Origin of the sequence: Bradyrhizobium oropedii (assembly GCF_020889685.1) — a bacterium.
Lineage (GTDB): Bacteria > Pseudomonadota > Alphaproteobacteria > Rhizobiales > Xanthobacteraceae > Bradyrhizobium > Bradyrhizobium oropedii.
The window spans coordinates 1-56,737 of record NZ_JACMYO010000012.1; the positions used below are offsets into that span (position 1 = coordinate 1).

The following is a 56,737-nucleotide window of genomic DNA, read 5'->3' on the forward strand; positions in this document are numbered from 1 at the left end:
CTGCTTTCGCAGGGACGACAGCGACCGTAGGTTAGCGAAGCGTAGCCCACCCACGCAGGCCTCTTCCCTTCTCCCCTTGTGGGAGAAGGTGGCGCGGACGTAGTCCGCGACGGATGAGGGGTCTGCATCCGCGGAGAGAACCCCTCACCCGGCTTCGATGCTTCAGCATCGAAGCCACCCTCTCCCACAAGGGGAGAGGGTAACAGCGAGCTTAATCCACCATCTCCGCGACGGCCTTGCCGCAGGCCGTGGTGTCTGCGTTGCCGCCGAGATCGCGGGTGCGTAGCGTGCGTTCGCCGAGCGTGCGCTCAATCGCGCCGACGATTGCGCTGGCGGCTTGCTTCTCGCCGAGATGCTCCAGCATCATCGCGCCCGACCAGATCATGCCGATCGGGTTGGCGATGCCTTGGCCTGCGATGTCAGGCGCGGAGCCGTGGACCGGCTCGAACACCGACGGGAAATTGCCTTCCGGATTGATGTTGCCTGACGGCGCGATGCCGATGGTGCCGGTGCAGGCCGGGCCGAGGTCGGAGAGGATGTCGCCGAACAGATTGGAGCCGACGACGACGTCGAACCAGTCCGGATGCAGCACGAAGTTCGCGGTCAGGATGTCGATGTGGTACTTGTCCCACTTCACACCGGGATACTTCTTGGCCATCGCCTCCACGCGCTCGTCCCAATAGGGCATGGTGATGGAGATGCCGTTCGACTTGGTCGCCGAGGTCAGGTGCTTCTTCGGACGCGACTGCGCGAGATCAAATGCGAATTTCAGGATGCGGTCGACGCCGGTGCGGGTCATCACGGTCTGCTGCGTGACGAATTCGCGGTCGGTGTCCGGGAACATGCGGCCGCCGACTGAAGAATATTCGCCCTCGGTGTTCTCGCGCACCACCCAGAAATCGATGTCGCCGGGCTTGCGGCCGGCCAGCGGCGACGGCACGCCGGGCATCAGTCGCACCGGGCGCAAATTGACATACTGGTCGAACTCGCGGCGGAACTTGATCAGCGAGCCCCACAGCGAGACGTGATCCGGGATCTTGGCCGGCCAGCCGACCGCACCGAAATAGATCGCGTCATGCTTGCCGATCTTGTCCTTCCAGTCGGCCGGCATCATCTCGCCGTGCTTCTCGTAATAGTCGTAGGAGGCGAAATCGAAATGGTCGAACTTGACGTCGACACCGTGCTTCTTTGCCGCCGCCTCGATGACGCGCAGGCCCTCCGGCATCACTTCCTTGCCGATGCCGTCGCCGGGAATGACCGCAATCCGATATTGCTTCTTGCTCATCGAGAACACCCTTGTGATTTGCCCGGCCGGCAATGCCGCCTATCCTGATGGTCCTGCAATGGACCAAACTTCGCGCGAGCGCAACGCTGCAGTGCAGTGTTGACCGCCGGGCGACCCTGCCCCACCAATTTCGCCGACATTCGTTCCTCATACCAAGCGAGACATCCCATGGATCTGCATCTGCGCGGCAAGCGTGTCCTGATTACCGGCGCCTCCAAGGGCATTGGCGCGGCCGCCGCCGAAGCCTTTGCCGAGGAAGGCGCCAATCTGCTGCTGGCCGCCCGCAACGGCGATCAGCTCAAGGCGCTCGCCGAGCGGCTGCGCTCCGCGCACCAGATCGATGCCGCGACCAGCGTCGTCGATCTGCGCAAATCCGAAGATCTCGCGCGCCTCGCCAAGGAAGCCGCCGACATCGACATCCTGGTCAACAATGCCGGCGACATCCCGGGCGGCTCGATCGACAAGATCGACGAGGCGACCTGGCGGCACGCCTGGGAGCTCAAGGTGTTCGGCTATGTCAATTTGACGCGCGCGATCTATGCCCAGATGAAGGCGCGCGGCGGCGGCGTGATCGTCAATGACATCGGCGCGGCCGGCGAGAAGTTCGACGCCAATTACATCTGCGGCAGCGCCGGCAATGCGGCGCTGATGTCGTTCACCCGCGCGCTCGGGGGAAAAAGCCTCGCCGACAACATCCGCGTCGTCGGCATCAATCCCGGCCCCGTCGGTACCGACCGCCACGTCACGCTGCTCAAGACCCGCGCCAAGAACCAGTTCGGCGACGAGAACCGCTACAAGGAGTTCCAGAAGGGCCTGCCGCTCGGCCGCCCCGCGCATGCGCGCGAGATCGGCGACCTGATGGCGTTTTTGGCTTCCGATCGCGCGGGCTACACGTCGGGCGTGATCTACACGGTCGATGGCGGGCTGACGTCGGGGTGGGGTTAGACCCTCTCCGCGTCATTGCGAGCGAAGCGAAACAATCCATCGCACCGCAAGCGGAAGCATGGATTGCTTCGTCGCTTCGCTCCTCGCAATGACGGCTTAACCGACAATCCGCTCGAACAGCTGCCGGATCAGCGTCGTGATCCGGCCCTGCGGCGCCAGCATCTGGTTCATGATCGTGAAATGATCGGCCCCCGCGATCTCCTCATAGGTCACCAGCAAGCCGTAGCGGGCGCGATGGCCGGCGAAATCGGCGGTCTGCTTGCGCAGCAGCGGCAGTTCGGCGCTGCCGACCACCAGCGACAGCGGCTTTGCCGTGCCGCCCTCCTGCATCATCGGCGAGTTGCGGCGCGACGCGGCCTCGTCGAGCCTGAGCTTCTCGTTGAGGTAGGAATGCCTGATCGGCTCCAGGTCATAGATGCCCGAGATCGCCATGCCGGCCCGGACATGGGCGTTCGACAGCGCCATCGACGTCAGATGTCCGCCGGCCGACCAGCCTGACACGACGATGCCGTCGGAAGCCGCACCGAGCGCGGGCAGTTGCCCGGCAAGAAAATCGATCCCGGCGTGAATCTCGGCGACGATGTCATCGAGCGTCGCATCCGGCGCCAGCGTGTAGCCGATCAGGGCGACATTGATGCCGTGCGCCATCGGCCCCTCGGCAAAGATCGTGAACACCTCCTTGGCGCGGGTCTGCCAATAGCCGCCGTGGATAAACAACAGTGTCGGCGCGCGTCGTCGCGCGCTTTCAGAAAATCGATCCGGTTGCGCTCACGCGGGCCGTATGTGAGGTCGAGATGTTCGGCGTGCTGCTGCCGCATCACCGCGGAGCGCTGTTCCCAGCCGGCGGCCATCTCGGCGCTGCCCTTGACGGCCACGCCGTTGTTCAGACCGAGGTCGCGCTCCTGCTGGCTCATCGCGCGCCAGTCCAGCGCGGAAAACAACGCTGCCATCCCTGCCTCTTCCGTTCTCATCGCATTGCCACGACGGCAGGAAATGTTCTACAGCACAAGGAAAGAGAAGACATAGGAGCAACGGCGCATGGCTGATCAGGGCTTGGTGAAGGAAACGGCGTGTGCCGTCGTAGAGAAGCTGAAGGCCGGCGACGTCACGCCGCTCGAATTGCTCGACGTGCTGGAAAAGCGCATCGCCGAGGTGGACGGCAAGGTCAACGCGCTGCCGACGCTCTGCTTCGACCGCGCCCGCACCCATGCCAAGGCGCTGATGCAGAAGCCGGTCGGCGAGCGCGGCCTGCTCGCGGGCCTTCCTGTTCCGATCAAGGACCTCACCGCCGTCTCCGGCGTGCTGACCACGCAGGGCTCGCCGATCTTCAAGGACAACGTCCCCGCGAAGTCGGACATCCTGGTCGAACAACTCGAACAGAGCGGCGGCGTGATCTACGCCAAGTCGAACACGCCGGAATTCGGCGCCGGGGCCAACACCTTCAACGAGGTGTTCGGTCCGACCCGCAATCCCTGGGACACGTCGCGCTCGGCCGCGGGCTCGTCCGGCGGCGCCGCGGCGGCATTGGCCAGCGGCACCGCGTGGCTCGCCCACGGCTCCGACATGGGCGGCAGCCTGCGCAACCCGGCGAGCTTCTGCGGCGTCGTCGGCCTCCGGCCATCGATCGGCCGCGTCGCGCAGACACCGAAATTCGGCGTCGACCGCACGCTCGGCCAGCAGGGACCGATGGCGCGCAATATCGAGGACCTCGCGCTGCTGCTCGACGCGATGAGCGGCGAGCATGCTGCCGATCCCTTGTCGCTGCCCGCGCTGCCGACGTCGTTCCTGTCGGCGACACGTTCCGGCAAGAAGCCGAAGCGCATCGCGTACTCGCCCGATCTCGGCATCACGCCCGTCGATCCCGAGGTCAAGGCGGTGACCCGCAAGGCCGCGGAGCGCTTCGCAGAGGCCGGCGCGATCGTCGAGGAAGCACATCCCGACTTCAGCGAGGCCCATGAATGCTTCCACGTGCTGCGCGCGTTCGATTTCGCGATCAGCAAGGCCGAGCTGCTGCGCACCAAGCGAGACCTGCTGAAGCCCGAGGTGATCTGGAACATCGAGGAAGGGCTGAAGCTCACGGTCGAGAAACTCGAGCGCGCCGAGGCACAGCGCGTCGCGATAACGCAGCGCGCGCTCGAATTCTTCGAGCGATACGATCTGCTGCTGGCGCCCGCGACCATCGTGCCGCCATTCCCGGTCGAGAACCGCTATGTCGCCGAATGCGACGGCAAGAAGTTCGACAATTACGTCGAATGGCTCGGCATCGTCTATGCGATCACGCTGGCTTGCTGCCCGGCGCTGTCGCTGCCCTGCGGCTTCACCGCGTCGGGCCTGCCGATCGGCCTGCAGATGATCGCCAAGCCGCGCGCCGAGGCGCAGCTTCTGGCCGGCGCGAAAGTGCTGGAGGATATTCTGGGCGTGCGCGGCACCACCCCGATCGATCCGCGGCCGCCGCGATAAGGCAGCCTACGCCCTGTCTTCCGTCGCCTTGAGCGCGACGGTCAGTGCGAGCTTGGTCTGCTCGACGATCTCGTCCATCAGCTCCTCGCGGCTGATTTGGGCGACCTCGCCGGTCAGCAGGCCCTGCTCGGCGAGCATCACGATGCCATGCAGCCCGGCCCAGATCTTCAGGGCCTGCCGCTCGCGCAACAGGCCGACGGCCGGCGCCTCGAACGACTCGATCAGCAGCGCCAGCGTTTCCATCGCAGCAATGTGCAGCTCGCTGCCGACGGGCGCGCAGGCCATCGTGCGCGATGCGAACATCAGCCGGTAGATGCCGTGGCGCTCGAGCCCGAAGGCGAGCGCAGCCTGCGCAAAACGCGACAGCTTCGAGCCCTTGCCCGGCTGCTCGATCGCCTCGCGCATGATCACGTTGAACTGCCGGAACGCCTCCGCGGTGACCGCCTGCAGCAGCGCCTCGCGGTCGGCGAAATGCCGGTACGGCGCCGGCTGCGAGACGCCAAGCTGCTTGGCCAGTGCCTTGATGCTGATCGCTTCCGGCCCGCCAAGCTCGACCTCCTGCAACGCGGCCTGAATCAGCGCTTCGCGAAGGTCGCCATGGTGGTAGGTTTTCAACGGCTTACGAACGATTTGTCCCATTGCGGCAATGATCGCTGAATTTTCGCTTGACGCGCAAGCCTGACGATAATGTAATATGCTATAACTTGGCGATCCGGTTAAGAGGCCGACCGCCCAAGCAAGCCAGAACTTGCATAAACTGGAATGAGGGACCCGGCGCAACCCACAATGCGCCAGAGCCGAGGGAGAGCGCTTGCATGTCCAAGCTCAGAATCCGCGTCGACCAGGACAAATGCCAGGGTCACGCCCGCTGCAAATCACTCGCCCCCGAACTGTTCGAGCTCGACGAATACGGCAATGCCCATGAAGTCGGCGACGGGACCGTCCCGGCCGGGCTCGAGGACAAGGCCTGGCTCGCGCAGACCAACTGCCCGGAAATCGCGATCGAAGTCACCGAGGAATAGCGCCGGCCAAGGGCTGGCCGCGCGCCGCCCGTTGTGCCGACCTGCGTTTGATCGAACGAGAAGGAAACGAGCCGATGTCCGATTCCCCGTCCGCCAGCTTTCTGCCCGAACATCCCCCGGTCACCGACTGGGTCCATGATTTCGACCACACCGATCCGGTCTGGACCGACGACCCGTTCCCGATCTGGGAGACGCTGCGCGCCGCCTCGCCGGTCGTGCACACCGAGCGTTTCCTCGGCTGCTACATGCCGACCACCTATCAGGCGGTGAAGGAAATCGCCTACGACACCGAGCATTTCTCCTCCCGCCGCGTCATCGTCCGCGACGTCCGCCCCGAGATCTCCGCCCGCGCGCCGCCGATCACCTCCGACCCACCGGAGCACAAGCCCGCCAAGCAGGTGCTGCTGCCGCCGTTCACGCCGGATGCGATGAAGCGGCTGGAGCCGCGGGTGCGCGCGATCTGCAACGAGCTGATCGACGAATTCATCGCCGACGGCCATTGCGACGCCGCGGCGCGCTACACCAAGCACATCCCGGTGCGCGCCATCGCGCATATGCTGGGAATTCCCGAGAAGGACGGCGACCTCTTCATCAAGTGGATCCATCAGATCCTCGAGCTCGGCATCAAGGACGAGAACGAGATGATGAGCGGCGTGCGCGAGATGACCGGCTACTTCATGGCCCATCTCGAGCAGCGCAAGCTTGCGCCGAGCGACGATCTGATCTCGCAGCTGCTGCGGGCCAAGGGCGCCGGCGGCCAGCCGCTGACCGACGAGCACGTGCTCGGCTCGCTGCGGCTGCTCCTGATCGCCGGCATCGACACCACCTGGAGCGCGATCGGCTCTTCGCTGTGGCACCTCGCCAGGACACCGGCCGATCGCGAGCGCCTGATTGCGGAGCCGGCGCTGATCCCGACCGCGATCGAGGAATTCCTGCGCGCCTATTCGCCTGTCACGATGGCACGCGAGGTGATGAAGGAGACCACGATCTCCGGCTGCCCGGTCAAGGCAGGCAACATGGTGCTGTTGTCGTTCCCCGCGGCCAACCGCGACCCCGCCATGTTCCCCGATGCGGACAAGGTGGTGATCGACCGCAAGGAGAACCGCCACGCCGCCTTCGGCCTCGGCATCCACCGCTGCGTCGGCTCCAACCTGGCGCGGATGGAGATGCAGGTGGCGATCGAGGAATGGCTGAAGCGGATTCCGGATTTCCGGCTCGACCCGGCCGGCAAGGTCACCTGGTCGGAAGGCACGGTGCGCGGCCCGCGTCAACTGCCCGTTCTGTTCGGCAAGAACGCCTGAGGAACCGGACAACAGTTACATCGCACAACCCAATGAGGTAGCTTGCCCCGGAATCGTCCAGAGAATCCGGGGAGGCCAGCCTATGTCCGATCAAACCGCTCAACCCGAGAGCGATCATCTCGACATCCACGACGTCGAGCGGCGGGTGAAGGCGATCTTCATCGGCTCGGTCGGCAATCTCGTCGAGTGGTATGATTTCTACGCCTACACCGCGTTCGCGCTGTATTTCGCGCCGGCGTTCTTCCCGCACAGCGACCCAGTGGTGCAGCAGCTCAATGCTGCGGTGCTGTTTGCCGCAACCTTCCTGATGCGCCCGCTCGGCGGCTGGCTGTTCGGCTTCATTGCCGACCGCTATGGACGGCGGCTGTCGTTGACGCTCTCGGTGGTCTGCATGTGCTTCGGCTCGCTGATCATCGCAGTGACGCCGACCTATGCCAGCATCGGCATTGCAGCCCCGGCGATCCTGGCGCTGGCCCGCGTCATCGAAGGCCTGAGCCTCGGCGGCGAATACGGCGCGAGCGCCACCTATCTCAGCGAGGTCGCCGATGCCAACCATCGCGGTTTCTACTCCAGCTTCCAGTACGTCACGCTGATCGGTGGCCAGCTGACCGCGATCATCGTGCTGTTGCTGCTGCAGAAGGTGTTCCTGACGCCGGACGAGCTGAAGGCCTGGGGCTGGCGGATTCCCTTCGTGATCGGCGCCATGCTCGCGATCTTCGCGGCAGTGATGCGGCGCGGCCTGCACGAGACCGAGGCATTCGAGGAGGCCAAGAAGGTCTCCAAGCCGACCGGCTCGATCGTCGGCCTCCTGAACTACCCGCGCGAATTGCTGCTGGTGGTCGGCCTCACCGCCGGCGGCACCGCGGCGTTCTATACTTTCACCACCTACATGCAGACTTTCGTGAAGCTGTCGGTCGGCCTCACCGAGGACCAGACCACCTTCGTGATCTTCGGCTCGCTGATCTTCGCGACCTTCCTGCAGCCGATCTATGGCGCATTATCCGACCGCATCGGCCGCAAGCCGCTGCTGATCTTCTTCGGCGTCGTCGGCACGCTGGCGACGGTCCCGATCCTGACCGCGCTGAAGGAGACCAAGTCGCCCTTCACCGCCTTCCTGCTGATCTGCGGCGCCTGGATCTTCGTCGCCGGCTACACCTCGATCAATGCGATCGTGAAGGCCGAGCTGTTTCCGACCAATGTCCGCGCGCTCGGCGTCGGCCTGCCCTACGCCATCACCGTGTCGATCTTCGGCGGCACCGCGCCCGCGGTCGCGCTCTATTTCAAGAGCATCGGGCACGAGGACTGGTTCTACTATTACCTCAGCGGCATGATTTTCCTGTCGCTCTTGATCTACTCGACCATGCGCGACACCAAGCACGACTCCGCGATGCACCGCCACGAGTGATGGCCTGATGCGATGACCGACGACCAGGAGCCGCCCGAGAGCAAACTGACGCGCAGCAAGCAGCGCTGGGCGCGTGAAGGCAAATTCCTGACCGGCCGGGTCACGAGGCCGGAGGAGCAGCGGCTGCCGCCGGGCCAGCACCTGACGGCGGACTGGCCGGTGCTCGATCTGGGGCTGATGCCGAACGTCACGCGCGAACGCTGGCGGCTCGACGTCTACGGTGCGGTCGAACAGACGATCTACTGGAGCTGGCCGCAATTCATGGCGCAGCCGCAGACACAGTTCGTCTCGGACATTCACTGCGTCACGACCTGGTCGCGCTATGACAACCAGTGGGAGGGGCTTGCCACACGCGACCTGCTCGCCGCCTGCCAGCCGCGCGAGGATGCGCGGTTCGTCGTGCTGCATTCGTATGACGGCTATACGACCAACCTGCCGCTCGAGGATTTTGCCGCCGAAGACGCGCTGCTCGCCCATAGCTGGTCCGGCACGCCGCTCGAGCAGGAGCATGGCGGCCCGGTGCGGCTGGTGGTGCCGCATCTGTATTTCTGGAAGAGCGCAAAATGGCTGCAGCGCATCGAGTTCGTGACAGAAGATGCGCCGGGCTTCTGGGAGGTGCGCGGTTATCACAATCGCGGTGATCCCTGGGCCGAACAGCGCTATTCTGGCGACTGACAAACCAACGAGATGATGGAGCCTGCCCGTGCCGCATGAACGCTTTCAATTCACCGGTGTCGGCGGCCATCAGCTTGCCGCCGCACTTGATACGCCCGACGGCCCGATCAAGGCCTATGCGCTGTTCGCGCACTGCTTCACCTGCGGCAAGGACGTGCTGGCGGCCAAGCGCATCGCGGTCGCGCTCGCGGCCAAGGGCATCGCCACGCTGCGCTTCGACTTCACCGGCCTCGGCTCCAGCGACGGCGATTTCGCCAACTCGACCTTCTCGTCGAACGTCGCCGATCTCGTGCGCGCCGCCGACCATCTGCGCGAGACGCGCAAGGCGCCGGCGATATTGATCGGCCACAGCCTCGGCGGCGCCGCGATCCTCGCTGCCGCGGGCCAGATTGCCGAGGCGAAGGCGGTGGTCACCATCGCCGCGCCCTCCGATCCCGTTCACGTCACGCATTTCTTCAGGGACCGGATCGAGGACATCCGCGCGCAGGGGGAAGGCGAAGTGTCGCTCGCCGCCGGCCGTTCCGCATCAAGCGCGAATTCCTCGACGACGTCGCCGAGCAGAATCTGATGGCGCAGGTCAAGCAGCTGCACAAGGCGCTGCTGGTCATGCACTCGCCGACCGACGACACCGTCGGCATCGACAACGCCACCAACATCTTCATCGCGGCCAAGCACCCGAAGAGCTTCGTGTCGCTCGCGGGCGCCGATCATCTCCTGAGCGGCAAGCAGGATGCCGCCTATGTCGCCGACGTGATCGGCGCCTGGGCCGAGCGTTATGTCGATCTCACGCCGCAGCCCGCGGCTGATACCGGCAGCGCGCCTCGTAACGTCGTGGTGCAGGAGACCCGCAACGGCAAATTCCAGCAGATCGTCACCACGGGTCCGCACCGGTTGATCGCCGACGAACCGGTCAGCGTTGGCGGCGATGACACCGGCCCCGGGCCGTATGATTTCCTGCTCACCGGACTCGGCGCCTGCACCTCGATGACGATGCGGATGTACGCCGACCGCAAGTCGCTGCCGGTCGACCGCATCACCGTGACGCTCCAGCACAACAAGATCTATGCCAAGGATTGCGAGGAGTGCGAGACGCGCGAGGGCATGCTCGACCAGATCGACCGCGTCATCAAGATCGAGGGCGAGCTCGACGCCGACCAGCGCAAGCGGCTGATGGAGATCGCCGACAAATGCCCGGTGCACAAGACGCTGACCTCGGAGGTGCGGATCGTCACCAAGGCCGCGGAGTGAGCCTGCGGCGCAGCGAGACGGGCCGAGCCGGTGCAGCATGTCGACGGCATCCCCCGTCCCGCTTGCGGGCCATCGCAAGCGCGCGCTGACAAATATCGAAAACAACCCCATGCAAAGTAGCCGGCGGCCGCCGGCGTTCGACAAGGCCACTTGACACGTCGGGCAACTCAGCAATATTCTTCTAATATTCCGAAATCTCGCAAACGCCCCTCGCCGTCTACCCGCGCGCCGCGCGCTTGCCGGACAGGCAGTTCGCCATGACCCGGACCGCGGCGCCGATCTCGTTCTCGCGCCAGGCGGCGAAGCCGAGCAACAGGCCGTGGTCGCGCGGCCGCTGCAGCGCGAGGCTTGACAGCGCGCGCACCTCGACGCCGGCCGCCACCAGCCGCGAGACCGCATTCTGGTCCGCGGCACCATCCCTGAAACGGGCGATCAGCTGCATCCCGCCCGGCGGGACCTCGGCGGTGAGCACCGGCGCGAGGTGCCGCGTCAGCGCCGCGGCGAGATGGTCGCGGCGCGCGCGGTAGATCCGCCGCATTCGCCTGACATGCGCGAGGAAATGCCCGTCGGCCATGAAGTCGGTCAATGCCTCCTGGACGTGGACGGACGCAATCAGTCCGAGGTGACGCTGCGCGATCTCCATGGTCTGCGCCAATGATGGCGGCACCACCAGATAGCCGATGCGGATATCGGCGGTCATCGCTTTTGCAAACGTGCCGAGATAGAGCACACGTCCCTCGCGATCGAGCCCCTGCAAGGCCGGCATCGGGCGGCTGTCATAGTGAAACTCGCCGTCGTAATCGTCCTCGACGATCCAGGTCTTGCCGGGCTCGGCCGCCGCCAACAGCTCGGTACGGCGCGCAACCGGCATCACCCGTCCGGTCGGATGCTGATGCGAGGGCGTCGTGAAGATAAGCTTGGGCGCGCGCGCCTCACGCATCCGCATCATGCCCCATTGATCGAGCCTGACGCCGACGACGTCGGCGCCGGCCGCGCGAAACGCCGCCGCGGCGCCGGGATAGCCGGGATCCTCGGTCCACACCGCATCGCCGGGCGCGACGACAGTCGCGGCGATCAGCGTCAGCGCCGCCTGCGCGGTCGGCAGGATCAGGATCTGATCGGCCTCGGCGTGGACGCCGCGGCTAACCTCGAGGTAATCGCGCAAGGCTTCGCGCAGGCTCGGCCGGTTGACCACGGTCTGGTCGTTGAAGCGGCGGCGCAGCGCGCTGCGGCGCAGGCAGCGCGCCCAGATCTGGTGCGGAAACTCGCGCGCATCCGCGAGCCCGGAACGGAGCGGCCGGAAGTTCGCCTGGTAGGACAGCGGCCAATCCGTGTCGGAGAGCTGCAAGGCCCAGGGCGACAGCAACGGCCTGCGGGCGGCATCTCGGCGTGGCGCCGGCGCAGCCTTTGCGAACTTCGCCTCGATATCGTCTGACACCACCGGCCGCCGCCGCGCGGCGACGCGCAGATAGCCCTCGGCCGCGAGTTGCTCATAGGCATGCGTCACCGTGTTGCGCGAGACGTCGAGCTCCACCGAAAGCGTGCGGCTCGACGGCAGCACCGCTCCACTTCTGATCCGGCCGCTCGCCATCAGCGCGCGAAGCTGCTGGGTCAGCTGCGCGGCGAGCCCGGCATCGTCCGACCGCTTCAGCTCGAGCAATTCGGCGAGGATCAATCTGGCTCCTTCGTTCTATCCAGTCTGGCTCTTTCGATAGAGCCAGCGCGATCCTATTCACAGGCAGTGCCGCCTGCAAGGATGCCGCCGTGAATCAATCGCTATCTCCCGCCAAGGCCGCCGCCCTGTTCATCGTCGTGGTGCTGGCCTGGGGCATCAACTGGTCGGTGACGAAATCGCTCGTCGAGGCGGTGCCGCCGCTGTGGACCGCGTCGATCCGCAGCTGGGTCGCCCTGATCGCCCTGCTGGTGATCCTGCGTGCCAGCGGCAACCTGATCGTTCCGCGGATTGCCGATGTCCCGGTCGTGCTCAGCGTGGCGCTGCTGCATATGACGTTCTTTTCGACGCTGGTTGCCGCCGGCCTGCGCTATCTGCCGGCCAGCAAGGGCATCGTGCTGGGCTACACCACGCCGCTCTGGGTCGCACTCGCCGCGGGCGCCGCGCGAACCGAACGGCTCGGTGCGCTCAAGCTCGTCGGGGTCGCGTCGGGGCTCGCCGGCCTCTGCGTGATCCTCAACCCGGCGTCGCTGGACTGGAGCAACCTGCACGTCATCGCCGGCGCCGGCATGATCATTCTCGCCGCGATCTGCTGGGCCGCCAACATCATCTACATCCGCTCCCACCGCTGGATCGCGACGCCGCTGCAGCTCCTGCTGTGGCAGGTGCTGGTCGCGACGCTGGTGCTGACGACGACGGCGCTGGTCACCGAGGGCGTACCCGCCGTGACATGGTCACCGCACCTCGTGCTGCTGTTCCTCTATTCCGGCTTCATCGGCACGGCGCTGGCCTATTGGGCGATGTCGATGGTCAACAAGAGCCTGCCGGCGCTGACCACCTCGCTCGGCACGACGGGGACTCCGATCGTCGGCATCGTGACGGCGGCCTTGCTGCTCGGCGAGCCGATCGACCTGTCGCTGGCGATCGCCGCGGCGCTGATCGTCGGCGGCATCGCGCTGAGCGCGCTCGCGGATGCGCCGGCGCGAGCGTAATTAGGGCCCGCACTCATAGATTCGTCACGTCCGCTTCGGTCTCGGAAGCTGACGTCGAAACCGACGTCGCTGCATGTCGGCCTTGGGCCAATTGCGGTCTTCGGCCGCACCGAGTCTATGGTCCGATGCTCGTCTCTGTGCCATGCTGGCAACCGAATAGTGGGCGACAAGGTTGGGGCGCTACTCATGTTTGTCATCGAGGACGAAGCACACGCGGAACCGCAAGAAGGAAAATTCCGAACCAGAGAACAAGCGTTCGCCGAGCTAGAACGCAGGGCTGCGATCCCATGGAATGAGCCCCCCAATCGCGCACCTTGCACTAACTCGCTCAATTGCGGTCGCCGATACGAATTGGTCGAATATGACGACAGCGCGCCAACTTGGGAAGAATTGACGCGCACGTTGATACTCGAGATTTCCGCTGCCGGGGTTCGATGGCACTCTGCTGGAAAGACTGAGAACTCCTAGCCCGCCAAGTCCGCTATGGGTCAAAAAGCGGATGTCCGGCGCCCCGGCGGACACGTCAGCTATAGGGCCAGGAGACTTCAGCGAGTTTCGTTTTCGATCAGCTTGACCACTTCGCTGAACTCGTTGCGTGCTGCAGCGTCCCCATCAAAATAACGCTCCCAGAAGTCGCCCCGAAACGCTGCGGGCGAGAAGAGCAGCAAATTAGCCTTGAAGGTCACTACCCAGCATTTTGGGATCGTATCGGACACGGCTTCGAATTCGGACGACCGGGCTAGTATGGGCGTGTCAGCGTCATCGCTAATGACCCGAAATCTGCTTCCTGCCTGCTCGTCAACAAAGACCTCTAGAACAAGGTATTCTTTCCCGATGGTAAGCCACCCGCTGGTCCGCACGGGCTCTCCATGTGCATTCAACAGTCTAATACAGCGGACCTTCATCCCTTGAACTCCGTCAACTTAGGCGAGCCTTCATTCATAGATTTTCTCGCAATTGCCTTACAAGACCAGTGAAGTCCGTTATGGGTCATAAGCCGCCGGCAACTACCGAACTGGGCAACTTCCGATTTATGACTGGAAGCCGACGGCTATGAGTAAACGCCCTAGGCCGTCGCGAGCGGCCTGACCCGCAGCGCGCCGCGCAGGCCGGCGCCGGTGCCGACCATGATGCCGGCGATGGCGATGAAGGACGACAGCGACAGCGTCGACAATCCGGTCAGCCCTTGCCCGACCGAGCAGCCGAACGCCATCACGCCGCCCGCGCCCATCAGCGCAGCGCCGCTTGCCGAGCGCAGCATGTGCTGCGGGGAGCGGTAGCCTTCGAGCTTGAAACGTCCGGTCGCAAGCGCCGTGACCAGGCTGCCGGCGAACACGCCGAACACGGTGACGATGCCGAAATTGAGCGTCGAGCCGGTCGACAGCATGACGTATTGCAGCGCGTCGGCGATCGGCGCGATGAAGGTGAGCGACGTCACCGGCGCCGGATTGAAGTCATCTGCGCCGAGATAGCCGGTCGCGTACCAGCCGCCCGCCACCAGCAGGCCGACGATCAGGCCGGCCGCGATCTGGCCGGGCGACTTGCGGAACGGCGCATGGGCAAAGGCGAAGATAATCAGGACGGCCGCGAGCACCGAAGCCGCCACCATCCGCGCCGGCACGGCGCCGAGGCCGGTGCTTGCCAGCAGCGCCGGCGCCGAATTGGCTGATACCGTGGCCTGCGACGCCTGCACCATCGCAATCCGCAGCGGTGCGATCAGGCCCTTCAGCGTCATCTCGGCGAAGATGCCGAGCACGATCACGACCACGAAGGAGCGCAGATTGCCGCGCCCGAGCAGCACCAGCGCTCGCGAACCGCAGCCGTTCGACAGCACCATGCCGTAACCGAACAGAAGCCCGCCGAAGAACATCACCGGCGCCGAGAACGACGGTTGCAGATAGATCGACTTGCCGAGATCGACGAGGCCGGCGGCTGCCAGCAGCTGCGAGGCCGCGATCGCGACGCCCATCGCCAGCGCATAGGTGCGCGCCAGCCTGCCGTCGCCCTCCGCCCACCAGCCGCGCAGCCCGCTCATCATGCAGAAGCCGCTGAGCAGCCCGATCGAGCCATAGATCAGGCCGATGATGAGGGCGGCGAGGATGACCGTTGTGGCGGGGTCCATGGAAGAGTCCTCAGGGGTTCGTCATTGCGAGCGAAGCGAAGCAATCCATATCACCACAGCGGGAGAGAATGGATTGCTTCGTCGTTTCACTCCTCGCAATGACGGTGGATTACGGTCGCAATATCACGCGGTCGCGCGACGAGCCTGCCACGGCAACGAACGCCGCCTTGGCCCGTTCCAGCGGATAGATCGCGCTCGGCCTGATCGGAAACGGCTTCAGATGCCCGCCGGCAAAACCCGGTGCAAGCTCGCGCAGCACCTCGCCGGTCGCAACCGACGACAGCGCCAGCGTGTCGATGCCGACATAGGTGTGCTGCCCGCGATAGAATTCGAGGATGTTGAACTGGACGATGCGGTCGACCGCCGCGATCAGGATCTGGCGGCCGCGCAACGCCAGCGACTTGTGCGCGGCCTGGAAATAGGGATCGCCGACCGTGTTGTAGACGATGTCGGCGCCCTTGCCGCCGGTCAGCTCGCGCACGCGCGCCGCAACATCAGTTGTAGAGGCATCGATCACCTCGACTGCTGAATTGCTGTGGCCCTCATAGGGCTCGCTCTTGCGCACCACGCCGATCACGCGCGCACCGTGCCAGCTCGCGATCTGCACCGCGGCTTGCCCGACCTTGCCGTTGACGCCCATCACCAGCACGGTCTCGCCCGCCTTCGGAACGCCCGCGCGGCGCAGGCCTTCCATCGCGGTGACGAAGGGCACGCCGATCCCGGCGGCTTCATCCCAGGAAATGCCGGCGGGTTTCTCCACCACGGCATCGGCCTCGACCACGAGATGCGTGGCGTGGGTGCCGTCCCGCCGGATGCCGAGATCGCCGGATGAGCCGAACACCTCGCGCCCAATGAAGTCAGCGGGGCCGTCGATCACGACACCGGCGTAGTCGCGGCCCGAGGTTCGCGGGAAGACGGCATAGGGCATCAGTCCGGTCGCGGCCTTGACGTCGGACGGATTGACCGCCGCCGCCTTCACCTCGATCAGGACGTCGCTATCCCCGCGCGAAAGTGCATGGGTCTCGACAACAGGCGCGACCGCCGCTGCGTTCTCTGCCTTCGCCAGCAGGCGGACGCAACGGGCGTCGACAGGATGACGATGTGCTTGCGGGGCCGACGGCATGAGCAGTCCAGTCTCGGTCATGAAGCGCGCTGCAAACGCGCACGGATGGTGGCGGCCGGGTAGCCTCCCGCCATGACTAATCGACTGACCGATCAATTCAAGGGGCTTGTTGGGCCGGCAAGCTCAGAGCTTCGGCGGCGGGGCCGTGCCCAGGATCGACTCGATCGACAGGCCGAGCCCGAGCAGCCTGACATCGCTGCCGACCGGACCGTCGAGCTCGAGCCCGACCGGCAGGCCGCCGGGCGTCATGCCGGCATAGAGCGACAGCCCGGGCAAGCCGGCATTGCTGCCGGGATCGGTGTTGCGGATCATGGTGCCGAAGGTCGGCGCCGGGTCGCCGCCATCGACCGACATCTCGCCGGACCCGGTCTTTTCATCGATGACCGGTGCAGGCGCGATGGTAGTCGGAAACAGGATGGCGTCCAGTTTGTTGTCCCTGAGAGAGGCGGCATAGATCGCTTGCAGTGCCGGCCGCTGAACTTTGATGGCATCGTCGTAAGCGGCACCGAAAGCGTCCGCCGTGATCGCACCGAACGCGCCGATCACGTCGGGACTGGCGACGCCGGCCGCGATATCCGACAGCGTGATCCCGTCGATCCCGGAGGCGGCGAGCCAGGCCGGGATATCGGCGATCGGTTCATGCAACGCGACCACGAAGGATACCTTGTCGTTCTGCTCGAACAAATCGGGCATATCGACATCAACCAGCACCGCGCCGGCCGCCGTGAGCCGGGCGCAGGCGGCGCGAACGACCGCCTCGACACCGCGATCGAGGCCGCTCCAGAAACAGGCGGGAATGCCGAGACGCACGCCGCGCAACAGAATGGGCGTGGCCAACGGCGTGCCTGATATCACAGCATCGAGCAATGCGACATCGGCGACGGTGCGCCCCATCGGGCCGACGGTGTCGCGGGTATGGCTGATCGGAACCACCTGGTTGTCGTCGTGATAGCGCCGCTCCGCGCCACCATTGCCGACCGAAGGCCTGAGGCCGACGGTCCCGGTCAGCGCCGCGGGCACGCGGGTCGAGCCGCCGGTGTCCGATCCGAGACCACAGGTGGCGATGCGCGCGGCGATCGCCGCCGAGGTTCCGCCCGACGATCCGCCGGGGATCCGGCTGGTGTCGTAGGGATTGCGCACCGGTCCCGCGAACGGCGCGAGATTGGTGCTGGTGATGCCGAAGGCGAGCTCGTGCAGATTGGTCTTGCCGATCACGACAGCGCCGGCGTCGAGCAGTTTTTGCAGCGACGGCGCATTTCGCTTGGGCCGCGCGTGTTGCAGTGCCGGCGTGCCGCCTGACGTCGGCAGATCCGACGTGTTGATGTTGTCCTTCACGACGATGGGGAGACCGGCGAGCAGACCGGTGCGCTTCCCGGCATCGACCTCGCGCGCCGCGGCAAGCGCACCGTCGCGGTTCAGCACGATGAAGGCGTTGAGGTGCTTGAGCCGCTCGGCACCATCGAGCGCCGCCTCGACGAGGCTGACCGCCGTCACCTTGCCGTTGCGGAGATCAGCCAGGATTTCCGCAGCGGTCGCTTCATTGGTATCGGCCATGGAATCCTCGCGCCCTCTTGCATCGCGGGCAAGAGGCTATTCTTTCGGCCGCTTGTCGTAAACCCGCTTCGCCTTGCCGAGCGAACGTTCGAGCGTCTCGGGCGCGACCACGCGGACGCGGGTGGAGATGCCGATCGTGTTCTTGATGAAGCCGGCGACCTTCTCGGCATGCGCGGTGAGCCCCTCACCGTCCCAGCTCTCGGGACGCGCTTCGGCGAGCACCGTCATCTCGTCCATGCGGCCCTCGCGGGTCAACTCGATGACGAAGTGGCCGCCGCACCAGTCGGTCGCCAGCAGCGCTTCCTCGATCTGGGTCGGGAACACGTTGACGCCGCGCAGGATGATCATGTCGTCGGAGCGGCCGGTCACCTTCTCCATCCGCCGCATGCCGGGCCGCGCCGTGCCGGGCAGCAGCCGCGTCAGGTCGCGGGTGCGGTAGCGGATGATCGGGAAGGCTTCCTTGGTCAGCGACGTGAACACCAGCTCGCCCTTCTCGCCATCGCCGAGCACCTTGCCGGTCAGCGGATCGATCACCTCGGGATAGAAGTGATCCTCCCAGATGTGCAGCCCGTCCTTGGTCTCCACGCATTCCTGCGCGACGCCGGGGCCGATCACCTCCGACAGGCCATAGATGTCTGACGCATCCATATCGAAGGCCTGCTCGATCTCGACGCGCATCGCGTTGGTCCAGGGCTCGGCGCCGAAGATGCCGAACTTCAGCGACGATTTGCGCGGGTCGAGACCCTGCCGCTTGAACTCGTCGAGGATCGCCAGCATGTAGCTCGGCGTCACCGTGATGATGTCGGGCCGGAAATCGTTGATGAGCTGCACCTGGCGCTCGGTCATGCCGCCGGAGATCGGGATCACCGTGCAGCCGAGCCGCTCGGCGCCGTAATGCGCGCCGAGGCCGCCGGTGAACAGGCCATAGCCATAGGCGTTGTGCATCAGCATGCCGGAACGGCCGCCGGCGGCGCGGATCGAGCGCGCCATGACGTCCGCCCAGGTATCGATATCGCCTTTGGTGTAGCCGACCACGATCGGCTTGCCGGTTGTGCCCGAGGAAGCATGGACCCGCACCAGCTGCTCGCGCGGCACCGCGAACATGTTGAAGGGATAGTTGTCGCGCAGGTCGGTCTTCACCGTGAAGGGAAATTTGGCGAGATCGGAAAGCTGCTTGAAATCGGACGGGTGGACGCCCGCGGCGTCGAAGCTCTTCTTGTAGTGCGCGACATTGTCATAGGCGTGCTTGAGCGACCATGCGAGCCGCCTGGTCTGCAACGCCATGATCTCGTCGCGCGAGGCGCGTTCGGCCGAATCGAGCTCGGCGTGATAGCCGCCGTCCTTGACCCTGAGCTTTGCCGTCACCATCACATCTCCCCCGAAATCATTGTGCCTTGATATCCGTGTCCGGCAGCCAGGTGCCCGGTATCACGCGCGAATGCCCGCGGAATTCGGCGATCACGCTGTCGCCGGCGGTGACGCGCACGTCGTAGATTCCCGAACGGCCGCTGCGCGAGACCTCGCGGGCGGTCGCCACCAGACGATCGCCGAGCTTGCCCGGCCGGATGAAGGTGACGTTGCCCTGCGCCGCGACCGCGCGATCGTTGTGGCTGTTGCAGGCAAAGGCGAAGGCGGAATCGGCGAGCGTGAAGATGTAGCCGCCATGGCAGATGCGCTGGCCGTTGACCATGTGCGGCTGCACCGTCATCGCCATCACTGCCTGCCCCGGCTTGATCTCGACCAGCTCCATGCCGAGACCCTTGCTGGCGTCGTCTTCCTTCCACATCGCATCCGCGCAGGCGCGGGCGACATCATCGGGCGATAGCGTGGCCTTCAAATTCACATCGAACTCCCTGTGCGCGGGCCCGTTGCGACGGGCCTCTTGGTGTCACATCAGTGTTGGGCGCGACGCACGAGGCGTCAACGCGCAGATAGATTTAGACGTGGTCGTAATCGACCACGACCTTGCCCGAGCACGGCTTGGCCTGGCAGGTGAGGATGAACCCCGCCTTCAGCTCCCACGGCTCCAGCGAATAATTCAGATCCATCGGCGCCTCGCCTTCGACCAGCTTGGCGCGGCAAGTCGAGCACATGCCGCCCTTGCAGGCGAACGGTAAGTCCATGCCGGCGCGCAGCGCGGCATCGAGGATCGACTCGCCGTCGGCCACGGGGACTTCGCGGCGCTTGCCGTCGATGATCAGTCCGGCGATCGCCTTCGGCGGCGCGCCGGCGGGTACGACGACCTTCGGGCGCGGCTTGCCGCCGAACTCCGACACGAAACGTTCGACATGGATGCGCTCGTCGGCAATGCCGATCTCGCGGCAGGTCGCCTCGATGGTCTCGCTCATCGCGGCCGGGCCGCAGACGAAGACATGATCCACGGTTGAGGCCGGCACCAGCGAACGCAGCAGCACTCGCACCTTCTCGCCGTCGAGCCGGCCGTGCAGGATCGGAATGTCCTGCTCCTCGCCCGAGATGACGTGGAACACCGACAGCCGCTGCATGAAGCGGTCCTTCAGCTCCTCCAGCGCCTCGCGGAACATGACGCCTTCGGTCGAGCGGTTGCCATAGAACAGGAAGAAGCGGCTGTCCGGCTCGCGCGCCAGCACGCCCTTGACGATCGAGAGGATCGGGGTGATGCCGCTGCCGGCCGCGAAGCCGACATAGGTCCGCGCTTCGCCGGGCGCGTGCGCGACGCCGAAACGGCCGGTCGGCGTCATCACGTCGAGCTCGTCGCCGGCCTTCAGCTCGTCGGCGGCCCAGTTCGAGAACGCGCCGCCGTCGACCTTCTTCACGGCGATGCGCAGCTCGCCGTCGTCGGGGCCCGAGCAGATCGAATAGGAGCGGCGGACTTCCTCGCCGTCCATCGTGGTGCGCAACGTCAGGTACTGGCCGGGCGTGAAGCGGTAGTCGCCTTGCAGATCGCCGGGGATCGCAAAGGTCATCGAGATCGCATCCGACGCCTCACGGCGCAGATCGCTGACGGACAGACGGTGGAATCGCGGTGTCAGGGACATCATCTATTTCCCAGCGTCATTGCGAGGAGCGAAGCGACGAAGCAATCCATGTCTCCGCAAGCGGCGCGATGGATTGCTTCGCTTCGCTCGCAATGACGGAGATCCTTGTAAGTATTGCGCACGGTCAATGACACTTGAAGTAGTCGAAGGGTTCACGGCAGCTCTTGCAACGCCACAGCGCCTTGCACGAAGTCGAGCCGAATTCGGACAGCAGCTCGGTATCACCTGAGCCGCATTGCGGGCACGCCACCCGCTGCTCGCCGAACAGCGCGCGGCGCGAGGAGCCCGGCAGCGGCGGCGCGATGCCGTACTCCCTGAGCTTGCGGCGGCCGTCCTCGCTCATCCAGTCGGTGGTCCAGGCCGGCGACAGCACGGTGCGGACCTTCGGCCCGCGAATGCCTTCACGCTCCAGCGCCAGCTCGATCTCGAGCGCGATCATGTTCATGGCGGGACAGCCGGAATAGGTCGGCGTGATCGCGACCTCGACATGGCCGTCGTGGACGGCGACATCGCGCAGCACACCGAGATCGGCGATGGTCAGCACGGGGATTTCCGGGTCGACCACCTGCGCGGCCGCGCTCCAGGCGCGCCGGCGCAGATCGGCATCGCTGAGTGCAACCGTCACCATGTTGCCCCCGGGAAGGTACGTTGCAGGGACTGCAATTCGCTGAGGAGATGGCCGAGATGCTCGCTATGGCTGCCGACGCGGCCGCCCTGCTGCATCCAATCGCTCTTCGGCAACGCCAGCGTCGCCTCGTTGACGATACCGGTGACGGTCTTCAGCCAGCGCGACTTGAGCGCCGCCGGATCGATTGCGATGCCGGCATCGATCAGGCCGCGCTCGCCGTCGTCGACCGCGAACATCTCGCCGGTATAGGCCCAGAGATCGTCGATCGCATCCTGCGTGCGGCGATGGCTCTCCGCGGTGCCGTCGCCGAGACGGACGATCCATTCCGACGAGTGCCGCAGATGATAGGCGCTCTCCTTCTCCGACTTCGCCGCGATCGCAGCAAAAGTCGCATCGGACGAGGCCATCATCGCGCGCCAGTAGAGATCGGCGAATGCCGCATAGAAGAACTGCCGCACCATGGTGCGGGCAAAGTCGCCGTTCGGCTGCTCGACCAGCAGGAGATTGCGGTACTGCCTGACGTCGCGCAGATAGGCGAACTTGTCCTCGTCATTGCCGCGGCCTTCGACCTTGGCAGCGTAGGTGTAGAGCTCGCGGGCCTGGCCGAGCAGGTCGAGCCCCATATTGGCCAGCGCCATGTCCTCTTCCATCGCCGGCGCATGGCCGCACCATTCGGACAGCCGGTGGCCAAGGATCAGCGCATCGTCGGCGCGGCGCAGTGCGTAGAGCACCAGCGGCGTTTCGGAGACTTCGATATTGGCGGTTGCCATCTGTTCAACTCGCTATTGGGCCGTCATTGCGAGGAGCAAAGCGACGAAGCAATCCACGCTTGCTTCTGCTCCGCGGCTCGATGGATTGCTTCGCTGCGCTCGCAATGACGCAAGCGACAGCGAGATCACATATGCCCGACTTCGTCGGGGACGTCGTAGAAGGTCGGGTGGCGGTAGATCTTCGATTCCGCCGGCTCGAACATCATGCCCTTCTCCGACGGATCGGACGCGGTGATCGCGTTCGAGGGCACCACCCAGATCGACAGCCCCTCGCCGCGGCGGGTGTAGATGTCGCGCGCAGCCTGCAGCGCGAGCGTCGAATCCGCCGCGTGCAGCGAGCCGACATGCTTGTGCGCAAGGCCATTGCGGCTGCGGATGAAGACTTCCCAGAGCGGAACGTTCGGCGTGGCCATCTCTAGCGCTCCCTTATTCTGCGGCTTGCGCGAGCTGGCGGCTCTTGCGCTTCTCGGCATAGGCCATCGCGGCCTCGCGCACCCAGGCGCCTTCGTCATGCGCCTTGCGGCGCGCGGCGAGACGATCGCGGTTGCAGGGGCCGTTGCCGGCCAGCACCTGCTTGAACTCGTCCCAGTCGATCGGGCTGTGCACCCAATTGCCGTTCTCGTTCTGCTTCGTGCCGGGATCGGGAATCGTCAGCCCGAGGAACTCGGCCTGCGGCACAGTGGCGTCGATGAATTTCTGGCGCAGCTCGTCGTTGGAGAAGCGCTTGATCTTCCATTTGGTCGAGGTGTCGCTGTGCTGGCTGACCTGGTCGGGCGGGCCGAACATCATCAGCACCGGCCACCACCAGCGATCGAGCGCGTTCTGCGCCATCGCTTTCTGCTCCGCGGTGCCGCGGCACAGCGTCACCATGATCTCAAAACCCTGGCGCTGATGGAACGACTCCTCTTTGCAGACGCGGATCATCGCGCGCGCATAGGGGCCGTAGGAGCAGCGGCACAGCGGGATCTGGTTCATGATCGCTGCACCGTCGACCAGCCAGCCGATGGTGCCGATGTCGGCCCAGGTCAGGGTCGGGTAATTGAAGATCGAGGAATATTTCGCCTTGCCGGAGAGCATGCCGTCGACGAGCTCTTCGCGCGAGGTGCCGAGCGTCTCGGCGGCCGCATAGAGATAGAGCCCGTGGCCGCATTCGTCCTGCACCTTGGCGAGCAGCGCGGCCTTGCGGCGTAGCGACGGCGCGCGGGTGATCCAGTTGCCTTCGGGCAGCATGCCGACGATTTCGGAATGGGCGTGCTGGGAAATCTGCCGGGTCAGCGTCTTGCGATAGGCGGCGGGCATCCAGTCGTTCGGCTCGATGCGTTCGTCGGCATCGATGCGGGCCTGGAACTGACTGGCACGGGCAACATCCTCGACGCCGCGATCGTCGCCGTCGGATGAGTTGAGCGCCTGCGTATACATGGCCGACCTCCCAGTGTGTTGTTAGGCAGTAATATATAACACAAATTTCTAAATGCAAGATATTTTTGTAATACGTTCAGACGCCCTCGAAACGCCTCGCCACTGCGCCGTTGGGCTTCGGCAGCGGGCCGTCCTCATTGGTTGCGTGGTCGTCAAGCCATTGTTCCGACGACGAAAGCAGCCCGCGATAGATCTCGCCGCAGAGTTTACGCGCCGCCCTACCCGGCCAATCCGTCGGCAACAGCTGATACGGCAGCAGCGGATCGCGCAGCACGACCCGGCGATAATGGTGGATCAGCAGGATACGTGCAGTGAAGGCGTCGGCGTCGCTCAGCCTTTCGCCGCACACGATCCAGCCGTGCAGCGGCTCGAACGTCTTCATGAACTTCAGATAGGCGTCCGCGGTGCGGTCGAGCGGCCAGCTTTCGCTGAGCAGCCGGCGTCCGCTGTCGTCTTCCGCGGAGACTCCAAGGCGGATCGCGCGCGATGCTTCGTCCGGGATCGGCACGCCTGACGGCGCGACCCACACGCCGGGCAGCGGGCTGCCGAAGCCGGCATTCTTCAACGCCTCGCGCGCGGCGTCGCGGTCCTCGGCATTGCCGATCAAGAGCAGTTCGAAGCGGCCGGTCCAGTCCGACGGCGGCGGATCGTAGATGTGCCTGGTCGCGGTGTCGAAGGTCTGCCGGCCCTTCGCGTTCAGCCGATAGAAGCTGTTGCGGCCGACCTTGTTGCGCTCGAGCCAGCCGTCGGCGGCGAGCCGCGACATCGCGGTGCGCACCACGTTGCCGTCGATGTCGAGCGACTTGAAGAATTCGAGCAGCGTGCCGAGCCACACCGCGCCGCCGCGCGGCACGATGGAATCTCCGAACACGGTGATGATGATCGAGCCGGTGCGTGACGGCTCGCGCTTCAGCTGATCGACGATGCGGGCAAGCGGCTGTGGCATGCCTCAACGCATAGCGCGTTTTGTCGATTCACGACAATGCGGGGGCTGGTCTGCTCCCTCGCCCCGCTGTTGCGGGGTCGAGACGAGCGGAGCTCGCTCTTAGAGGGTTGGGGTGAGGGGCTGCCTCCACAACGACGGTAAGAGACGACCCGTGGAGACTCCCCCTCACCCGGATCGCATCTGCGATGCGATCCGACCTCTCCCCGCAAGCGGGGCGAGGCGAAGAGAGACCTTCGCAAGACCTAGCGGTTGGGATCCGGATAGACCAAGCTGCGCCAGCCGCTGCGGTCGAACGGCGCCCACTCGCCATCCTTCTGCGCGAGGCGATCGGCAACCGCGTAGACCACCGCCGGGTGATGGCCCATGCCGCAATGGCTGCTCTCGACCTCGATGCTGTCGGTCATCGACGAGGCCTGCTCGCGGCAGCCCTGCCAGGCGCAGACGCCGTCGGTGCGGCTGAAGATCGCGGTGGTCGGCACCGGCGGCGCGCTGGCGAGCGAGCCGCCGAAACGGGAATCCTCTTCGTCGGCGCGGCGGCCGCTGGCCATCTCGTAGACGCGCCAGGCGTTGGTCGACTTCGGGCCCGCGGCGAACGGGCTGCCGAGCGTGATCACCTGGCGCACGCGCTCAGGCATCATCTTGGCAAGCTGGCGCGCATAGAGACCGCCGAGGCTCCAGCCGACGACGGAGACCTTCCGGCCGGTCGTTTCATTCATCTCCTGCAGCAGGTCGACCATGCCGTCCTGCACGCCGGCGCGAAGCCCGAGGTTGCGGCCCTGGCGCCAGCCGCTGACGGCGTAGCCCTTGCTCTTGAGGAAATCGCGCAGCAGGCGCGTGGACATGTCGGACGCGATCAGTCCGGGCAGCACCAGCACCGGATGCCCGTCGCCGCGCGGCGCGAGGCTCAACAGCGGCAATGCACCAAGAAAGGCACCAAGCTCATGAATGGCGCGGCCTTCCAGAAACATCAGCGTCCTGGACGGCGGGCGTAGCGTCTGCGCAGCAACCGACATTTCAACTCCTCTTCCGGCGCCGTCGTGACGGCCGGCAATGGGATCAGCAGGATGGGTCAACAGGATTGACGCAAACCCGGCGGAATCGTTCCGCAACGCAACAATCAACCTTGAAAAGCTAGGGAACCGATCACTTTCGTGCAAGCGGCCCAGGTCACACTTGCCACAACTTATGTGATCGCCGTGCCCAATCGGTCACAGCAAGCGCAGCACATATTCCAGGGTGTAAAGCGCGAGGCCGGCAAGTCCACCGATCAGCGAGCCGTTGAAGCGGATGTATTGCAGGTCCTTGCCGACATTGACCTCGAGGAGTGAGATCAACTGCTCCATGTCCCAGCTCTTCATCTGGTCGGCGATGAAGGTCGAGACGCCGCTCTTCTGTTCGGCGACAACCGTGCGCAGGATCGCGACCAGGCCCTGATTGATTTCGCCGCGCAGCTCCGCATCGCCATGGAGCGCATCGCCGGCCTCGACGAACATTCTCGCCAGCTGATGCTGCAGCACCTGCGACTCGCCCGACGCGCTGCGCTCGATGAAGTCCTTGACGTTGGCCCAGATGGTGCGCCCGAGATTGGCGAGCTCCGGCCGCGCCATCAGGTCGCGCTTGAGGCCGTCGATGCGATCGGCGAACGCCCTGTCGCTGCCGAGCCGGTCGACGAAGGACAGCAGCATGCGGTCGAACTCGCCGCGGAACGGATGCTGCGGATCGTTGCGCACCTCTTCGAAGAACTTCGTCGCCGAGGCGATGATCCGGTTCACCACGAACTTGTCGGCGCGATAGAGCCTCAAGAGCGTCGGCATCTCGGCGCGGACCTTGTCGCGGATCACCGTCATGGTCTCCTGCTGCGTCAGCGTCTGGTGCAGCGCGCGCAAGAGGTCGTCGAGCAGCCCCTCATGCTTGCCCTCCTGCACGAAGCCGCGCAGCGCGCCGGCCGCGAGCGGCGCAAGATCGACCGAGAGGATCTGCGTCGTGACGCGGCGGCTGATGAATTGCATCAAGCCTGAACTCTCGGTTGCCGCGAACGCTTCGGGCAGCATCCGCAGCACGAAGCGCGCGAGATCCTCGGACCGTTTGCGGTCGCGCAGCCAGTCGGCTATGAAGCTGCCGAAATCGATCTCGCGCAGCTTGGCCTCGACCGGTCCGGATTCCAGGAAATTGTTCTCGATGAATTCGCCGAGCTTCTCGGCGATGCGTTCCTGATTGCTCTGGATGATCGCGGTGTGCGGGATCGGCAGCCCCAGCGGCCGCTTGAACAGGGCGACGACGGCGTACCAATCGGCGAGTCCACCGATGGTCGCGGCCTCCGCGAACGCGGCGATGAAGCCGAACACCGGATGCAGGGGCAATAGCGCCTTCGATGCAATGAAGACGATGAGGGTTGCCCCCAGCACGCCGGTCGCCAGCCATTTCACGCGCCGCAGCTCGGCGGCACGTTCGGCATCGATGGGCGTTGCGATGAGGGCGGCGGGAAGGGTCATGGGGATCGGGGGATACTCTCGCACTGGCCGCACACTAGCCGTCATTGCGAGCGAAGCGAAGCAATCCATTTCACCGCGCGTGGAGGAGTGGATTGCTTCGTCGCTGTCGCTCCTCGCAATGACGCCGGAGCGACAGCGACGATGTATGAGACGCACCCGACAAAAAGAAGGCCCGCGAAATGGCGGGCCTTCGAAAAGGGCAGTTGGTCAGTGCAAGCGCGATCAGGCGGTCTTGCCGTAGACCTTGGCGAAGTTGTCCTGCGCGGTCTTCGCACCGTCGGTGACGAGCTTGCCGAGATACTCCGACGTAGCCTTCGCCCGCGAGACGAACAGTTCGCCACGCGCACGGACCATGTCCGACTGGATCTGGGCGGCTTCGCTCAGCGACTTGGCGGAAGCGAGCTTGTCGATGCCGGCGAAGAACGCCTCGGCGTCCTGGTAGAGCGCCTGCTGGATGTTGCGGCTGATCTTGGCGGCCTCGGTCACCGAACCGGCAACGGCGGTCTCGATCACGTTGGTCACCTTCTCGGAGCCGGCATAGGCATCGGCAGCGCGGGTCTTGGCGGCCTCGGCCTGCCTCTTCACGAACTCACGGGCGGCTTCCGGAACTTCCAGGTTCTGGAGCTTGGTGAACGCCTCGGTAACGGGCGCGAAAGCTTCCTTGACGCCATTCAGCACGGAATTGGTTTCGGTGGTCATTGGGGTCTCTCCATCCTCAGGTTTGAGCTATGGGCTCACCCCGTCCGGATTGGCCCGGGGCAAGACTGTTGTGTCACAATCCATGGTGCGCCGCAACATCAATGTTGCAGCGCGACATCACGAGCCTGTGAACAGCATGAAGTTCCGGCAGATTGCCTCGAGAACCGGCAGTCAGAGGTACCTAACCACCCCCAACCGCACCCGGCACCCCGTATGCCTCCATTTGCGCCCGGACCTGCGCCACATTGTGCCCGAGCACGACGATGTCATGGGTCTTGCCCTCGACATCCCTGACATGGTCGCGCAGCAGGGCCTCTGCCTTGAAGCCGAGGCCCTCGAACAGCGCGATCGCCGCCCGCTGGTCGACTGTCATCTGCACCGAGAACTTCTCCAGCCCGGCGCCGAGCGCGATGGCGAAGGTCTCCTGCGACAGCGCCCGGCCGACGCCCTGCCCCCGTACGTCGAGTGACACCACCATGCGGATCTCGCCGACATGCGGCGACCAGGAATGCGGATCGCGCACCAGCGTGCCGCAGCCGACCACCTTGCCGTCCTTGATCGCGAGCAGGCTCGTGATGTCGCCGCGCTCGATCTCGTTGATCCAGGCCGACAGCACCTTCGGCTGGCTGATGTTGCGCGGCAGGAACAGCAGGTCGTGCGTCGGCAGCTTTTGCGCGAAGGCCAGCACCGCGGCCTCGTCTGCGCGCTTCATCAGGCGGAACTCGATGTCGCCGGCCTCGGTCTTGACGTGGCGCGGATAGGAACGTTGTTCGGTCATGTCGATCTCTCTCAAGTCGACCCTTCTTAGGTCGATCTTTTTCCCAACCAGGAGTCCAGTTTCGGCCACAGCCGCTTGATTGCATTGGCGCCGGCGACCAGCGAGACGTGACCGCCTTTCAGCATCACCTCCTCCTTGTCCTCGGAGCCGATCTTGGTGATCAGATGTTTTGCCGCATCATACGGCACGATGTGGTCGTGCTCGGCGACCGCGTGCAGGATCGGCACCTTGATGTCGGCAAGCTTCGCCTCGCGGCCACCGACCGTCATGGTGTCGTTGTACAGCTTGTTGTCCCACATCAGGTCCTTGGTGATGGCGCGGAAATATTCGCCGGCGAGCGGCAGCGTGTCGGTCGCCCAGCGATCGAACATCCGGTACGATTTCACGAACTCGTCGTTCCAGATGTTGTCCCAGAGCTGGATCTGGCCGGCGACGCGCGCGGCGGGCCGCAACATGTCGAATGATTGCAGGATCAGTTCGGGCGGCATGTTGCCGGTGCTGTCGATCAGGCGGTCGACGTCGAAATAGCGCCGGTCGGCGAAATTCGAGAACAGCTTCATCTCGCGAAAATCGATCGGCGTAGTGAAGCAGATCAGGTTCTTCATCGGCCCGTCGTTGAAGATCGAGCCATAGAGCAGCGATAGCACGCCGCCAAAGCAATAGCCGATCACGGAGACGTCCTTCTCGCCGGAGTCCTGCTGCACGCGGCGAACCGATTCCGGGATGAAGTCGAGGACGTAGTCCTCCATGCGCAGCGATTTTTCCTCGGGCTTCGGCGGGGTCCAATCCAGCATGTAGACGTCGAAGCCGCGCTTGAGCAGGAATTCGATGAAGCTCTGCCCCGGCACCAGGTCGAGGATGTAGCCGCGGTTGGTGGTCGCCATCACGATCAGGACCGGCACGCGATAGATTTCGTCGACCATCGGCCGGTAGTGATAGAGGTTCATGGTGCCGCGCGAATACAGCACGTCCTTCGGCGTCTCGCCGAGCGCGGGCCCGGAGCTCGAGAAATACTCGACGCCCTTGATGCTGCGCTGAATCGCGCGCTGCACCTCGGACTGCACCCGCTCGGAGATCGAGGCGAAATCAAACCCGGTGGGAGCATTCATTTGCTGTCTCCCTCTGATGGCGGGCGCCTGGTGCGCGGCGGCCGTGCCGTCGCGCTGTGGACGTCGTCCGGCGCCAGCGAATTGTGATGCACCTGCTGCAGCAGCGTCTTGATCTCGTTGAGCTGGTTCTCCATCGACTGCAGGCGTTCGGCCATGCCGACGAGCTGGGCGCGGCTCGGCAGGTTCATCGCCAGCAGATATTTCTCCATCAGCTCGCCGAGCTGCTTCTGCGCGCCCGCCGCGACGCCGCCGGCCTGATTCATCACCTTGGAAAATTCAGGCGAGCTCATCAACTGGTTGCCGAAGGAGTTGAACCCCTTCTCCATCTCGCCAATCATCGTCTGCCAGATCACGGCAGGATCGTTGCCCTTGTCGGCCATGCGGCCCTCCTCCACATCAATCCCGAGCGCTTGCCGCGCTTCCGCTTGTTTGTGCCATACGACACTGTTGCCGTTGATCGGTCAACTGCGGGGCGCATCCACCGACGTCGAAGCCCTTCTGCGCTGCGTCAATCCATGGCAGCATGCAGGTTCCTGATCGCGAATCCAGGAGAGGACGCCCGTGACCACGCTCGCCCATCAGTTGCCGCAACTAACCCGCGCCAACGGCATCGACATCTGCTACGAGATATTTGGCGATGCGAATGCGGAGCCGCTGCTTCTCATCATGGGCCTCGGCGCCCAGATGATCCATTGGGACGACGAATTCTGTCGCCGGCTTGCCGCGCGCGGCTTTCGCGTGATCCGGTTCGACAACCGGGATATCGGCAAGTCGTCGCGGATGAGCGGCGGCAAGCGGCTCACCGCGCTCGAGCTCATCAAGCTGCGCTTCCTGAAGATCCCGGTCGCGGCGCCCTATAAACTGGCCGACATGGCGCGGGACACGATCGGCCTGATGGACGCGCTCGGCATCCGCACCGCGCATCTGGTCGGCGCCTCGATGGGCGGCATGATCGCGCAGGAGGTTGCGATCACCTTTCCCGAGCGCGTGCGCTCGCTGACCTCGATCATGTCGACCACGGGCAATCCAAAGATTCCGGGGCCGACCCGCGAAGCGACTGCGGTGCTGATGGCGCCGCCGCCGAAGAGCAAGGAAGAATATTTCGTCCGCTACGGGCAGACCTGGAAAGTGTTGCGCAACGGCTCGTTCCCCGAAGATGAGGCGCTCGACCCCGAGCGCGCGCGGCGTACCTTTGAGCGCGGCCTCAATCCGGAGGGCGTCGGCCGCCAGCTTCGCGCCATCCTCGCCTCCGGCAGCCGCAAGGAGCGCCTGCGCAGCGTCAAGGCGCCGACGCTGGTGATCCACGGCACCGTCGATCCGCTGGTGCATCCCGAAGGCGGCAAGGACACTGCGGTCTCGATCCCGGGCGCAAAGCTCCTGATGGTCGAGGGCATGGGCCATGCGCTGCCGATCCCGATGTGGCCGCAGATCATCGACGCCATCGACAAGCACGCGCATGGGGCGGCGGCGAAGGCGGCGTAAGGCCGGCGCGTTTTCAAGCGAAGTGGATACCGGTTCGCGTGAAGAAAACGCGTCAAAACCAGAATCGAGAGCCCCGTTCCGATTCGATCGGAGCGGGGCTCCGGTATCTCCGGGTAACCATGTGAGCCAGGGGTGCGTTCTTCCGGGCGACGCATAGAGGCTGTAGACAGCGCGATGCATCGCGCAGGTCGCGCGCCATCAGCCACCGGGAGCAACCAGATGAAGACCTTCCTCCGGCCACGGACAGCCGTCGCCGCTCTCCTCCTCGCGCTCGCATCTTCCTCGGCGATGGCGGCCACCAGTGAGGCGCAGCAGGAAGCCAACCGCAAGACGGTGCTGGCCTTCTACGACAAGGGGCTGAACCAGAAGGACGCCGATGCGGCGCTCGCCTTTGTCGGCAACCGCTATGTGCAGCACAATCCCGGCGCGGCCGACGGCCCCGAAGGCTTCCGCAAGTTCATCGGCTTCCTGCGCGAAAAATTTCCGAACTCGCACAGCGAGATCAAGCGTTCGTTCGTCGACGGCGACTACGTGATCCTGCACGTCCACGCCGTACGCGAGCCCGGCACCCGCGGCAACGCGATCATCGACATCTTCAAGCTCGAGGACGGCAAGATCGTCGAGCATTGGGACGTGGTGCAGCCGATCCCGGAGACGCCGGCCAACAACAACACGATGTTCTGAGTACAGACCTTGGAGAGCAGCCGACGTGGTTGGCGCTCGTTGGTCTCTGTCATGCCCGGCCTTGTGCCGGGCATCCACGTCTTTGACTTCCTCGGCACAAGACGTGGATGGCCGGGACATAGGCGAGCGGGAGCGACGCCGTCCTTCGGACGGCTATGCCCGGCCATGACGATATCGTATGAGGCTAGCGGCTGCGGCCGAGCCAGCGCTGTGTCGGGAATAGCTGCACCTGCCAGCGCCGCGCCGCCGCACCCCACGCGCCCCTTGGCATGAACAGCATGATCAGGATGGCGAGCGTGCCGAGCACGACGAGATAGAGGCTGCCATACTGGGCAAGATAAGTGACGAGCCCCCACAGCAGCAGCACGCCGACCATCGGCCCTTCGATGGTGCGCACGCCGCCGATCACGACGATGAAGATCACGTACGCAGTCCAGTCGGTGACGCTGAAGGCAGCGTCCGGCGAGATGCGCGCCTTCTGCAGATAGACCACCGCGCCGACCATCCCGGTGGCGAAGGCAACCGCGATCCAAAGCATATGGCGAATCCGCGCGGTGCGGACGCCGACGCTGCGTGCCGCGGCCGCATTGTCGCGGCTGGCCGCCAGCGCGAGGCCGTGGCGTGAGCGGATGAAGGCGTAGATGCCGAGCGTGACCAGCACGGCGAGCAACAGCGCCAGCCAGTAGACCAGCACGTCGCGCGCCGCCGCCGGACGCAGCCCGAGCAGCGCCTGCACCGTCTTCAGCCCGACCATCTGCGACAGCTCGCTCGGCGAGATCGACATCCCGGTGCCGCCGCCGAGCGACTTGAACTGGGCGCAGATCAGCCGCAGCGCTTCGGCCGCGACCCAGCTGCCGATCGCGAAATACGGTCCTTCCAAGCGGAACAGCAGCGGTCCGAGCACCGCTGCGATCACCGCTGCGAACAGCCCGGCGAGCGGGATCGCCGCCACGGGATCGAGCCCGGCCATCACGATGCCGGCAAACAGCGCATAGGCGCCGAGCCCGACAAAGGCCTGCTGCCCGACCGACACCAGCCCGCCCCACCCGGCCAGCACGTTCCAGAGCTGCGCCAGCGTCAGCATGGTGAGGACGAAGATCAGATCCTGGATCAGGTTGCGCGGGGCGAACGCGGGCAGCGCGGCAAGCACCACCACCAGCGCAATGCCGGCCACGGCCGCAACGCGCGACAGGCGCGTTCCAACCCGAACTTGCCAGACTGGCGCCTCCACCGCGCGCTGCTCCCGGCTTGCGGGCATATCGATGCTTTCGACGCTCATGTCCGCCTCGCCGGGAAAAGACCGCGCGGCCGCACCATCAGCACGGCAAGGAAGGCGAGATGGCCGGCCAGGATCTGCCACTCCGGATTGATCCGCCCTCCGATCGCCTGGGCGAGCCCGAGCACGATGCCGCCCGCCAGCGTCCCCCACAGGCTGCCGAGGCCGCCGATGATCACGGCCTCGAACGCATAGAGCAACCGTGCCGGCCCGATCGACGGATCGAAGCTGGCGCGGATGCCGAACACGACAGCGGCGATCACCGAGACCGCGAGCGAGAGCCCGACCGCGATGGCGTAGACGTTGCGCTCGTTGATGCCCATCAATTGCGCGATCGCCGGATTGTCGGCGGTGGCGCGGAAGGCGCGGCCGAGCGAGGTGCGATAGAAGATCAGTTGAAGCAGCGCGACGGCGGCGATCGCCGTCACCAGCGCCATCAGCGGCGCCAGGCCGACGCTCAGGCCGGGGGCCAGCGTCACCGACGAGGATTCGAAGGCGCCTGCCTGCAACCGGCGGCTGTCGGCACCGTAGCCGAGCAGCAGCCCGTTCTGGATCACGATCGACAGGCCGAAGGTGACGAGCAGCGGCGGCAGGATGTCGTCGCCAAGCACCCGCTCCAGCACCAGCCGTTGCAGCACGAAGCCGAGCACGAACATCGCAGCCACGGCCAGCAGAGATGCGGCCGCCAGCGGCAGGCCGAGCGCCGTGGTGGCGCTGAGCACCAGATAGGCCGCGAGCAAAATCAGATCGCCATGCGCCAGATTGACGAGGCGCATGATGCCGAAGATCAGCGACAGGCCGAGCGCGAAAAGCGCGTAGACGCCGCCGAGCAGCACGCCTTCGATGATGGTGTCGAATCCGCTCATCGCTCCCTCATGCTCCGAAATAAGCCGCGCGGATCGTGTCCTGATCCACATCCTTGGGCCGTCCGCTCAGCGTCACTCGCCCCTCCTGCAAGCAGTAGAAGCGATCGGCGGCCCGCAGCGCGCGGGCGATGTCCTGCTCGACCAGTACGACGGCGGTGCCGCCGGCACGGATCTGCGGCAGCATGCGGTAGATGTCCTCCACCACGATCGGCGCGAGGCCGAGGCTGATCTCGTCGCACAACAAGACCGATGGGTTGGACATCAGCGCGCGGCCGATCGCCACCATCTGCTGCTGGCCGCCCGACAGCGCCGTGACGGCGCCGCGCCGCCGCTCCCTGAGCACCGGGAACATGCGATAGACCGCGGCGAGATCCCATGGCGTGCTGCGTTCGCCGCCATAGGCGCCGATCAGCAGGTTCTCCTCGACGCTGAGCGAGGGAAACAGCTGGCGGCCCTCCGGCACCAGCGCAAGCCCAAGCCGTACGATGCTGGCGGCGGACGCATCGCCGATTGCCCGTCCACCAAGGCGGATCGCATCGGAGCGGTTCTTCACGAGACCCGCGAGCGACTTCAGCATGGTCGACTTGCCGGCACCGTTGGCGCCGATCACCGCGACCGCCTCGCCCTGATCGAGCTCGAAATCGATCCCGAACAGCGCCTGGAAGTCGCCATAGAACGCGTCGAGGGCCGTGACATTGAGCAGCGCGGTCATGCCGGCACCCCCATGTAGATGGTCTCGACCTCGCGCGAGCGCATCACCTCTGATGGCACGCCTTGCGCGACGATCTTGCCGAAGTTCAGCACCACCAGCCGCTGCACCACCGCGAGCAGCGCGTGCACCACATGCTCGATCCAGATGATGCCGACACCCTCGGCATGGATGGTGCGGATGGTCTCGACCAGTTGGTGGCACTCGGCATCGGTGAGGCCGCCCGCGATCTCGTCGAGCAGGAGCGTGCGCGGCCTGGTGGCGAGCGCCCGCGCCAGCTCGAGCCGCTTGCGATCGAGCAGCGGCAGGCTTCCCGCCAGGCGGTTGGCCTTGGCTTCGAGGCCGGTCAGGTCAAGCATGAGGCCGCAATGCTGGACCGCATCCGTCTCCGAGAGACCGCCGCCGAATTGGGCGGCAACCGCAAGGTTCTCGAACACCGAGAGGTGATCGAACGGCTGCGGGATCTGGAACGAGCGCCCGATGCCGGCGCGACAGCGTGCCTCGGGCGACAGGCCGGTGATGTCGACGCCGTCGAGCACGATGCGGCCGGCATCCGGCCGCAGCAGTCCGGTGATCAGGTTGAACAGCGTCGATTTGCCGGCGCCGTTCGGCCCGATCACGCCCAGCGCCTCGCCGGACACGAGCGTCAGGTCGATCGCGTCGGCGACGACGATGGCGCCGAACGTCTTCGAGACGGAATGGAGTTCGAGCATGTCCGCTCACCGCAAGAATTAGCGTCGGGAAGATGCGCGGGGTTCCGCGCATCTCCGATGAACAATGTTTTCGGAACGCGATCGCTAGCTCAGCGCCTGCATGTCACCGCCGAGCGGGATCTGCGGCGCCAGCTTGTTGTCGGTGATCACCATGTCGTATTTGTCGCCGTTGAGCCGCCACTGGCCGCCGACCAGCGGCGTCTTGGCGATGTTCTTCGCGGCGAACGGCGGCACCGCGCTGGAGCCGAACGCGACCTGGCCCACGATGGTGTCGAGCTTGGTGGCTCCGATCGCCTTCGCGAGCGATGCGCCATCGGCTGGGTCGCCGGCACGCTTGATGGCGTCGATCGCGACCTCGAACAGCGAATGCACGAAGCCGATCGGCTGGGTCCACTGCTTGCCGGAGGCCTGCTCATATCCCTTGGCCAGATCGGCGGCGCTGACGCCGCTGAGGCTCGACTTGTAGGGATGCGTCGGTGTCCACCACACCTCGGTCGAGATGTTGTTGCCGCCCTTGCCGAGCGCCTGCACCGACGCCGGGAACAACAATGCCTTGGCGACCGACACGACCTTCGGCTTCAGCCCCTTCTGACGCGACTGGTTCCAGAACGTGGTGAAGTCGGGCGGAATGATCACGCCGGTGATGATTTCGGCATCGGCACCGCGAAAGGCTGCGATCTGCGAGCTGAAATCGTCGGTGAGATTCTGGAAGCGGCCGGGATCGGTGAGCCTGAAGCCCTGCTTGGCCAGCACCGGCGGGAAGCCGATCGTGGTGTCGCCCCAGGCGTTGCCGTCGGCATCGTTCGGAAACAGCGCGCCGACCGACTTGTTGGACGCGACCTGGCTCCACATGCTGGTGAAGACGCCGATCACGTCCTCGAGCCCCCAGAAGTAGTGGAAAGTGTAGTCGAACGGCTTCCAGCTCTTGGGATCGCCGGGGTTGGCCTGGCGGCCGATGAAGTTGGTCTGCCACGGCGCGACCGAGGAGATGCACGGCACCTGCTCCAGCTCGCACTGCGTCGCCACCGGATTGTTGGTCTCGGGCGTGGCGCCGACCACGATCAGGCTGACATTGTCGCGGGTGATCAGTTCCTTGGCGACTTCGGCGGCGCGGTTCGGGTTCGACTGGCTATCCTTGGTGACGACTTCGACCGGATAGGTCTGCGATCCGACCTTGACGCCATCCTTGATCAATTTTCGGAATTCGCCGAGCACGAAGTCGTCGGCTTCGGCGAATGCGGCCAATGGACCGCTCTTCGGCGAGACATAGCCGATCTTGATCGGCTTGTTGGCGGCGCGCACGGAAGGCGCGAACAATGTCGTGCTGCCTGCGGCGGCGAGCCCACCGGCGATGCCTTGCAGCACGCGGCGGCGATCGAAAGACATTTTGCTCAATTGATCCTTGCTCATTTCCCCTCCTTGAGGCAGGCCGGTTGCATGCCGGCTGCCGTTCATTCCGTTCTGAAAATTACCAGCGTCGCGTCGCATCACGCGGCGGCGACGGACTTCGTCTGCGCCTTTGCGCCGCGGCCGAGGATCTGGCCGAACACGTCGAGCAGCACATCGGTGGCGTCAGCCGCCGCCTCCCTGGCGCGCCAGGCGACATACATGTCGGGACGCACCAGCACGCAGCCGTCCTCATCCACCTCGCTCTGGCGATACCAGTCGGCATAGATGTCGAGCGCATCGCAGCCCTGGGGACCGATGGTCACGACATCGACCGGCAGGCTGTAAGCCCTCTCGACCGCGGCGGCCGCGGCCTTCCAGCCGTCGCCGCCGATCCCGGTGAGCAGCGTGAAGCGGCCCTTGCCGGTGAGATCGAGCGTCGACTTGCGCTGGCCGTGATGCTCGACCCAGACATGCGGCAGGTGCGCGCCGGGCCAGGTGGTGGCCTGATAATAGAGCTCGTGATCCCTGGTGAACGCCGGCATCGGCGTGCCGTCCGACACGACGGCGGTCGACCCATAGCGCTGGTTCAGCTCGACGCCGTGGCAGTTGAACTCGTAGCTCTTGTTGGCGATGGCTTCATAGAGCTTCTTGCGGCGCGCCTTGCCCTCGGCGGTCGGCGCCTTGCGTGCCGCAATCGCCTTGCGCGCCTCGGCCGGGTCGGTCGAGGCGACGAGGCCCACCGCTTCGAAGATCGGCGGGAAATCGCCGATGCTCTTGTTGGCGCGGGTCACGATCTGCTTGCCGACCGGCTGGCGCTCGGCCGAATAGGTCTCGAGCAGCGACGGCGCCGCGTGCCCCTCGAGCACCAGCTTCAGCTTCCAGCACAGATTGAAGGAATCCTGGATCGAAGTGTTGGAGCCGAGCCCGTTGGTCGGCGGATGGCGGTGCACGGCATCGCCGACGCAGAACACGCGACCGGACGAATAGTGGCCGGCATACATCTCGTTCACGGTCCAGGTCGAGGTGGAGCGAACGTTGACTTCGAGCGTCTCGTCACCGACGAGATTGCGCACGATCGAGATCGCCTCGTCATTGCTGAGCTTGCGCTCGCCCTGCTCGATGTCGTAGCCCCAGATGATCAGCCATTCGTTCCACGGCCGCACCATGCGGATCAGGCCGGCGCCGATGCCGCCGATCTCAGCTCCAGGCTGCAACACCCAGTACAGCACGCTCGGCCGATGCGCGACGTACTTGCTCAAGTCCGCCTGCACGATGATGTTCATGCTGCCGGCACGGCCCATCTGGCCCTCCATCGGCAGTCCGATCACCTCGGCAACCCGGCTGCGGCCGCCATCGGCGCCGATCAGATATTTGGCGCGGATCTGGTAGGTCTCGCCCGACAAGCGGTCCTTCACCGTCGCCGTGACGCCGTCGGCATCCTGCACCAGGTCGACGAACTCGGTGTTGAAGCAGAGCGATGTCCCGCGCTGGCCCGCGGCCTCGATCAGGATCGGCTCGAGGAAATTCTGCGGCAGGTCGCAGATCCGGGTCGGGCTGGCTAGATCGTAGTCCGCCTTGCGCGCGGGATGATTGCCCCAGGAGTAGAGCCGACCGAACTCCTCGCCGGCGAGGCTCTCGCAGAACACGTTGTTGGCCATCAGAGGCTGCGGCACGGCCTGCGCGACCGCCTTCTCCTCGAGGCCGAGATCGCGCAGCACCTCCATCGCGCGCTGGTTGGTGATGTGGGCGCGCGGCGTGTCGGCGAGCCAGCCGTATTTCGTCACCATGATGTGCTTGACGCCGTACATGCCGAGCAGCGCCGCTGCGGTCGCGCCGGCCGGGCCGCTGCCGACGACGAGCACGTCGGTCTCAATCGGTTTGCTGGTCATGTTCCTCTCCCTGGCCGCGTTGTTTGTTGTGATCGCTATTCGGCGGCCATCATCGGCTGCGGCACCAGGCCGGCGCCGGGCCGCATCTGGAAGTCGTAGGACATCAGGTGCCACGGGCCGGACACGCGCTCGCCGTTCGGCAGCACCGGTTCGCTCTTCGGCTCGACGCGCGCGATGAGTTCGTCCTTGACGCCGAACACCACGTCGCTGCGCAGATATTCGTCGCCATCGAGGAAGACGTGGGTGATCAGCGGCTCGTAGCCCTCGGCCTTGACCAGGAAGTGCACATGCGCCGGCCGCATCGGATGACGCTTCGTGGTCGTGATGAGTTCGCCGACCGGGCCGTCGATCGGGATCGGGTAGCTGCACGGCAGGATGGTGCGGAAGGAAAAGCGGCCGTCGGCGCCGGTGACGAAGCGCGCGCGCAGCGAAGGGCCGTGCGCCGCATAGTCCGCCTTCTGCGAATCGTAGAAGCCGTCGTCGTCGGCGTGCCAGACGTCGATCTCGGCGCCGACGAGCGGCTTGCCGGCAAGGTCGGTGACGCGGCTCTGCACGAACATCACCTCGCCGTCGATGCCTTCCGAGATATTGGCCCCGTGCGGCGTGACGCGGTGTTCGCCGACATAGAACGGCCCGAGCACCGTGGTCTCGGTGGCGCCCTCGCGCTCGCGGTGATTGATCGCGTCGACCAGCATCGAGACCCCGAGCACGTCGGAGAGCAGGATGAACTCCTGGCGCAGCGGCGTGCAGGTCTGGCCGGTGCGGGTCAGGAATTCGATCGCGTGATTCCATTCCTCGAAGGTGAGTCCGGTGCGGCGCACCAGATCGTGCAGCGACTTGACCGTCTCCTCGATGAGGAATTTGAGCCGCGCGTTCGGCGTGTTGGCGAAGCTGCGAAGAACTTCGTCGGTGAGGTCATGCTCGTTGAAATTGGCCATCATGCTGTCCTTTGATCTCGAGATGTTCAGTGCAGCGCAGGCGCATCGCCGCGCCAGGCCGCCGCGATCAGGTCCTGGATCGCGACGCGCTCCACAGGTCTTGGATTGGCATAGGGGCTGCGCACGGCCATCTCGGCGGCGCGCGCGATGCCGTCCTCGGGCATTCCGATGTCGGCAAGCCGGCGCGGCAGCGCCAGCCGGCGCGCGAGGTCGAACAGCCCTTGCGGCGCATCCGTCGCGCGCAATGCGCGCGCAATTCGGATCATCGCCTCAGGCGCGGCCGCGGCGTTGTAGGCGGCCGCATGGGGCAGCACGATCGCGTGGGTTTCGGCATGCGACAGGTTGAACATGCCGCCCAGCACGTGGCAGAGCTTGTGGTGCAGCGACATGCCGACCGCGCCGAGGCACGCGCCGCACAGCCAGGCGCCATAGAGCGCGTCGCGCCGCGCTCCGGCGTCGGCAGGCGCAGTCATGATGCGGGGCAGCGCGCGCGCGAGCGCGGCGATGCCTTCCTCGGCCATCAGCGAGGTCAGCGGATTGGCGTCGGGCGCATAAAGCGCCTCGACGGCGTGCGCGATCGCATTCAAGCCGCTCGCGGCGGAGATGTGCGGCGGCAGGCTGACCGTGAGATCGACGTCGTAGATGACGGTGTCCGGGACCAGATCCTGGGAATGCTGCGTGGTCTTGATGCCGTTAGAGGTTTCGCCGAGGATCGGCGTCATCTCCGAGCCGGCGTAGGTGGTCGGCATCGCGATATGCGGCAGCCCGGTACGCAGCGCCAACGCCTTGCCGAGCCCGACCGTCGAGCCGCCGCCGATCGCGACCAACCCGTCGATGTCGCGGGATTCGACGATGCCAAGCGCTTCGTTGGTGACCTCGACCGGCGTATGCATGCGCGCGCCGGCGAACAACCCCGCGAGCCTGTCGCCGAGGCCGGCGCCGAGCCGGCGTCCGAGGTCCTGCTGCTCGGGGGTGGTGAGCACCAGCGCCCGCTTGATGCCAAGGCGCTCGCTCTCCTCGCCGAGCCGCGCCGAGGTGCCGGCGCCGAACACCACGCGATATTGCTGCGAGCAATAGGCAAAGGCGCCCTGGCGGGCATCGGTCGCAGCTGCTGCAAGTGCGACGGATGCGCTTCCGGCGTCCGGCGTCGCGGTGCTCATGGCATTTCTCCCAAGCCGGCGAACCGGCAGTCTCATCTTGTTGGGAGAAAGCTAGCGGCGGGCGGCCGCGCCGGGCCTGCACGAAACCGGAGAAAATCTGCACAAAACCGGAAAAATCATCCGGTGGGACACCACCCGGCCGTGCCGCCCTCGTCCGTCCCGGCCGCCGCGCCTAATGGCTGCGCCGGTATCGCCCCGGCGTCACGCCGGCGAAGCGGCGGAACATGCGGGTGAAATGCTCCTGATGGGAGAAGCCGCAGGCGAGCGCGATGTCGGCGAGACTCTGCGTCTCGTCGGCGAGCAGCGCTCTCGCCCGCTCGATACGCAGATTGAGCACATATTGGTAGGGTGAGATGCCGCTGGTCGCCTTGAACAGCCGCACGAAATATTCGGTGCTGCGGCCGCACAGCTCCGCCAGCTGGTCGAGCCGGATATCGGTATCGAGATTGGCGTCGACGAACTCGCGGATGCGCGCCATTTGCCTGGTGCTGAGCAGGTTCGGGTGCTTGCCGGCCTCCACGCTCGGCTTGTGGAAGTTGATCGCGACAAAGCGGTTGGCGATCGCCTGCGCGATCGGATCGATGAACAACGACGAGGCCGGCAGGCCGCTGGTGATGGTGTCGCCGATCGCCGCGGCGAGATGCTCCAGCACCGCATCCTGATCGCCGAGCATCGGCGCCAGCCCGCCGATCAGGCTCGGCGCTCCGTCGCGGCCCGCGAACAAGTCGGACCGCAGATAGATGTGGGTGGATTCGAGCGCCTCGCGCAGCACCACGTTGCAGGCGTGCCCCGCCGGCAGGAAGAACACGCCGCCGCGCGGGATGTGCCGGGCGACCGACTTGCCGTCCATCACATAGGTGATGTCGACCGGACCGCCACGATGCAGCACCATCAGATTGTCCGACAGCGCGTGGAAGTGCCCGTCAAACGGCCGTTCACGCTGCACCGAGGCATACGCCGACGACCAGCCGAGCCCTTCGCTGGAGCCACGGAATTCGGCCTGGAAGCGGTCCAGGATCCCGTGCGTCTCCTGCACCCCAAAATTCGACGTCGCCTGCATCCGACTGACCAAGGGCTCGAGGCCTCACGTGCCGCGGAGTGAAACCCAACGGCCCCCGATTTTCAATACAATCGAACCGAATGGCGCCCCTGGCGGCCTTGCTGCGTCGCAACAGCGATGCCGGCTACTCCTTGACCGCGACCCAGATCACGTGGCGCACGCCGCGGCCTCGGCCGGTGGCGCGGACGGCAATTTCGTTGACCGCGAACCCCGCCCGGGACAGCGATTTCGGGAACTTGGCATTCGGGCCGGACGACCAGACGGCGAGCACGCCACCACGTCGCAATGCGTTGTGCGCGATCTTGAGCCCGGAGACATCATAAAGCCCGTCATTGGCCTTGCGGGTCAGACCTTCTGGGCCGTTGTCGACATCGAGGAGAATGGCATCGAAGCTGCGCGGATGACGCTCGATCACGTCAGCGACATCCGTCTCCCTGATGCTGACGCGCGGATCGTTCAGGCTGTCGCCGAATATCTCGGCCATCGGGCCCCTCGCCCAGGCAACCACGGCCGGCACCAGTTCGGCCACCACGATCTGCGCATCGCGCCCCAACACCGCGAGCGCCGCCCGCAGCGTAAAGCCCATGCCGAGGCCGCCGATCAGAAAATGCGGCTTTGCGACCTGCTCGATCTTCTTCGCAGCAAGCGTCGCCAGTGCGGCTTCCGAGCCTGACAGGCGGCTGTTCATCAGCTCGTTGGTGCCGAGCATGATCGAGAATTCGCGGCCTCGCCGCATCAGGCGCAATTCACCTTCGGTGCCGGGAATGCGCGCGGTATCGATCTTTTCCCATGGAATCATGCGGCGGCTTGTAACATGTAGCGGCCGGATTGAGGCTAGCCACCGGCCCAGACGTCGAGCACGTAGCGGTTCCGGGTGCCCATTTCCTCGATCCAGCGCGCGGCGGCATCGGCGTCGACACCGGTGCGCTCGCGATAGATCGACATCAGGGTCGTCTTGACGTCGGGCTCCATCTTGCCACCGTCGCCGCAGACATAGACGATCGCGCCCTTCTGGATCAGCTCCCAGACCTGGTCCTTCTGCGCGGCGACGAGGTGCTGCACATAGGTCTTAGGCCCGTCGGCGCGCGAGAAAGCGGTGTAAAGATTGCCGATGCCGTCGGCTGCGAATGCCTTCAGCTCGTCCGCATAGATGAAATCCTGCTCGGGATGGCGGCAGCCGAAGAACAGCATCGCGGGGCCCAGCGTCGCGCCCCGTGCCTTGCGCGCGGCGCGCTCCTGCAGGAAGCCGCGGAACGGAGCGAGCCCGGTGCCGGGCCCGATCATGATGATCGGCACGGCGTTGTCGTCAGGCAGGCGGAAGCCCGCCTTGGTTTCCTTGATGGTGGCGTGGACGGTGTCGCCGGCGCGGCGGCGCGCCAGATAGTTCGAGCAGATGCCCTTGTAGATGCCGCGCCCCGAGCTCGCAGGCGCTTCCACCACGCCCACGGTGACGCTGCAGCGCTGCGCCTCGCCGGCCGGGGACGACGAGATCGAGTAATAGCGCGGCGCCAGCAGCGACAGCATTTCAAGGTAGAGGTGGAACGGCAGCTCGCAGGCCGGATATTCCTCGAGCAGGTCGAACACCGATTTGCGCCTGGCCAGCACCTCGGTGCGGTAGCGCGCGGCCGATGCGTCGTCGTCGCCGACATAGGCCATCAGCCTCGGCCTGGTCACCGGGCAGCGCGTGTGCTCGGCCATGATCTGGATCTGCTTGCGGGTCGCGACCTGCTGCAGCTCGACGAACTCGGTGAGCAGCCGCCCGACCGACACGGCGTTGCCGACCGGCAATTGCGCGCGGCGGCCTTCCGAGACCTGCAAACGGATCTGGTCGGCCGGCAGGAAGCCGAAGCGGCGCGCGACGGAATCGACCAGGGTCGGATCGTTGCGCGGTACCACGCTGAGATGATCGCCGACGCGATACTTCAGGCCGGCCGGCAGCTCGACCTCGATATGCCGGGTCGAGCGCTCCGAGGGATGGGCGCCTTCCTTGTTTTGCAGCTCGCTGTTGGCGAGCACCTTCATCGGCACCGCGCCGCCCTGCGTCACGATGGTGTTGACCGCCCCCTGTGCCACCGGCTCGATCGCGTAGAGCGGCTCGTCCTCGGCGGTACGGGTGAAATTCCAGTCGATGCCAAATTCCTTGGTCGCGACCTTCGCCGCCTCCGGGAACCATTTCTGGAACTGGCCGTCGAGATCGCTGCGCGCATCGCCCTCGCCGCGCGGATAGACCGCCCTGGCGCCGTTTTTGGTCAACTGCTCGTCGATGAAGCGCGGGACCGACTGGTAGGTCGCCGCCCAGTCGCTGTTGCCGCAGCCGAACACTGCGTAGCGCACCTTCGCAAAAGCGTCCTTCGGCAGGTCGCTCTCCAGCCATTTGACGAATTGCGTTGCGTTATCGGGCGCCGCGCCGTTGTAGGAGGCGCAGATGATCAGCACGCCGCCCTCTTCCGGCAGCTTGCCGACATAATCGTCCAGCGGTCCGAGGCGCACCGAGAAGCCATTGATCTCGGAGAGATCGGCCATGCGGGTCGCCAACTCCTCGGCCGAGCCGAGGTTGGAGCCGTAGAGCACCAGCATCGGCGTGTTGTGGCCGGGACGCGTGGTCGGCGCGCGCTGAACCTTCGGCGCGGCCGCAACCGCGCCTGTGCTGCCGGCGAAGGCGCCGCGATCCCTGTCGTCGCGCGGCCGCACCTTGATCCTGAAGCCGTCAGGCTTGACGGTCAGCGTCTCCTTCAGGTGCATCTGGTAGCGATGCACGTCGAGCAGCTTGAAGCGTTGCAGGATCATCCCGATCGCCAGCGCCGCCTCGTGCATGGCAAAGCCGCGGCCGATGCAGGCGCGCTGTCCGTTGCCGAACGGCTTCCAGGCGTTGATCGGGCGCTTGGCCTCGGCCTCGCGGCTGAAATTCTCGGGATCGAACACATCGGGGTTCGGACCCCAGACCGAGGGATCGCGATGCAGCGCCATCACCAGCACGGTGATGAAAGTGTTCTTCTTCAGTCGGTATTTGCCGCCGATCGTCTCATCGTTGAGCGGCGCAATGCCATAGGCCGGCGCTGGCGGCCACAGCCGCAGCGCCTCCTTCAGGCATTGGGTGATGTAGGTGAGCTGCGTCACCTGCTGATAGGTCGGCCGCGCATTGACGTCAGGACCAAGGACGCGATCGACCTCCTCATAGGCCTTCTTCAGCACCTCGGGATGCTTCAGCAGCGCATAGATCGTGCACGACAGCAGGCCAGAGGTGGTCTCATGGCCGGCGATCAGGAAGGTGTTGATCTGGTAGCGGATGTTGACGTCGTCGAGCTGCTCGCCGGTGGCGCGGTCGACGCCGGTCATCATCGCGGCCAGCATGTCCTTCTTGTCACTGGTCACGTCGGTATTGCCGCGCCGTTCGGCGATGATCTCGTCGACCATCTTGTTCATGAAGCCGACGTCGTCGGTCAGCGTCTTGCGCCGCTTCTGCATCCACAGACCCTCGAGCGGCAGGCCGCGGGTCATCATGATGGTTTCGAGCGAGCGCACCAGCGATTCCACGAAAGGATGGTAGTCGCGGCGATAGAACGAATTGAAGCGGTAGTCGAAGCCGCAGAGACCGATGGTGTCGAGGGTCAGCGCCGTCATGTCGTGGACGACCTCGATCTCCTCGTCGGCGTTGAGGCGCTCCCATTTCTTGACCAGCTGCTCGGCGATATCGACCATGCTCGGGTGATACGACTGCATGGCGCGATTGCCGAACGGCTGCATCAGGATGTTGTGCGCCTTGCTCCAGTTCGGCTCCCTGGTGTCGGCGGTGAACAGCCCGTCGCCGCCGACCGCGCGCACCCGCCGCAGCGAACCGCGCACCGCCTTGTCGAAGCGCTTCTCGTCGGAGAGCTCGTCGACGAGGTCGTGGCCGGACACGATCACGAGCGGCGCGCCCATCATGTCGAGCCAGAAGATCGGCCCGAGCTCCTTGGAGAGCTTGACCAGATGCTGCACCGGCGCAGTCGAATCCAGCGACAGCATGTTGCCGACCACCGGCTTCGTCGGTGGATGCGGAATCGGACTCAGTCTGTTGCCGGACGCCATGTCGGAAGTGCCCCCATGTCTTTCCACCCGTCATTGCGAGGAGCGAAGCGACGAAGCAATCCATCTCACCTCATATGCGGGCAGATGGATTGCTTCGCTTCGCTCGCAATGACGGCTCTACCGTCTCGTCGTTACCCAAACCGCTTTCTGCGCCATTCGATCAGCTTGGCGCTGACCTCGTCAGGTTTTTCCTGCTGCGTCCAATGGCCGCTGTCGTGGACCAGATGCTTTTCGAGATCGGGCACCAGTCTCTCCATGCCGTCGGCGGCCGAAGGCGGCAGCACCGCGTCGTTCTCGGCCATGATCATCAGCGACGGCACCCGCACATTGTGGTCGAGCCCGGCCGAGCGTTCCCAGTTGCGGGTGAAGTTGCGATACCAGTTGATGCCGCCGGTGAAGCCGGTCTTGGTGAAGGTGTCGACGAACACCTTCTTCTCCTCCGCCGACAGGATCGGCGTCCGTGGATCATGCTTGGCGTCATAATTCGCGATCATCTGCGGAAACGCCAAATTGAGCCGGGCCGAGGCGCCGACACCGGCGATCGGTTGCTCCTCCGGCGCACCGGGCGGACGGGCGGCCGGCTTGCGCATGAAGGCGTCAAAGGTCTGCTCGACCCGGCTGCCGAAGATGCGGTCCGGCTCGCGCGCCGGGTCCTGGAACTGGACGATGTACATATGGTCGCCGAAGCGCTGGCGGAACAGCGCGATCGGATCCATCGGCGCCCGGTCCCAATGCGGCGTGTTGACGCCGACGACGCCGGCGACTCGCGTCGGATGCCTGAGCGGCATCTGCCAGACGACAAAGCCGCCCCAGTCGTGACCGACGAAGATCGCCTTGTCGATCTTGAGATGGTCGAGCAGGCCGACGAGATCGCCGGTCAGGTGCTCCATGTCGTAGGCTTCGACCGGCTCCGGCCGGTCGGTCGCGCCGTAGCCGCGCTGATCCGGCGCGATCACCCGGATGCCGGCATCGCCCAACGCCTTGATCTGGTGGCGCCAGGAGAACGCCAGTTCAGGCCAGCCGTGGCACAGCACCACCGGCGGCGTGTCGGTCTTGGGGCCTGCTTCGTAAAACCCCATGCGGATGCCGTTCGTCTCGGCGAACTGCAGCGGTGGCATCTCGATCATCGTGAAATTCCTATTCAGCCGCGCCCTTGATGTCCGCGGGCGGGGGAGCGAACGCCGCCTCGAGTGCATCGAACTCGAGCGGCAGCATGTCGCACATCACCTGCACGTGGGGAATGATGTTGGCACCCACGATGAAGCCGAAATCGAGCTGATCGCGGTAGCTCTGCACGGTGATGTTGAGCGCCACGCCGTGGGTCGAGATCGAAACCGGGAAGATGTGCAGCAGCTCGGCGCCTGCCGCGTACAGCGTCTGCCGCGGCCCGGGCACGTTCGAGACCGTGATGTTGGTCGCCGGCGGCAGCACGTTGGAGAGATCGGAGCGGCTGTAGAGCAGCGCCAGGATCTGCACCAGGATCGGCGCACCCAGCAGCGAGATGTTGGTCACCTGCGGCACCAGGGCGCGCAGCGGATGCGACATCTCCTTGGACTTGGTGGACTGCGCGATGATGGTTTCCAGCCGCTTCCGGGGATCCTCGATGTCGGTCGCGATCGAGCAGATCATCCCGAACACCTGGTTGTTGGATTCGGCATTGCCCTCCTCGCGCAGCGAGATCGGCACGCCGGCGGTCAGCGATTTGTTGGGCAGCGCGCCCTGGCTGATCAGATAGCGCCGCACCACGCCGGAGGCGAGCGCCAGCACGACGTCGTTGAGCTTGCCGCCCGAGGCCTTGGCCAGCGCCTTGGCGCGCGACAACGAGATCGAGGTGCCGGCAAAGCTGCGTTCCGACGAGATCGCCTTGTTGAGGATGGTCGGCGGCGAGGCCATCGCCTGCAGGTTCTCACGCGACCTCGGATCGGCGACCTTGGCGACGACGTCGGACAGGCTCTTCATAACGGTCGGCATGGAGCCTGCGAACTTCACCGCGCTCTCGATCTGGAACATGGCGTTGTCGAACAGGATCGAGCCGAGGTCGCTCTTGCCCGAGCGCGGCAGCTCCAGGCTCTTCTGCGCGGCGGCGGCCGCCTCGAACGGCTGGGTCCAGAGCTGCTGATAGGCGTCGATCAGATTGGCCGCGATGTCGCGCGGCTCCTGTGCGACCTTTTTCGCGCTCGGCGGCTCGATCTCGCGCGGCACCGGCGTCAGGTCGTAGATCATGCTGGTCAGCGCAGCACCAGCGCCGCCGTCGATACAGGCGTGGTGCATCTTGGAATAGAGCCCGATCTCGTTGTCCTTCATGCCCTCGAAGACGTAGAACTCCCAGAGCGGGCGGGCGCGGTTCAAGAGCTTGGCGTGCATCCAGCCGACGATGCGCTCCAGCGTCGCGCGATCGCGCGGCGCGGGCAGGCTGGCGCGGAAGATATGGCGGTCGATGTCGAACTGGTCGTCCTCGACCCAGGAGGGATGATCGATGTCGAGCGGCGCCTTCTGCAGGCGCGCCTTGAGGATCGGCGCGATGTGCAGCCGCGAGGCGATCATCGCCTTGAATTCCTCGAAGAAGTCGCCCTTGTAGCCGTCGGGCAGGCGGAAGATCGCCATGCTGCCGACATGCATCGGCATTTCCGGCGTTTCCAGATACAGAAACGATGCGTCCAGCGAGGACAGCTTCTTGGCGTCGCTCATGATCTCCTCCCGAGAGCCTACTCACGCGGGCGCCTTGGCGGCGCTTCTCGTCGTCTGATCAGGATAGTGCCTGTTCTGCCGGCCCGTAGGCAATGGCAAAGGGGCCCGACCGGTCAAAATGCCGGAACTCGCCTTCCGACTGCGCCAGCCGGTCCGCGATCGCCCACAGCGCTGCCGGGTTGACACCGAGGCCGAGATGGCTGGCCAGTTGCACCTCGATGTTTTCGGCGGTCGCTGACGGCCGCACCCGCGAGGTGCGCCAGTTCACGATGCCGTCGGTGCGGGAATAGATCGAGGTGGCCGGCACCGGCATGTCGCCGGCGATCGCGGCGCGAATCTCGGGGATGTCGTCCACCGCCTCGCCGGACAGCAGCTCATACAGCCGGGTCGCGTTGGTGGCGCGGATGTCGTCGGCGAACGGACTGCCGAGCGTAATGATGGAGCGCACCAGATCGGGCATCTGTGTCGCCAGGTCGCGCGCATAGACGCCGCCAAGGCTCCAGCCGATGATCGAGACCTTGCGCCCGGACGCTTCATGGACCCGCTTCAGCAGGTCGCGCAGCGCAGCCCGCCTGCTGGAAATCCCGCCGAAATTGCGGCCCATGTTCCAGGCGTAGGCGTCGTAGCCGAGCTCCTTCAGATAGCGCCGCATCGGCGCCATCGAGAGGTCGCTGGCAAGGAAGCCCGGCAGCGCCAGCACCGGGTGGCCGTCGCCCTTCGGCGCCTGCATCAGCAGGGGCGACAGCAGCAGGCTCGAATTGAGCTCGAGCACGCCGCGCGCTTCGGCCAGCATCAGGAACAGGCTAGGCGGGCGCAACCGGCGTTCGGTCCCATCAACGCTCCTGTCCATGCCGGTCACTATTTCTTCTTGCTCGTGCCGCCGAAGCCGGCCATCGCCACGAACATGTCCTGGAAGCGCTCGGCGAGCTTGGGATCGAAGGTGAACCAGCTCTGCATCAGCGATTCCGGCGAAATCTTATCGATGTTCGACAGCATCTGCTGCTGCAGCTTGTCCATGACGGCATTCTGCATCGGCGCCACATCCGGCAAGCCGAAGAACTGCCGCGCTTCAAGGGGCGTACAATCTATCTCGACGTTGACTTTCATATCCGCCTCCTCAAACGCGCCTGACCCACCTCAGTATCGCCGCGACGGGGTGCGTTGCGCAAGTCGGCCCCACCCGCCCCAAGGTGCAGTCGGCCTCAATCATCCGTTATGGTCAACCAAACCGTTTTGGAGCGACCGGCATAACGGGGCGCGCCGCCGATCATTTCAGCGATCAGGAGGCGGCACTCCGAAAGTCGAATGTCGCGCGTTTGCGGCGAACAGCCTACTGTCGAATCCCATTCATTGCGCTGCACCCGTGCAAACAGGTTAACCCTTTGGGAAATCGCGCTTGCGCGGCCGGTAAACTCTGGCAACATGGATCAATAATACCAGCCGGACAAAGCAGCCGGCGGACAAAAACGGGGACGCGGGATCACATGTCGGTACGTTGGAGTTTGTTTGCGGCGACGGCCGTCGCACTGGTTGCCCTTGCCTTGCCGGCATCGGCCCAGACGTTGAAGTATGCCAACCAGGGCGAGCTCAAGTCGCTGGATCCCTACACGTTGAAGGAAACCACGACGATCGCGCACCACGCCCACGTCTATGAGGGCCTCACCGCGCGCGACAAGGACCTCAAGATCATTCCGGCACTGGCGGAAAGCTGGGAGACGCTGAGCCCGACCAAATGGCGCTTCCATCTGCGCAAGGGCGTGAAATTCCACAATGGCGACCCCTTCACCGCCGACGACGTGCTGTTTTCCGCGGACCGCGTCCGCGCCAAGGGCTCCAATTTCCTCAGCAACGTCCCGGCCGACGCCAAATTCACCAAGGTCGACGACTACACCGTCGACGTGACGCTGGACTCGCCCAATCCCATCCTGACCTCGCAATGGGATAGCTGGTACATCATGGACAAGAAGTGGTGCGAGGAGAACAACTCGGTCGCACCGACGCCGGCCTCCGCAACCACGCCGAGCTACGCGGCGCTGCACGAGAACGGCACCGGCCCCTTCACGATCGAGAGCCATCAGCCCGGTGTGAAGACCGTGTTCAAGGCGTTTCCCGGCTATTGGCGCAAGCCCGAGCATAATCTCAAGGAAATCATCTTCACCCCGATCGGCTCCGACGCCACGCGCGTCGCCGCGCTGCTCTCGGGCGAAGTCGATGTCATCGAGCCGGTTCCGCTGCAGGACATCCAGCGCGTCAATTCCAGCGGCGTCGCCACCGTGATGACCGCGCCGGAGATCCGCACCATCTTCATCGGCATGGATATGGCCCGCGACGAGCTGCTGTATTCCAACATCAAGGGCAAGAATCCGTTCAAGGACATCAGGGTCCGCGAAGCCTTCTACAAGACCATCGACGTCGATCTGATCAAGACCCGCGTGATGCGCGGCATGTCGACGCCCTCGACCCTGATGATCGCCCCCGAACTCTATCCGCTGTCGAAGGAGTTCACCCGGCCGAAACTCGATCCTGATGGCGCCAAGAAGCTGTTGGCCGACGCCGGCTATCCGAACGGCTTCGAAGTCACGATGGATTGCCCGAACGACCGCTACGTCAACGACGCCGCGATCTGCCAGGCGGTGGTCGGCATGCTGGCCCGCATCGGCGTCAAGGTGAACCTGCTGGCGCAGCCGAAGGCGCAGTATTTCGGCAAGGTGCTGAAGCCCGGCGGTTACCAGACCTCGTTCTTCATGCTGGGCTGGACCCCCGCGACATCAGACTCGCACAACGTGCTGCACGACATCCTCGGCTGCCGCGACGATGCGAAGGATTCCACCCGGGGCGAGGCCAATCTCGGCGGCTATTGCAACAAGGAAGTCGACGCGCTCACCGACAAGGTCCTGGTCGAGAGCGACACGGCCAAGCGCGACCAGTTGATCAAGCAGGCCTACGAAATCGTCATCAAGGATTACGGCTACATTCCGCTGCATCAGCAACCGCTGGTGTGGGGCGTGTCGAAGAAAGTCAAATTGACCCAGCGCGCGGACAACCAGGTGCTGCTGTACTGGGCGACCAAACAGGGTGAATAGTGGCTATGGCGAATTGGGTCCCGGAAGCGCAGGCTTCCGGGACCTCGCGTTTTCCGGTCGCGCAAAGCCGCGCGCCAATTGTCAAAAGCAGTGAAAGGTAGAGATGCTCGCTTTCACTCTTCGCCGCTTCCTCCAGGCCATCGGCGTCATGCTCGCCGTCGGCATCATCGCGTTCGCGATGTTCCGCTTCGCCGGCGATCCGGTGAACCAGATCGTCTCGATCGACACCTCGGCGGCGGAACGCGCCTCGATCCGGCAGTCGCTCGGCCTCGACGATCCCGTGCTGGTGCAGTTCGGCCGCTACTTCATCAATGCGCTGCAGTTCAAGTTCGGCGTGTCCTACCAGTTCCGCCTGCCGGTCTCATCGCTGCTGGCGGAGCGCATGCCGGCGACGCTGGAGCTTGCGATCGTCGCCACCATCTTTGCGATGGTGGCCGGCATCCTGATGGGGGTCTATTCGGCGCTGCGCCGAGACACCATTCTCGCCAGATTATTCCAGGCGATATCACTGATCGGCATTTCGCTGCCGACCTTCCTGATCGGCATCCTACTGATCTATCTGTTCGCCGTGACCTTGGGCTGGCTGCCCTCCTTCGGCCGCGGCGACGTGGTGAAGCTCGGCTGGTGGTCGACCGGGCTCCTCACCGTCTCCGGCTGGAAGGCGATCATCATGCCGGCGATCACGCTCGGGCTGTTCCAGATGACCCTGATCATGCGGCTGGTGCGCGCCGAAATGCTGGAAGTGCTGCGCACCGACTATATCCGCTTTGCCCGCGCCCGCGGGCTGACCACGCGCGCGATCCATTTCGGCCACGCGCTGAAGAACACGCTGGTTCCGGTGATCACGGTGGCCGGCCTGCAGTTTGGCTCGGTTATTGCTTTCTCGATCATCACCGAAACCGTGTTCCAATGGCCGGGCATGGGGCTTCTGTTCGTGCAGGCCGTGCAGAATGTCGATATCCCGATCATGGCCGCGTATCTCCTGATGGTCTCGCTGATCTTCGTCACCATCAATCTCGTGGTCGACATCCTCTACACCGTGGTCGATCCGCGCTTGCGGTCGACCGTCGGCCGCGCGGCGTGAGGGACCAAACCATGTCCGACGCCGTCGTCCCCCATCGCACGCAAGACCACCAGGCACCTGCCGGCTGGGTCAGGCGCGCGCTCGACAGCGACATCTTCTATTCGTTCCGCCGCTCCAGGCTGACGATGGTCGCAGCCTCCATCACGCTGCTGTTCTTCCTGCTGGCGATCTTTGCGTCATGGCTCGCGGTGCAGGATCCGTTCGATCCGGCGCAGCTGCAGCTGCTCAACTCGCGGATCGCGCCGCTGTGGACCGCCGATGGCCAGAGCCCGTTCCTGCTCGGCACCGACGAGCAGGGCCGCGACGTGCTCTCGGCGATCCTTTACGGCCTGCGCATCTCGCTTGCGGTCGGCATCGCAGGCGTGGTGTTCGCCGGCGCGCTCGGCATCACCCTTGGCCTGATCGCCGGCTATTTCGGCGGCGTGGTCGACACCGTGATCATGCGGATCGCCGACGTGCAGCTCACCTTCCCGGCGATCCTGATCGCGCTGCTGGTCAACGGCGTCGCCAAATCGCTGCTCGGCAACCGGCTCGACGAGATGAGCACGCTTGGCGTGCTCGTGATCGCGATCGGCCTCAGCTTCTGGGTGCAGTATGCCCGCACCGTGCGCGGCTCGGTCATGGTCGAGAAGAACAAGGACTATGTCGCTGCGGCGCAGTTGATCGGCCTGCCGGCGCCGAAGATCATGTTCCGCCACGTGCTGCCGAACACCATGGGACCGATCCTGGTGATCGCCACCATCAACCTCGCGCTCGCCATCATCACCGAGGCGACGCTGTCGTTCCTCGGCGCCGGCATGCCCGACACCATGCCGTCGCTCGGCACCCTGATCCGGATCGGCAACAACTATCTGTTCGCCGGCGAATGGTGGATCGTCGCCTTCCCGGGCATTGCGCTCGCGGGCCTGATCCTCTCCATCAACCTGCTCGGCGACTGGCTGCGCGACGCACTCAACCCGAAGCTCCGATGACCCAACCTGTTCTTTCCGTGCGTAACCTCGAGGTGGAATTCGTCACCCGCCGCGCCACCTTGCGCGCCATCAACGGCGTGTCGTTCGAGATCGCCAAGGGCGAGGTGCTCGGCGTGGTCGGCGAATCCGGCGCCGGCAAATCGGTCACGGGCCTTGCCGTGATCGGGCTGATCGATCCGCCCGGCCGCATCTCCGGCGGCGAGATCGAGCTGTCGGGCACGCGGATCGACCATCTTCCCCCGGAGGAGATCCGCCGCGTCAGGGGCAAGCGGATCGGCATGATCTTCCAGGACCCGCTGACCAGCCTCAATCCGCTCTACCGGATCGGCGACCAGATCATCGAGACCATTCGCACCCACACCGACTTAAGCGAAAGCGCCGCACGCAGGCGCGCCATCGATCTATTGGCCGAGGTCGGCATTCCCGCGCCGGAGAAGCGCATCGACGGCTATCCGCATGAATTCTCCGGCGGCATGCGCCAGCGCGTCGTCATCGCGCTCGCGATCTGCGCCGAGCCGGAGTTGATCATCGCCGACGAGCCGACCACCGCGCTCGACGTCTCGGTGCAGGCGCAGATCATCGCGCTGATCAAGCGGCTCGGGCGCGACCATGGCACCGCCGTGATGCTGGTGACCCACGACATGGGCGTGATCGCCGAGACCTGCGACCGCGTCGCGGTGATGTATTCGGGCCGCATCGCCGAGATCGGCCCGGTGCAGGAGGTGGTGCGCAATCCCTTGCATCCCTACGCCAAGGGCCTGATGGGCGCGATCCCGACACTCGCCGGCGAGGACAAGCGCCTGGTGCAGATTCCAGGCGCGATGCCGCGGCTGTCGGCAATCCCGCCAGGCTGCCCGTTCAATCCGCGCTGCGCGTTTGCGTTCGATCGCTGCTGCATCGAGCGGCCTGAGCCGATCCGGCAGGGCACGCAATCCGTCGCCTGCCATCTGTTCGAGCCCGCGAAGGAGACCGCGGCATGAGCGGGACGTTGATCGAGGTCAGGAACCTGCGCCGCGTCTTCGACGTCTCGAAGCCATGGCTCAACCGCGTGCTCGAGGGTGGCCATCTCGAGCTTCTGAAAGCCGTCGACGGTGTCAGCTTCGACATCAAGCGCGGCGAGACCTTTGCGCTGGTCGGCGAATCCGGCTCCGGCAAGACCACCGTTGCGCGCATGGTCGTCGGCCTGCTGCCGCCGAGTTCGGGCGAAGTCATCATCGACGGCATCTCGATGACCGATCCGCGGCAGGGCCAGGCGCGCCGCCGGCTGCGCCGGCGCATCCAGATGGTTTTTCAGGATCCCTATGCGAGCCTCAATCCGCGCTACCGGGTCGCCGCCATCGTCGCCGAGCCGATCCGCGCCTTCGACCTGATCCAGGGGGAGCGCGACATCAAGGCCCGGGTCGGCGAATTGCTTTCGCTGGTCGGCCTGCACCCCGACGACGGCCAAAAATTCCCGCACGAGTTTTCCGGCGGCCAGCGCCAGCGCATCGCGATCGCCCGCGCATTGGCGTCCGAAGCCGAGTTCATCGTCTGCGACGAGCCCACCTCGGCGCTCGACGTCTCCGTGCAGGCGCAGATCCTCAATCTGATGCGCGACCTCCAGGACAAGTTCGGCCTGACCTATCTGTTCATCAGCCACAATCTGGCGGTTGTCCGCCACATGGCGACCAGGATCGGCGTGATGTATCTCGGCCGCATCGTCGAGATCGCCGAGGGCCGGAAACTGTTCGAGAACCCGAGGATGCCGTACACGAAGATGCTGCTCGGCGCGGTTCCGGATCTTGCGATGTCCGGCCGCCAGCGCATCCCGGTCAAGGGCGAGATTCCCAACCCGATCGATCCGCCCTCAGGCTGTGCGTTCAACCCGCGCTGTCCCCTCGCCTTCGATCTCTGCCGCGAGAGGGCGCCGGAACTGATCGACGGCGTCGCCTGCCACGCGGTCAACAGCCCTGCCGCCGCCGTTCCGGCATGATCACGCGGATGGGAGCGGCCATGTCCACCAAGCGGTTGGCATACCAGCCCGGCTGTGATCAAGTGCGCGCGTGCAAGTCGCGCCAGAACAAATCGAAGAACAAACCGCCTAACGGTGAATCGCCATGAGCAACGTCAATCCCGATCCATTCACCACAAGGCCCGAGATCGAAGGCACCTTCGGCGTCGTCACCTCGACGCACTGGATCGCGACCGCGGTCGGCATGGCGACGCTGGAGAAGGGTGGCAACGCCTTTGATGCGGGGGTGGCAACTGCCTTCACGTTGCAGGTCGTCGAGCCGCATCTGAACGGCCCCGGCGGCGACGTGCCGATCATCGTGCACGACGTGAAGCGCGGCAAGACCGAGGTGATCTGCGGCCAGGGCCCGGCGCCCGCGAAGGCAACGATCGCGCATTACCGCAGCGAGGGCCTCGAGATGGTGCCCGGCACCGGCCTGCTCGCCGCCTGCGTGCCCGGCACGTTCGAATCCTGGATGCTGCTCTTGCGCGACTACGGCACATTGAAGCTGCGCGACGTGCTGGAGCCCGCGATCGCCTATGCCCGCGACGGCTATCCGTTGGTCGAGCGTGCGTCAGCCACCGTCAAGACCGTCGAACAGCTTTTCCGGAAATACTGGACCACCTCGGCCGATGTCTATCTGCCCAACGGCGAGGTGCCGAAGCCCGGCACCATCTTCACCAACAAGAAGCTCGCGGAGACTTACACTCGTATCCTGACTGAAGCAGAGAGCGCCGGCGGCGACCGCGTGGCGCAGATCGAGCGCGCGCGGCAGGCGTGGTCGAAGGGCTTCGTCGCGGAAGCGATCGACAAGTTCTGCCGCACCCAGGAGGTGATGGACGTCTCCGGCTCGCCGCATCGCGGCGTGCTGTCGGCCGACGACATGGCGCGCTGGCAGCCGACCATCGAAGCGCCGCTGACCTATGACTACGGCCGCTACACCGTGCAGAAGGCCGGGGTCTGGAGCCAGGGTCCGGTGATGCTGCAGCAACTCGCGCTGCTGAAGGGCTTTGAGCTCGACGGGC

Annotated in this window: 53 protein-coding genes and 1 pseudogene (1 of these 54 cut by a window edge); 17 read left to right on the forward strand and 37 right to left on the reverse strand. The window is 65.3% G+C overall.

Going from position 1 to position 56,737, the window contains the following annotated elements; translation table 11 throughout:
• Window positions 1–211 precede the first annotated feature (211 nt).
• Window positions 212–1,285: a tartrate dehydrogenase gene (locus H8A95_RS05695; protein ID WP_229182280.1), complete on the reverse strand. Its 1,074-nt coding sequence runs from the start codon at window positions 1,283–1,285 to the stop codon at window positions 212–214.
• Window positions 1,286–1,453: 168 nt separating this feature from the next.
• Here H8A95_RS05695 and H8A95_RS05700 point away from each other — a divergent pair, with 168 nt between their 5' ends.
• A complete protein-coding gene (locus H8A95_RS05700; RefSeq protein WP_229182281.1) occupies window positions 1,454–2,230 on the forward strand; it encodes an SDR family oxidoreductase in 777 nt (258 codons plus the stop codon).
• A gap of 96 nt (window positions 2,231–2,326) precedes the next feature.
• Here the strand turns inward: H8A95_RS05700 and H8A95_RS05705 are convergent, their stop codons facing one another.
• The gene (locus H8A95_RS05705; RefSeq protein ID WP_229182282.1) at window positions 2,327–2,947 is read right to left on the reverse strand and encodes an alpha/beta hydrolase; all 621 of its coding nucleotides are present in this window, start codon (window positions 2,945–2,947) and stop codon (window positions 2,327–2,329) included.
• 2 nt (window positions 2,948–2,949) lie between these two features.
• Between H8A95_RS05705 and H8A95_RS05710 the strand changes: the two genes are divergently transcribed.
• Window positions 2,950–3,276, forward strand: a complete 327-nt coding sequence (locus H8A95_RS05710) for a hypothetical protein (protein ID WP_229182283.1) — start codon at window positions 2,950–2,952, stop codon at window positions 3,274–3,276.
• Entirely contained in the window at window positions 3,269–4,690 is a 1,422-nt protein-coding gene (locus H8A95_RS05715; RefSeq protein WP_229182284.1) for an amidase, read from the forward strand. Before H8A95_RS05710 ends, H8A95_RS05715 begins: the two co-directional genes overlap by 8 nt.
• Before the next feature lie 6 nt (window positions 4,691–4,696).
• Here the strand turns inward: H8A95_RS05715 and H8A95_RS05720 are convergent, their stop codons facing one another.
• Entirely contained in the window at window positions 4,697–5,329 is a 633-nt protein-coding gene (locus tag H8A95_RS05720) for a TetR/AcrR family transcriptional regulator (RefSeq protein WP_229182285.1), read from the reverse strand.
• 176 nt (window positions 5,330–5,505) lie between these two features.
• On the opposite strand from H8A95_RS05720, the gene H8A95_RS05725 reads away from it, so the two are divergent.
• The 5 genes and pseudogenes from H8A95_RS05725 (at window position 5,506) to H8A95_RS05745 (ending at window position 10,341) form a co-directional block, all read left to right on the forward strand.
• A complete protein-coding gene (locus tag H8A95_RS05725) occupies window positions 5,506–5,712 on the forward strand; it encodes a ferredoxin (protein ID WP_016842874.1) in 207 nt (68 codons plus the stop codon).
• A 74-nt stretch (window positions 5,713–5,786) separates the two neighbouring features.
• A complete protein-coding gene (locus H8A95_RS05730; RefSeq protein ID WP_229182286.1) occupies window positions 5,787–7,013 on the forward strand; it encodes a cytochrome P450 in 1,227 nt (408 codons plus the stop codon).
• Between the two features lie 82 nt (window positions 7,014–7,095).
• Window positions 7,096–8,418 carry an MFS transporter gene (locus H8A95_RS05735; RefSeq protein ID WP_229182287.1) on the forward strand — a complete coding sequence of 441 codons (1,323 nt, stop codon included), beginning with the start codon at window positions 7,096–7,098 and terminating at the stop codon, window positions 8,416–8,418.
• A 12-nt stretch (window positions 8,419–8,430) separates the two neighbouring features.
• Window positions 8,431–9,093 carry a sulfite oxidase-like oxidoreductase gene (locus H8A95_RS05740; protein WP_229182288.1) on the forward strand — a complete coding sequence of 221 codons (663 nt, stop codon included), beginning with the start codon at window positions 8,431–8,433 and terminating at the stop codon, window positions 9,091–9,093.
• A 28-nt stretch (window positions 9,094–9,121) separates the two neighbouring features.
• A pseudogene (locus tag H8A95_RS05745) lies at window positions 9,122–10,341 on the forward strand (bifunctional alpha/beta hydrolase/OsmC family protein).
• A 217-nt stretch (window positions 10,342–10,558) separates the two neighbouring features.
• On the opposite strand, the gene pdxR reads toward H8A95_RS05745, so the two are convergent.
• A complete protein-coding gene (gene pdxR / locus H8A95_RS05750; RefSeq protein ID WP_229182289.1) occupies window positions 10,559–12,016 on the reverse strand; it encodes a MocR-like pyridoxine biosynthesis transcription factor PdxR in 1,458 nt (485 codons plus the stop codon).
• Between the two features lie 89 nt (window positions 12,017–12,105).
• Here pdxR and H8A95_RS05755 point away from each other — a divergent pair, with 89 nt between their 5' ends.
• Window positions 12,106–13,005 (forward strand): DMT family transporter, encoded by a 900-nt coding sequence (locus H8A95_RS05755; RefSeq protein ID WP_229182290.1) that lies wholly within the window; start codon window positions 12,106–12,108, stop codon window positions 13,003–13,005.
• Window positions 13,006–13,550: 545 nt separating this feature from the next.
• Here the strand turns inward: H8A95_RS05755 and H8A95_RS05760 are convergent.
• The 18 genes from H8A95_RS05760 to H8A95_RS05845 all read right to left on the reverse strand — a co-directional run bounded on the left by H8A95_RS05760 (window position 13,551) and on the right by H8A95_RS05845 (window position 30,042).
• Window positions 13,551–13,865 carry a hypothetical protein gene (locus H8A95_RS05760; RefSeq protein ID WP_229182291.1) on the reverse strand — a complete coding sequence of 105 codons (315 nt, stop codon included), beginning with the start codon at window positions 13,863–13,865 and terminating at the stop codon, window positions 13,551–13,553.
• A gap of 206 nt (window positions 13,866–14,071) precedes the next feature.
• Complete coding sequence (locus H8A95_RS05765) at window positions 14,072–15,127, reverse strand: YeeE/YedE family protein (RefSeq protein ID WP_229182292.1); 1,056 nt, start codon at window positions 15,125–15,127, stop codon at window positions 14,072–14,074.
• 109 nt (window positions 15,128–15,236) lie between these two features.
• Window positions 15,237–16,271, reverse strand: coding sequence for a quinone oxidoreductase family protein (locus tag H8A95_RS05770; RefSeq protein WP_229182293.1), 1,035 nt, complete (start codon window positions 16,269–16,271; stop codon window positions 15,237–15,239).
• A 102-nt stretch (window positions 16,272–16,373) separates the two neighbouring features.
• Window positions 16,374–17,804: an indoleacetamide hydrolase gene (iaaH, locus tag H8A95_RS05775; protein WP_229182294.1), complete on the reverse strand. Its 1,431-nt coding sequence runs from the start codon at window positions 17,802–17,804 to the stop codon at window positions 16,374–16,376.
• Window positions 17,805–17,840: 36 nt separating this feature from the next.
• Complete coding sequence (paaK, locus tag H8A95_RS05780) at window positions 17,841–19,172, reverse strand: phenylacetate--CoA ligase PaaK (protein ID WP_229182295.1); 1,332 nt, start codon at window positions 19,170–19,172, stop codon at window positions 17,841–17,843.
• Between the two features lie 16 nt (window positions 19,173–19,188).
• Entirely contained in the window at window positions 19,189–19,647 is a 459-nt protein-coding gene (gene paaI, locus H8A95_RS05785; RefSeq protein WP_229182296.1) for a hydroxyphenylacetyl-CoA thioesterase PaaI, read from the reverse strand.
• 94 nt (window positions 19,648–19,741) lie between these two features.
• Window positions 19,742–20,824, reverse strand: coding sequence for a 1,2-phenylacetyl-CoA epoxidase subunit PaaE (paaE, locus tag H8A95_RS05790; RefSeq protein WP_229182297.1), 1,083 nt, complete (start codon window positions 20,822–20,824; stop codon window positions 19,742–19,744).
• Between the two features lie 121 nt (window positions 20,825–20,945).
• On the reverse strand, window positions 20,946–21,449 hold the full coding sequence (gene paaD / locus H8A95_RS05795; RefSeq protein ID WP_229182298.1) for a 1,2-phenylacetyl-CoA epoxidase subunit PaaD: 504 nt from the start codon (window positions 21,447–21,449) through the stop codon (window positions 20,946–20,948).
• Window positions 21,443–22,219: a 1,2-phenylacetyl-CoA epoxidase subunit PaaC gene (gene paaC / locus H8A95_RS05800; RefSeq protein ID WP_229182299.1), complete on the reverse strand. Its 777-nt coding sequence runs from the start codon at window positions 22,217–22,219 to the stop codon at window positions 21,443–21,445. The genes paaD and paaC overlap by 7 nt, the downstream gene beginning before the upstream one ends.
• Before the next feature lie 125 nt (window positions 22,220–22,344).
• Window positions 22,345–22,632 (reverse strand): 1,2-phenylacetyl-CoA epoxidase subunit PaaB, encoded by a 288-nt coding sequence (gene paaB, locus H8A95_RS05805; RefSeq protein WP_024579339.1) that lies wholly within the window; start codon window positions 22,630–22,632, stop codon window positions 22,345–22,347.
• A 13-nt stretch (window positions 22,633–22,645) separates the two neighbouring features.
• Window positions 22,646–23,638 carry a 1,2-phenylacetyl-CoA epoxidase subunit PaaA gene (gene paaA / locus H8A95_RS05810; protein WP_229182300.1) on the reverse strand — a complete coding sequence of 331 codons (993 nt, stop codon included), beginning with the start codon at window positions 23,636–23,638 and terminating at the stop codon, window positions 22,646–22,648.
• A 76-nt stretch (window positions 23,639–23,714) separates the two neighbouring features.
• A complete protein-coding gene (gene paaX, locus H8A95_RS05815; RefSeq protein ID WP_229182301.1) occupies window positions 23,715–24,584 on the reverse strand; it encodes a phenylacetic acid degradation operon negative regulatory protein PaaX in 870 nt (289 codons plus the stop codon).
• Between the two features lie 242 nt (window positions 24,585–24,826).
• The gene (locus H8A95_RS05820; RefSeq protein WP_229182302.1) at window positions 24,827–25,597 is read right to left on the reverse strand and encodes an esterase/lipase family protein; all 771 of its coding nucleotides are present in this window, start codon (window positions 25,595–25,597) and stop codon (window positions 24,827–24,829) included.
• A 195-nt stretch (window positions 25,598–25,792) separates the two neighbouring features.
• The gene (locus H8A95_RS05825) at window positions 25,793–27,076 is read right to left on the reverse strand and encodes a DUF445 domain-containing protein (RefSeq protein WP_229182303.1); all 1,284 of its coding nucleotides are present in this window, start codon (window positions 27,074–27,076) and stop codon (window positions 25,793–25,795) included.
• A gap of 222 nt (window positions 27,077–27,298) precedes the next feature.
• Window positions 27,299–27,775, reverse strand: a complete 477-nt coding sequence (locus H8A95_RS05830; protein WP_229182304.1) for a phasin family protein — start codon at window positions 27,773–27,775, stop codon at window positions 27,299–27,301.
• A 181-nt stretch (window positions 27,776–27,956) separates the two neighbouring features.
• Window positions 27,957–28,553 (reverse strand): GNAT family N-acetyltransferase, encoded by a 597-nt coding sequence (locus H8A95_RS05835; protein ID WP_229182305.1) that lies wholly within the window; start codon window positions 28,551–28,553, stop codon window positions 27,957–27,959.
• A 26-nt stretch (window positions 28,554–28,579) separates the two neighbouring features.
• Complete coding sequence (locus H8A95_RS05840) at window positions 28,580–29,662, reverse strand: PHA/PHB synthase family protein (RefSeq protein ID WP_229182306.1); 1,083 nt, start codon at window positions 29,660–29,662, stop codon at window positions 28,580–28,582.
• Entirely contained in the window at window positions 29,659–30,042 is a 384-nt protein-coding gene (locus H8A95_RS05845; RefSeq protein WP_229182307.1) for a hypothetical protein, read from the reverse strand. The genes H8A95_RS05840 and H8A95_RS05845 overlap by 4 nt, the downstream gene beginning before the upstream one ends.
• A 181-nt stretch (window positions 30,043–30,223) precedes the next feature.
• On the opposite strand from H8A95_RS05845, the gene H8A95_RS05850 reads away from it, so the two are divergent.
• The gene (locus tag H8A95_RS05850; RefSeq protein ID WP_229182308.1) at window positions 30,224–31,144 is read left to right on the forward strand and encodes an alpha/beta fold hydrolase; all 921 of its coding nucleotides are present in this window, start codon (window positions 30,224–30,226) and stop codon (window positions 31,142–31,144) included.
• Between the two features lie 288 nt (window positions 31,145–31,432).
• On the forward strand, window positions 31,433–31,828 hold the full coding sequence (locus H8A95_RS05855; RefSeq protein WP_420839337.1) for a nuclear transport factor 2 family protein: 396 nt from the start codon (window positions 31,433–31,435) through the stop codon (window positions 31,826–31,828).
• A gap of 184 nt (window positions 31,829–32,012) precedes the next feature.
• Here the strand turns inward: H8A95_RS05855 and H8A95_RS05860 are convergent, their stop codons facing one another.
• The 15 genes from H8A95_RS05860 to H8A95_RS05930 form a co-directional block, all read right to left on the reverse strand.
• Window positions 32,013–33,107 (reverse strand): branched-chain amino acid ABC transporter permease, encoded by a 1,095-nt coding sequence (locus H8A95_RS05860; protein ID WP_229182310.1) that lies wholly within the window; start codon window positions 33,105–33,107, stop codon window positions 32,013–32,015.
• Entirely contained in the window at window positions 33,104–33,970 is an 867-nt protein-coding gene (locus H8A95_RS05865; protein WP_229182311.1) for a branched-chain amino acid ABC transporter permease, read from the reverse strand. Before H8A95_RS05865 ends, H8A95_RS05860 begins: the two co-directional genes overlap by 4 nt.
• 7 nt (window positions 33,971–33,977) lie before the next feature.
• Window positions 33,978–34,682 (reverse strand): ABC transporter ATP-binding protein, encoded by a 705-nt coding sequence (locus tag H8A95_RS05870; protein WP_229182312.1) that lies wholly within the window; start codon window positions 34,680–34,682, stop codon window positions 33,978–33,980.
• Window positions 34,679–35,392, reverse strand: a complete 714-nt coding sequence (locus tag H8A95_RS05875) for an ABC transporter ATP-binding protein (RefSeq protein ID WP_229182313.1) — start codon at window positions 35,390–35,392, stop codon at window positions 34,679–34,681. Before H8A95_RS05875 ends, H8A95_RS05870 begins: the two co-directional genes overlap by 4 nt.
• 84 nt (window positions 35,393–35,476) lie before the next feature.
• The gene (locus H8A95_RS05880) at window positions 35,477–36,802 is read right to left on the reverse strand and encodes an ABC transporter substrate-binding protein (RefSeq protein ID WP_420839336.1); all 1,326 of its coding nucleotides are present in this window, start codon (window positions 36,800–36,802) and stop codon (window positions 35,477–35,479) included.
• A 77-nt stretch (window positions 36,803–36,879) separates the two neighbouring features.
• Window positions 36,880–38,670: an FAD-dependent oxidoreductase gene (locus H8A95_RS05885; protein WP_229182314.1), complete on the reverse strand. Its 1,791-nt coding sequence runs from the start codon at window positions 38,668–38,670 to the stop codon at window positions 36,880–36,882.
• 35 nt (window positions 38,671–38,705) lie between these two features.
• Window positions 38,706–39,608, reverse strand: coding sequence for an intradiol ring-cleavage dioxygenase (locus H8A95_RS05890; protein WP_229182315.1), 903 nt, complete (start codon window positions 39,606–39,608; stop codon window positions 38,706–38,708).
• Window positions 39,609–39,634: 26 nt separating this feature from the next.
• Entirely contained in the window at window positions 39,635–40,768 is a 1,134-nt protein-coding gene (locus tag H8A95_RS05895) for a maleylacetate reductase (RefSeq protein WP_229182316.1), read from the reverse strand.
• A 172-nt stretch (window positions 40,769–40,940) separates the two neighbouring features.
• The gene (locus H8A95_RS44095) at window positions 40,941–41,804 is read right to left on the reverse strand and encodes a helix-turn-helix domain-containing protein (RefSeq protein WP_229182317.1); all 864 of its coding nucleotides are present in this window, start codon (window positions 41,802–41,804) and stop codon (window positions 40,941–40,943) included.
• A gap of 148 nt (window positions 41,805–41,952) precedes the next feature.
• Window positions 41,953–42,627 carry a spermidine synthase gene (locus H8A95_RS05905; RefSeq protein ID WP_229182318.1) on the reverse strand — a complete coding sequence of 225 codons (675 nt, stop codon included), beginning with the start codon at window positions 42,625–42,627 and terminating at the stop codon, window positions 41,953–41,955.
• A 35-nt stretch (window positions 42,628–42,662) separates the two neighbouring features.
• Complete coding sequence (locus H8A95_RS05910; protein ID WP_229182319.1) at window positions 42,663–45,896, reverse strand: bifunctional cytochrome P450/NADPH--P450 reductase; 3,234 nt, start codon at window positions 45,894–45,896, stop codon at window positions 42,663–42,665.
• 131 nt (window positions 45,897–46,027) lie between these two features.
• A complete protein-coding gene (locus H8A95_RS05915) occupies window positions 46,028–47,023 on the reverse strand; it encodes an alpha/beta fold hydrolase (protein ID WP_229182320.1) in 996 nt (331 codons plus the stop codon).
• Window positions 47,024–47,033: 10 nt separating this feature from the next.
• Window positions 47,034–48,584 carry a WS/DGAT/MGAT family O-acyltransferase gene (locus H8A95_RS05920; protein WP_229182321.1) on the reverse strand — a complete coding sequence of 517 codons (1,551 nt, stop codon included), beginning with the start codon at window positions 48,582–48,584 and terminating at the stop codon, window positions 47,034–47,036.
• Window positions 48,585–48,642: 58 nt separating this feature from the next.
• Complete coding sequence (locus H8A95_RS05925; RefSeq protein ID WP_229182322.1) at window positions 48,643–49,434, reverse strand: esterase/lipase family protein; 792 nt, start codon at window positions 49,432–49,434, stop codon at window positions 48,643–48,645.
• 8 nt (window positions 49,435–49,442) lie between these two features.
• Window positions 49,443–49,691 (reverse strand): DUF6489 family protein, encoded by a 249-nt coding sequence (locus tag H8A95_RS05930; RefSeq protein ID WP_163153019.1) that lies wholly within the window; start codon window positions 49,689–49,691, stop codon window positions 49,443–49,445.
• Window positions 49,692–50,068: 377 nt separating this feature from the next.
• Here H8A95_RS05930 and H8A95_RS05935 point away from each other — a divergent pair, with 377 nt between their 5' ends.
• The 6 genes from H8A95_RS05935 to H8A95_RS05960 all read left to right on the forward strand — a co-directional run.
• Window positions 50,069–51,667: an ABC transporter substrate-binding protein gene (locus tag H8A95_RS05935; RefSeq protein ID WP_229182323.1), complete on the forward strand. Its 1,599-nt coding sequence runs from the start codon at window positions 50,069–50,071 to the stop codon at window positions 51,665–51,667.
• Window positions 51,668–51,770: 103 nt separating this feature from the next.
• Window positions 51,771–52,751, forward strand: a complete 981-nt coding sequence (locus H8A95_RS05940) for an ABC transporter permease (protein WP_163153021.1) — start codon at window positions 51,771–51,773, stop codon at window positions 52,749–52,751.
• Between the two features lie 11 nt (window positions 52,752–52,762).
• On the forward strand, window positions 52,763–53,722 hold the full coding sequence (locus H8A95_RS05945; protein ID WP_229182324.1) for an ABC transporter permease: 960 nt from the start codon (window positions 52,763–52,765) through the stop codon (window positions 53,720–53,722).
• On the forward strand, window positions 53,719–54,702 hold the full coding sequence (locus H8A95_RS05950) for an ABC transporter ATP-binding protein (protein ID WP_229182325.1): 984 nt from the start codon (window positions 53,719–53,721) through the stop codon (window positions 54,700–54,702). Before H8A95_RS05945 ends, H8A95_RS05950 begins: the two co-directional genes overlap by 4 nt.
• On the forward strand, window positions 54,699–55,694 hold the full coding sequence (locus H8A95_RS05955; protein ID WP_163153024.1) for an ABC transporter ATP-binding protein: 996 nt from the start codon (window positions 54,699–54,701) through the stop codon (window positions 55,692–55,694). The genes H8A95_RS05950 and H8A95_RS05955 overlap by 4 nt, the downstream gene beginning before the upstream one ends.
• A 124-nt stretch (window positions 55,695–55,818) precedes the next feature.
• On the forward strand, window positions 55,819–56,737 hold the 5' portion of the coding sequence (locus H8A95_RS05960; RefSeq protein ID WP_229182326.1) for a gamma-glutamyltransferase family protein. 887 nt of this gene lie beyond the right edge of the window; only the first 919 of its 1,806 coding nucleotides appear in the window; it begins with the start codon at window positions 55,819–55,821; its stop codon lies off the right edge, out of view.

What these genes read in the sequence shown, in the direction of transcription:
- H8A95_RS05950 (WP_229182325.1), top strand. Translation starts at nt 53,719, where the DNA reads ATGACCCAACCTGTTCTTTCCGTGCGTAACCTCGAGGTGGAATTCGTC.
- H8A95_RS05730 (WP_229182286.1), top strand. Translation starts at nt 5,787, where the DNA reads ATGTCCGATTCCCCGTCCGCCAGCTTTCTGCCCGAACATCCCCCGGTC.
- H8A95_RS05830 (WP_229182304.1), bottom strand. Translation starts at nt 27,775, where the DNA reads ATGACCACCGAAACCAATTCCGTGCTGAATGGCGTCAAGGAAGCTTTC.
- H8A95_RS05885 (WP_229182314.1), bottom strand. Translation starts at nt 38,670, where the DNA reads ATGACCAGCAAACCGATTGAGACCGACGTGCTCGTCGTCGGCAGCGGC.
- H8A95_RS05895 (WP_229182316.1), bottom strand. Translation starts at nt 40,768, where the DNA reads ATGAGCACCGCGACGCCGGACGCCGGAAGCGCATCCGTCGCACTTGCA.
- H8A95_RS05880 (WP_420839336.1), bottom strand. Translation starts at nt 36,802, where the DNA reads ATGAGCAAGGATCAATTGAGCAAAATGTCTTTCGATCGCCGCCGCGTG.
- H8A95_RS05890 (WP_229182315.1), bottom strand. Translation starts at nt 39,608, where the DNA reads ATGGCCAATTTCAACGAGCATGACCTCACCGACGAAGTTCTTCGCAGC.
- H8A95_RS05725 (WP_016842874.1), top strand. Translation starts at nt 5,506, where the DNA reads ATGTCCAAGCTCAGAATCCGCGTCGACCAGGACAAATGCCAGGGTCAC.
- H8A95_RS05715 (WP_229182284.1), top strand. Translation starts at nt 3,269, where the DNA reads ATGGCTGATCAGGGCTTGGTGAAGGAAACGGCGTGTGCCGTCGTAGAG.
- H8A95_RS05820 (WP_229182302.1), bottom strand. Translation starts at nt 25,597, where the DNA reads ATGTCGGTTGCTGCGCAGACGCTACGCCCGCCGTCCAGGACGCTGATG.
- H8A95_RS05930 (WP_163153019.1), bottom strand. Translation starts at nt 49,691, where the DNA reads ATGAAAGTCAACGTCGAGATAGATTGTACGCCCCTTGAAGCGCGGCAG.
- H8A95_RS05740 (WP_229182288.1), top strand. Translation starts at nt 8,431, where the DNA reads ATGACCGACGACCAGGAGCCGCCCGAGAGCAAACTGACGCGCAGCAAG.
- paaA (WP_229182300.1), bottom strand. Translation starts at nt 23,638, where the DNA reads ATGTATACGCAGGCGCTCAACTCATCCGACGGCGACGATCGCGGCGTC.
- H8A95_RS05845 (WP_229182307.1), bottom strand. Translation starts at nt 30,042, where the DNA reads ATGGCCGACAAGGGCAACGATCCTGCCGTGATCTGGCAGACGATGATT.
- iaaH (WP_229182294.1), bottom strand. Translation starts at nt 17,804, where the DNA reads ATGGCCGATACCAATGAAGCGACCGCTGCGGAAATCCTGGCTGATCTC.
- H8A95_RS05935 (WP_229182323.1), top strand. Translation starts at nt 50,069, where the DNA reads ATGTCGGTACGTTGGAGTTTGTTTGCGGCGACGGCCGTCGCACTGGTT.
- H8A95_RS05765 (WP_229182292.1), bottom strand. Translation starts at nt 15,127, where the DNA reads ATGGACCCCGCCACAACGGTCATCCTCGCCGCCCTCATCATCGGCCTG.
- H8A95_RS05955 (WP_163153024.1), top strand. Translation starts at nt 54,699, where the DNA reads ATGAGCGGGACGTTGATCGAGGTCAGGAACCTGCGCCGCGTCTTCGAC.
- H8A95_RS05695 (WP_229182280.1), bottom strand. Translation starts at nt 1,285, where the DNA reads ATGAGCAAGAAGCAATATCGGATTGCGGTCATTCCCGGCGACGGCATC.
- paaK (WP_229182295.1), bottom strand. Translation starts at nt 19,172, where the DNA reads ATGGTGACGGCAAAGCTCAGGGTCAAGGACGGCGGCTATCACGCCGAG.
- paaD (WP_229182298.1), bottom strand. Translation starts at nt 21,449, where the DNA reads ATGGTGACGGTTGCACTCAGCGATGCCGATCTGCGCCGGCGCGCCTGG.
- H8A95_RS05770 (WP_229182293.1), bottom strand. Translation starts at nt 16,271, where the DNA reads ATGACCGAGACTGGACTGCTCATGCCGTCGGCCCCGCAAGCACATCGT.
- paaE (WP_229182297.1), bottom strand. Translation starts at nt 20,824, where the DNA reads ATGATGTCCCTGACACCGCGATTCCACCGTCTGTCCGTCAGCGATCTG.
- H8A95_RS05865 (WP_229182311.1), bottom strand. Translation starts at nt 33,970, where the DNA reads ATGAGCGGATTCGACACCATCATCGAAGGCGTGCTGCTCGGCGGCGTC.
- H8A95_RS05925 (WP_229182322.1), bottom strand. Translation starts at nt 49,434, where the DNA reads ATGGACAGGAGCGTTGATGGGACCGAACGCCGGTTGCGCCCGCCTAGC.
- H8A95_RS05875 (WP_229182313.1), bottom strand. Translation starts at nt 35,392, where the DNA reads ATGCTCGAACTCCATTCCGTCTCGAAGACGTTCGGCGCCATCGTCGTC.
- paaC (WP_229182299.1), bottom strand. Translation starts at nt 22,219, where the DNA reads ATGGCAACCGCCAATATCGAAGTCTCCGAAACGCCGCTGGTGCTCTAC.
- H8A95_RS05920 (WP_229182321.1), bottom strand. Translation starts at nt 48,584, where the DNA reads ATGAGCGACGCCAAGAAGCTGTCCTCGCTGGACGCATCGTTTCTGTAT.
- H8A95_RS05700 (WP_229182281.1), top strand. Translation starts at nt 1,454, where the DNA reads ATGGATCTGCATCTGCGCGGCAAGCGTGTCCTGATTACCGGCGCCTCC.
- H8A95_RS05860 (WP_229182310.1), bottom strand. Translation starts at nt 33,107, where the DNA reads ATGAGCGTCGAAAGCATCGATATGCCCGCAAGCCGGGAGCAGCGCGCG.
- H8A95_RS05905 (WP_229182318.1), bottom strand. Translation starts at nt 42,627, where the DNA reads ATGATTCCATGGGAAAAGATCGATACCGCGCGCATTCCCGGCACCGAA.
- H8A95_RS05940 (WP_163153021.1), top strand. Translation starts at nt 51,771, where the DNA reads ATGCTCGCTTTCACTCTTCGCCGCTTCCTCCAGGCCATCGGCGTCATG.
- paaX (WP_229182301.1), bottom strand. Translation starts at nt 24,584, where the DNA reads ATGCCACAGCCGCTTGCCCGCATCGTCGATCAGCTGAAGCGCGAGCCG.
- H8A95_RS05945 (WP_229182324.1), top strand. Translation starts at nt 52,763, where the DNA reads ATGTCCGACGCCGTCGTCCCCCATCGCACGCAAGACCACCAGGCACCT.
- H8A95_RS05915 (WP_229182320.1), bottom strand. Translation starts at nt 47,023, where the DNA reads ATGATCGAGATGCCACCGCTGCAGTTCGCCGAGACGAACGGCATCCGC.
- H8A95_RS05840 (WP_229182306.1), bottom strand. Translation starts at nt 29,662, where the DNA reads ATGAATGCTCCCACCGGGTTTGATTTCGCCTCGATCTCCGAGCGGGTG.
- H8A95_RS05835 (WP_229182305.1), bottom strand. Translation starts at nt 28,553, where the DNA reads ATGACCGAACAACGTTCCTATCCGCGCCACGTCAAGACCGAGGCCGGC.
- H8A95_RS05870 (WP_229182312.1), bottom strand. Translation starts at nt 34,682, where the DNA reads ATGACCGCGCTGCTCAATGTCACGGCCCTCGACGCGTTCTATGGCGAC.
- H8A95_RS05735 (WP_229182287.1), top strand. Translation starts at nt 7,096, where the DNA reads ATGTCCGATCAAACCGCTCAACCCGAGAGCGATCATCTCGACATCCAC.
- paaB (WP_024579339.1), bottom strand. Translation starts at nt 22,632, where the DNA reads ATGGCCACGCCGAACGTTCCGCTCTGGGAAGTCTTCATCCGCAGCCGC.
- H8A95_RS05910 (WP_229182319.1), bottom strand. Translation starts at nt 45,896, where the DNA reads ATGGCGTCCGGCAACAGACTGAGTCCGATTCCGCATCCACCGACGAAG.
- H8A95_RS05855 (WP_420839337.1), top strand. Translation starts at nt 31,433, where the DNA reads ATGGCGGCCACCAGTGAGGCGCAGCAGGAAGCCAACCGCAAGACGGTG.
- H8A95_RS05825 (WP_229182303.1), bottom strand. Translation starts at nt 27,076, where the DNA reads ATGACCCTTCCCGCCGCCCTCATCGCAACGCCCATCGATGCCGAACGT.
- H8A95_RS05720 (WP_229182285.1), bottom strand. Translation starts at nt 5,329, where the DNA reads ATGGGACAAATCGTTCGTAAGCCGTTGAAAACCTACCACCATGGCGAC.